At 39.7% G+C, this 43,073-nt stretch carries 38 protein-coding genes and 4 tRNA genes; 34 read left to right on the top strand and 8 right to left on the bottom strand.

All coding sequences use genetic code 11. From position 1 onward, the window contains the following. Positions 1-590: 590 nt before the first annotated feature. The 5 genes from AAEY55_RS14725 to ihfA all read left to right on the top strand — a co-directional run bounded on the left by AAEY55_RS14725 (position 591) and on the right by ihfA (position 6,126). Positions 591-1,646 carry a DUF2066 domain-containing protein gene (locus AAEY55_RS14725; protein ID WP_011328578.1) on the top strand — a complete coding sequence of 352 codons (1,056 nt, stop codon included), beginning with the start codon at positions 591-593 and terminating at the stop codon, positions 1,644-1,646. Then, positions 1,646-2,356 (top strand): DnaA regulatory inactivator Hda, encoded by a 711-nt coding sequence (hda, locus tag AAEY55_RS14720; protein ID WP_172459224.1) that lies wholly within the window; start codon positions 1,646-1,648, stop codon positions 2,354-2,356. Before AAEY55_RS14725 ends, hda begins: the two co-directional genes overlap by 1 nt. A gap of 84 nt (positions 2,357-2,440) precedes the next feature. Then, positions 2,441-3,421 (top strand): phenylalanine--tRNA ligase subunit alpha, encoded by a 981-nt coding sequence (pheS, locus tag AAEY55_RS14715; protein ID WP_011328576.1) that lies wholly within the window; start codon positions 2,441-2,443, stop codon positions 3,419-3,421. A 15-nt stretch (positions 3,422-3,436) separates the two neighbouring features. Next, on the top strand, positions 3,437-5,824 hold the full coding sequence (gene pheT, locus AAEY55_RS14710) for a phenylalanine--tRNA ligase subunit beta (RefSeq protein WP_350551929.1): 2,388 nt from the start codon (positions 3,437-3,439) through the stop codon (positions 5,822-5,824). Positions 5,825-5,826: 2 nt separating this feature from the next. Continuing rightward, complete coding sequence (gene ihfA, locus AAEY55_RS14705; protein ID WP_011328574.1) at positions 5,827-6,126, top strand: integration host factor subunit alpha; 300 nt, start codon at positions 5,827-5,829, stop codon at positions 6,124-6,126. Positions 6,127-6,192: 66 nt separating this feature from the next. On the opposite strand, the gene AAEY55_RS14700 is transcribed toward ihfA, so the two are convergent. Beyond that, on the bottom strand, positions 6,193-6,993 hold the full coding sequence (locus tag AAEY55_RS14700) for a DUF2989 domain-containing protein (RefSeq protein ID WP_089368513.1): 801 nt from the start codon (positions 6,991-6,993) through the stop codon (positions 6,193-6,195). Positions 6,994-7,193: 200 nt separating this feature from the next. On the opposite strand from AAEY55_RS14700, the gene AAEY55_RS14695 reads away from it, so the two are divergent. From AAEY55_RS14695 to ccoG, 9 genes are all read left to right on the top strand, one after another. Further along, the gene (locus AAEY55_RS14695) at positions 7,194-8,636 is read left to right on the top strand and encodes a glyceraldehyde-3-phosphate dehydrogenase (RefSeq protein WP_182679087.1); all 1,443 of its coding nucleotides are present in this window, start codon (positions 7,194-7,196) and stop codon (positions 8,634-8,636) included. A gap of 174 nt (positions 8,637-8,810) precedes the next feature. Continuing rightward, a complete protein-coding gene (locus AAEY55_RS14690) occupies positions 8,811-9,938 on the top strand; it encodes a M14-type cytosolic carboxypeptidase (RefSeq protein WP_011328571.1) in 1,128 nt (375 codons plus the stop codon). A 148-nt stretch (positions 9,939-10,086) separates the two neighbouring features. Beyond that, positions 10,087-11,754, top strand: coding sequence for a sodium:alanine symporter family protein (locus AAEY55_RS14685; protein ID WP_011328570.1), 1,668 nt, complete (start codon positions 10,087-10,089; stop codon positions 11,752-11,754). 58 nt (positions 11,755-11,812) lie between these two features. After that, positions 11,813-12,139, top strand: a complete 327-nt coding sequence (locus AAEY55_RS14680) for a hypothetical protein (RefSeq protein WP_011328569.1) — start codon at positions 11,813-11,815, stop codon at positions 12,137-12,139. 1 nt (position 12,140) lies between these two features. Then, positions 12,141-12,422 (top strand): YeaC family protein, encoded by a 282-nt coding sequence (locus tag AAEY55_RS14675; RefSeq protein WP_011328568.1) that lies wholly within the window; start codon positions 12,141-12,143, stop codon positions 12,420-12,422. After that, the gene (locus AAEY55_RS14670) at positions 12,412-15,093 is read left to right on the top strand and encodes a DUF349 domain-containing protein (protein ID WP_350551925.1); all 2,682 of its coding nucleotides are present in this window, start codon (positions 12,412-12,414) and stop codon (positions 15,091-15,093) included. Before AAEY55_RS14675 ends, AAEY55_RS14670 begins: the two co-directional genes overlap by 11 nt. A 93-nt stretch (positions 15,094-15,186) precedes the next feature. Next, entirely contained in the window at positions 15,187-15,741 is a 555-nt protein-coding gene (locus tag AAEY55_RS14665; RefSeq protein WP_011328566.1) for a DUF1439 domain-containing protein, read from the top strand. Positions 15,742-15,933: 192 nt separating this feature from the next. Beyond that, positions 15,934-17,352, top strand: a complete 1,419-nt coding sequence (locus AAEY55_RS14660) for a sigma-54-dependent Fis family transcriptional regulator (RefSeq protein WP_011328565.1) — start codon at positions 15,934-15,936, stop codon at positions 17,350-17,352. Between the two features lie 146 nt (positions 17,353-17,498). Continuing rightward, positions 17,499-18,881: a cytochrome c oxidase accessory protein CcoG gene (gene ccoG / locus AAEY55_RS14655; protein WP_167376935.1), complete on the top strand. Its 1,383-nt coding sequence runs from the start codon at positions 17,499-17,501 to the stop codon at positions 18,879-18,881. Positions 18,882-18,959: 78 nt separating this feature from the next. Here ccoG and AAEY55_RS14650 read toward each other — a convergent pair whose 3' ends face one another. After that, on the bottom strand, positions 18,960-19,874 hold the full coding sequence (locus AAEY55_RS14650) for a M14 family metallocarboxypeptidase (RefSeq protein WP_089368508.1): 915 nt from the start codon (positions 19,872-19,874) through the stop codon (positions 18,960-18,962). A 250-nt stretch (positions 19,875-20,124) separates the two neighbouring features. On the opposite strand from AAEY55_RS14650, the gene AAEY55_RS14645 reads away from it, so the two are divergent. After that, positions 20,125-22,320 (top strand): UvrD-helicase domain-containing protein, encoded by a 2,196-nt coding sequence (locus AAEY55_RS14645; RefSeq protein ID WP_350551920.1) that lies wholly within the window; start codon positions 20,125-20,127, stop codon positions 22,318-22,320. A gap of 49 nt (positions 22,321-22,369) precedes the next feature. On the opposite strand, the gene AAEY55_RS14640 is transcribed toward AAEY55_RS14645, so the two are convergent. Then, positions 22,370-22,957, bottom strand: a complete 588-nt coding sequence (locus AAEY55_RS14640) for a hypothetical protein (protein ID WP_197182989.1) — start codon at positions 22,955-22,957, stop codon at positions 22,370-22,372. A gap of 245 nt (positions 22,958-23,202) precedes the next feature. On the opposite strand from AAEY55_RS14640, the gene AAEY55_RS14635 reads away from it, so the two are divergent. Then, complete coding sequence (locus AAEY55_RS14635; RefSeq protein WP_197182988.1) at positions 23,203-24,834, top strand: cyanophycinase; 1,632 nt, start codon at positions 23,203-23,205, stop codon at positions 24,832-24,834. Positions 24,835-24,912: 78 nt separating this feature from the next. On the opposite strand, the gene AAEY55_RS14630 is transcribed toward AAEY55_RS14635, so the two are convergent. After that, complete coding sequence (locus tag AAEY55_RS14630; protein ID WP_197182987.1) at positions 24,913-25,311, bottom strand: YkgJ family cysteine cluster protein; 399 nt, start codon at positions 25,309-25,311, stop codon at positions 24,913-24,915. 165 nt (positions 25,312-25,476) lie between these two features. Here AAEY55_RS14630 and AAEY55_RS14625 point away from each other — a divergent pair, with 165 nt between their 5' ends. Continuing rightward, positions 25,477-25,725: a hypothetical protein gene (locus AAEY55_RS14625; RefSeq protein WP_197182986.1), complete on the top strand. Its 249-nt coding sequence runs from the start codon at positions 25,477-25,479 to the stop codon at positions 25,723-25,725. A 128-nt stretch (positions 25,726-25,853) separates the two neighbouring features. Here the strand turns inward: AAEY55_RS14625 and AAEY55_RS14620 are convergent, their stop codons facing one another. After that, positions 25,854-26,735 carry an SDR family NAD(P)-dependent oxidoreductase gene (locus tag AAEY55_RS14620; RefSeq protein WP_197182985.1) on the bottom strand — a complete coding sequence of 294 codons (882 nt, stop codon included), beginning with the start codon at positions 26,733-26,735 and terminating at the stop codon, positions 25,854-25,856. 180 nt (positions 26,736-26,915) lie between these two features. On the opposite strand from AAEY55_RS14620, the gene AAEY55_RS14615 reads away from it, so the two are divergent. After that, a complete protein-coding gene (locus tag AAEY55_RS14615; protein WP_197108764.1) occupies positions 26,916-27,416 on the top strand; it encodes a nuclear transport factor 2 family protein in 501 nt (166 codons plus the stop codon). A 237-nt stretch (positions 27,417-27,653) separates the two neighbouring features. Then, the gene (locus AAEY55_RS14610) at positions 27,654-28,628 is read left to right on the top strand and encodes a transposase (protein WP_350551917.1); all 975 of its coding nucleotides are present in this window, start codon (positions 27,654-27,656) and stop codon (positions 28,626-28,628) included. Between the two features lie 256 nt (positions 28,629-28,884). On the opposite strand, the gene AAEY55_RS14605 is transcribed toward AAEY55_RS14610, so the two are convergent. Further along, a complete protein-coding gene (locus AAEY55_RS14605) occupies positions 28,885-29,790 on the bottom strand; it encodes a YbjQ family protein (protein ID WP_225741027.1) in 906 nt (301 codons plus the stop codon). A 175-nt stretch (positions 29,791-29,965) separates the two neighbouring features. On the opposite strand from AAEY55_RS14605, the gene AAEY55_RS14600 reads away from it, so the two are divergent. Continuing rightward, positions 29,966-30,226, top strand: coding sequence for a hypothetical protein (locus AAEY55_RS14600; protein ID WP_192532648.1), 261 nt, complete (start codon positions 29,966-29,968; stop codon positions 30,224-30,226). Positions 30,227-30,399: 173 nt separating this feature from the next. On the opposite strand, the gene AAEY55_RS14595 is transcribed toward AAEY55_RS14600, so the two are convergent. Together AAEY55_RS14595 and AAEY55_RS14590 are read right to left on the bottom strand one after the other, a co-directional pair. After that, positions 30,400-30,476: transfer RNA gene (locus AAEY55_RS14595), tRNA-Pro, on the bottom strand. Between the two features lie 124 nt (positions 30,477-30,600). Further along, positions 30,601-31,224, bottom strand: a complete 624-nt coding sequence (locus AAEY55_RS14590; protein WP_011328552.1) for an arylesterase — start codon at positions 31,222-31,224, stop codon at positions 30,601-30,603. On the opposite strand from AAEY55_RS14590, the gene AAEY55_RS14585 reads away from it, so the two are divergent. The 14 genes from AAEY55_RS14585 to AAEY55_RS14520 all read left to right on the top strand — a co-directional run bounded on the left by AAEY55_RS14585 (position 31,225) and on the right by AAEY55_RS14520 (position 43,072). Next, positions 31,225-31,938 carry an ABC transporter ATP-binding protein gene (locus tag AAEY55_RS14585; protein ID WP_011328551.1) on the top strand — a complete coding sequence of 238 codons (714 nt, stop codon included), beginning with the start codon at positions 31,225-31,227 and terminating at the stop codon, positions 31,936-31,938. Then, positions 31,928-34,429, top strand: coding sequence for an FtsX-like permease family protein (locus tag AAEY55_RS14580; protein WP_309216256.1), 2,502 nt, complete (start codon positions 31,928-31,930; stop codon positions 34,427-34,429). The genes AAEY55_RS14585 and AAEY55_RS14580 overlap by 11 nt, the downstream gene beginning before the upstream one ends. Positions 34,430-34,558: 129 nt before the next feature. Next, positions 34,559-35,083, top strand: a complete 525-nt coding sequence (gene ruvC, locus AAEY55_RS14575; protein ID WP_011328549.1) for a crossover junction endodeoxyribonuclease RuvC — start codon at positions 34,559-34,561, stop codon at positions 35,081-35,083. Positions 35,084-35,085: 2 nt separating this feature from the next. Next, positions 35,086-35,703: a Holliday junction branch migration protein RuvA gene (gene ruvA, locus AAEY55_RS14570; protein ID WP_058373671.1), complete on the top strand. Its 618-nt coding sequence runs from the start codon at positions 35,086-35,088 to the stop codon at positions 35,701-35,703. A gap of 7 nt (positions 35,704-35,710) precedes the next feature. Beyond that, entirely contained in the window at positions 35,711-36,718 is a 1,008-nt protein-coding gene (ruvB, locus tag AAEY55_RS14565; protein WP_011328547.1) for a Holliday junction branch migration DNA helicase RuvB, read from the top strand. A 1,061-nt stretch (positions 36,719-37,779) separates the two neighbouring features. Continuing rightward, complete coding sequence (gene tolQ / locus AAEY55_RS14560; RefSeq protein WP_041454480.1) at positions 37,780-38,484, top strand: protein TolQ; 705 nt, start codon at positions 37,780-37,782, stop codon at positions 38,482-38,484. After that, positions 38,471-38,902, top strand: coding sequence for a protein TolR (gene tolR, locus AAEY55_RS14555; RefSeq protein ID WP_041454479.1), 432 nt, complete (start codon positions 38,471-38,473; stop codon positions 38,900-38,902). Before tolQ ends, tolR begins: the two co-directional genes overlap by 14 nt. A 4-nt stretch (positions 38,903-38,906) precedes the next feature. Next, complete coding sequence (tolA, locus tag AAEY55_RS14550) at positions 38,907-39,812, top strand: cell envelope integrity protein TolA (protein ID WP_011328544.1); 906 nt, start codon at positions 38,907-38,909, stop codon at positions 39,810-39,812. A 9-nt stretch (positions 39,813-39,821) separates the two neighbouring features. Continuing rightward, the gene (gene tolB / locus AAEY55_RS14545; RefSeq protein WP_011328543.1) at positions 39,822-41,180 is read left to right on the top strand and encodes a Tol-Pal system beta propeller repeat protein TolB; all 1,359 of its coding nucleotides are present in this window, start codon (positions 39,822-39,824) and stop codon (positions 41,178-41,180) included. 35 nt (positions 41,181-41,215) lie between these two features. Then, a complete protein-coding gene (pal, locus tag AAEY55_RS14540) occupies positions 41,216-41,758 on the top strand; it encodes a peptidoglycan-associated lipoprotein Pal (protein ID WP_011328542.1) in 543 nt (180 codons plus the stop codon). A gap of 13 nt (positions 41,759-41,771) precedes the next feature. Continuing rightward, positions 41,772-42,518 (top strand): tol-pal system protein YbgF, encoded by a 747-nt coding sequence (gene ybgF / locus AAEY55_RS14535; RefSeq protein WP_350551911.1) that lies wholly within the window; start codon positions 41,772-41,774, stop codon positions 42,516-42,518. A gap of 179 nt (positions 42,519-42,697) precedes the next feature. Next, positions 42,698-42,773: transfer RNA gene (locus AAEY55_RS14530), tRNA-Lys, on the top strand. Positions 42,774-42,851: 78 nt separating this feature from the next. After that, positions 42,852-42,927: transfer RNA gene (locus tag AAEY55_RS14525), tRNA-Lys, on the top strand. A gap of 69 nt (positions 42,928-42,996) precedes the next feature. Further along, a tRNA-Lys gene (locus AAEY55_RS14520) sits at positions 42,997-43,072 on the top strand. Position 43,073: the final 1 nt, after the last annotated feature.

Genomic DNA, 43,073 nt, shown 5'->3' with positions numbered 1-43,073 from the left:
GTGCCAGCCTGAGCCCGATATCGACAGCTTGTTACCCTGGAATTTTAAAACATAGGTGTAGTTCGCTAGACGCTCACGAATAATGTACACAAGTCTCCCGCGTAGGTTGGGCGAGCGTAGCGACACCCGACACTCAAATCATAAAAAATCATAAAAACATCACCACTAGCCAATGAATGTGGGGTATTTACACTGTGACTTTCTACCGCTGTGGGCACTACGACATTCTACTGCGTTGTCGCTACGAAGTAGCGCACCGACATTCAAATCATAAAAACATCATCACTAGTCAATGAGTGTGGTGTATTTGCACTGTGACTCTCCACTGCTGTGGGCATTAAGACACTACCAGGCCTAATTAAAGACTCCGATTCTAATTATCGCTTTGTTATTGAGCTCGTTATTTAATATTAAATTACTCATTAACTTTATGCGATTAGTATAAAAACATTAAATTGTTAGACAAAAATAACCCCATCAGCAATCTCTGCTAGCACCTAGCACTTTTTCCTACAAATAAAATATAATTTTGCTTTGTGGGTTGCTTTGATTTAGGATCAAATCAGTTTAAAACTAAGAACAAATAGCCTGTGTATAGATTATTATTAAGTGCCTTATCAATTATATTTTGCTTTACTGCATCAGCGGTTGAAGTAACTGATCTTTATCAAGATATTTTAAAAGTTGATGATAAAACTCGAGACACGCGTTTAGCAGCAAGTCGTAAAGCATTGCTGAATGTTCTAGTGAAAGTCAGCGGTGATGAAAGTGCTGATCAAAACAGCTTAGCGCAACAAAAAACTCAAGATATTTCAGACTACATGCTCAAGTTTGAGTACGACGAGAGTACAACCGGTAACTTAAAACTTGTTGTTAAATTTGAAGCGCGAAAAATTAATGCATTAATTAAAGAGCTCGGTTTACCCTTATGGGGTGTGCAACGACCATTAATTGCAATATGGTTAGGAATTGAAGATAACTGGCGCAGAGAGCTAGTTACTCAAGAAAGCTACCCACAACTAGAACAGTTAATATACGATAAAGCAGGGCGACGTGGTTTACCGGTTGTGGTGCCTTTACTTGATTTACAAGACAGACGTCTAGTAGGTATTCCTGAAGTATGGGGTAACTTTTCAGAGCCAGTAGAAGAGGCCTCTAAGCGTTATAGTGCTGAGCGCAGTATTACAGCCAGAATGTATAAGCAACCAGATAGTGAAAACTGGGTTTTAGATTGGCGATTTACTAACGATGATCTTTTTGAATTAAATAGATTAACGGGTGATAAACAACAAGTTGTTGCGCAAATGATAGATACGTTAGCGAAAGGGCTAGCTAATGAATATGCAATTGATCCAAATGCTTATTACGAGCAAGCAGCGGCAACTTTAACTCTAAAAGGTACGCAAAGCTTTGTTGATATTGAGTTGGCTAAACGCCGGTTATCAAATTTAAGTGTGGTAACTCAGGCTACTATTATACGAAAAACCCCAGATTTAGTTGAGTTCAAACTTAATCATACGGGTAGTGTGGTTGATTTAAAAAAAGCATTAGGGCTTGATGCTGCGTTTAGAGATTATGTTGATCCAAGTGCTTTTTATCATATTGTTGATAAAAACAGTTTAGAGTATCAATGGATTGGTGAGTAATGCTAACTCATGAGCCAATGCAAATGGCATTGCCGGTTACTTTGCCCGATGACGAAACCTTTACCTCGTACTTTGGTGGTGAGGACTCTTTAGAAGTAAGTCATTTAAAAGACAGTTTTTCAAAATTGTCGCAATCTTTTCAATACACTTATTTATGTGGTTTGGGCGATTCAGGGAAATCTCACCTTTTGTACGCTACGTGTATTCAAGCGCAAGAGCGCGGCTTATCAAATATGCTGTTATCTATGCGAGAAGTTATTGATTTTGGCCCTATGGTATTAGAAGGCTTAGAAGCCCTTGATGTTTTATGCATAGATGATGTGCATTTGGTAGCGGGTGATGATGCGTGGGAAAAGGCCTTATTTAATTTTTTTAATCGCTTTAACGAGCCTAAAAAAATGTTAGTGGTGACCGCTGACTTACTCCCCGACATGCTAAATATTAGCTTACCAGACTTAGAATCGCGGCTAAAATGGGGAACTACACTGCAAATTCGCTCAATGAGCGATGACGATAAAGCACAAGCTTTAGTTAAACGCACAAAAATGCGTGGCTTAGAGCTAAGTGACGAATGCGCCCGATTTTTATTAACGCGCTTAAGTCGTGATATGCGTACATTACTCGACGTATTAGACAAATTAGATCATGCATCTATGGCCGCACAACGAAAATTAACAATTCCTTTTATAAAATCAACGTTAAAGCTCTAGTAGGTCTAGAATCTAGGCACTGCTTTCAGTTATCATAAGTTATTACTTAACAGCAATCACCTTCTGTGAAAGATCAGGTATCCAATGAACTTAGAAAATATATTAGCGCAAGCACTTGAGGCGGTAGCCAGTGCCAGTGAAATCGCGCAGTTAGAAGAAATGCGGGTTAATTACCTTGGCAAAAAAGGCGAGATCACCAGCTTACTTAAAACGTTAGGCAAAATTGCCCCTGAAGAGCGTAAAGAAGCGGGCCAAGTTATTAATCAAGCTAAACAAGATGTGCAAGCTGCTATAAACGATAAACGTGAGCTGTTAGCCAGTAAAGCGCTAGAAGAAAAGCTAGCCGCTGAAACTATCGATGTAACATTACCTGGGCGTGTTATGCCTACTGGTGGCCTACATCCGGTTACACGTACCATTGAGCGCATAGAAAGCTTTTTTGGTGAGTTAGGCTTTGCAGTTAAATCGGGTCCTGAAGTTGAAGATGACTTTCATAACTTTGATGCGTTAAATATTCCTGAGCATCATCCAGCCCGTGCTGATCACGACACTTTTTACTTCAACCCTAAGCTGGTATTGCGTACGCAAACGAGTGGCGTACAAATACGTACAATGGAAGTTGAGCAACCGCCGCTGCGTATTATTTCTCCTGGACGTGTATATCGTAACGATTATGACCAAACGCACACGCCTATGTTTCATCAGGTTGAAGGCTTAATGGTCGACACAGATGTGAGCTTTACTGAACTTAAAGGTATTTTACACGACTTCCTGCGTAACTTTTTTGAAGAAGACATGGAAATTCGTTTCCGTCCTTCATTTTTCCCTTTTACAGAACCTTCAGCAGAAGTAGACGTAATGGGTAAAGACGGCAAGTGGCTAGAAGTATTAGGCTGCGGCATGGTACATCCTAACGTTCTTAAGTCTGTGGGCATTGATCCTGAAAAATACACCGGCTTTGCTTTTGGCATGGGTGTAGAGCGCTTAACTATGTTGCGTTATGGCGTAAACGATTTACGTGCATTTTTTGAAAATGACTTAAAATTCCTAAACCAGTTCCGTTAAGAGTGAAACAATAATATGAAATTTAGTGAAAAGTGGTTAAGAGAGTGGGTTAATCCAGCCATTGATACGCAAGCTCTGTCGGAACAGCTTTCTATGGCTGGCCTAGAAGTTGATGGCGTAACACCTGCAGCAGCAAAATTTAATGGTGTATTGGTAGGTGAAGTTGTTGAATGTGGACAACATCCTGATGCAGATAAGCTACGCGTTACCAAAATTAATGTCGGTGGTGATGAACTACTTGATATCGTATGTGGCGCACCGAACTGTCGTTTAGGCATTAAAGTTGCGGTTGCAACTGTTGGCGCAGTGCTTCCTGGTGATTTTAAAATTAAAAAAGCCAAGTTACGTGGCCAACCTTCAAATGGCATGTTGTGTGCCTTTGTTGAACTAGGTATTAGCGAAGAAGGCGATGGCATTATGGAATTGCCAAGCGATGCGCCAGTAGGTACAGATTTACGTGAATACCTAGGCCTTGATGATAATATTATTGATGTTGATTTAACACCAAACCGTGGTGATTGTTTAGGTATAAAAGGCTTAGCGCGCGAAGTGGGCGTACTTAACAGCATTGACGTAAACGTATTACAAATTCCAGCGGTTACAGCAACAATTGACGATAAAGTATCGATTGAATTAGTTAATGAAGATGCATGTCCTCGCTACCTTGGGCGTGTGATCAAAGGCATTAACCTTGATACAGCAACGCCGTTATGGATAGTTGAAAAACTACGTCGCAGCGGTGTGCGTTCAATCGACCCAGTAGTTGATGTTACTAATTATGTATTACTTGAACTTGGCCATCCAATGCATGCATTTGATTTAAATGCGATTGAAGGTGGAATTAAAGTACGTAGTGCAAACGCCGGTGAAGAGCTAGTTTTACTTGACGGTAATAGCGTTAAATTAAACGAATCTACATTAGTGATAGCCGATCATAATAAAGCACTAGCCATTGCGGGTATTTTTGGTGGCGAGCAATCGGGTGTTACAAATAAAACGTCTGATATATTACTTGAAAGCGCATTTTTTAACCCTGTAGCAATAGCTGGGCAAGCACGTAGCTACGGTTTACACACAGATGCATCGCATCGTTATGAGCGTGGTGTTGATTTTGCGCTACAACATGATGCAATAGAGCGTGCAACAGCGTTACTACTTGAAATAGTAGGCGGTGAAGCAGGCCCAGTGGTTGAAGCCGTTGCCGCAGATAAACTACCTAAAGTGACTGAGGTTCGTTTACGTCGTAGCCGTTTAGACCGTGTTATTGGCCATCATATTGAAGATGAGAAAGTTACTGATATTTTAACTCGCTTAGGTTTTAACGTAAAAGTTGAAAACGACAGCTGGAGTGCAGATGTACCTAGTTACCGTTTTGATGTGCGTATTGAAGAAGATTTAATTGAAGAAGTGGCGCGTGTTTACGGTTACAACAGTATTCCTAATGTTGCACCGACTGCTAAGCTTAAAATGACTACCCATAACGAAGCGACTATCGCACTAAGCAAGTTTCGTAATACGCTAGTAGCCCGTGGTTATCAAGAGGCTATTACGTACAGTTTTGTCGACCCTAAAGCGCAAGCTATTTTGCACCCAGAAAGTCAGCCGCTAGTATTACCGCACCCAATTTCAATTGAAATGTCTGCAATGCGAGTAAGCTTAATGCCTGGCTTATTGGCGTCGCTAGCGTATAACCAAAATCGTCAGCAACCGCGTATTCGTCTATTTGAACACGGCCTTAAATTTTTAAGTGACGAAAATGCCGAAAATGGTGTTAACCAAGTGCCAGTAATTGGCGGTGTAATTACCGGTCTTGCGCATGGCGAACATTGGGTTGAAGAAAAACGCAACGTCGATTTTTACGATGTGAAAGGTGACGTGGAAGCACTACTGGCAATTACCAATGATATGAGCCGCTTTGAAATTAAAGCAGAGCAGTCAGACGGTTTGCATCCTGGTCAATCAGCGGTAATTTATGTTGCTGGTAAAAAGGTCGGTTTTTTTGGTGCATTACACCCTCAAGCGCAAAAGTCGTTAGATATCAATAATGCTACTTTCGTGTTTGAAATTGAAATGTCGGCAATCGAAAAAAGAAATTTACCGCAAGTTGCAGGGATGTCTAAATTCCCTTCAAATCGCCGCGACATCGCGATTTTAGTGCAAGAGAGCGTAAATATTGGCGATATTTTAACAGCGATAGAAAAAGTTGGCGGAAATCAATTAGTTGACCTAAACTTATTCGATGTGTATAAGGGCAAAGGTATTGAGCCAAATTATAAGAGTTTGGCGATTGCTCTAACACTGCAATCGGTTGATAGAACACTCGAAGAGAAAGATATCAATCTAGTAGTTGATAACGTGGTGGCCACACTGGCCGAACAGTTTAATGCATCGTTGAGGGACTAGATATGGCGCTTACTAAAGCCGACATAGCTGAACACCTATTTGAAAAACTCGGGATCAATAAAAAAGATGCCAAAGATTTAGTTGAAGCGTTTTTTGAAGAAATCCGCTCAGCGCTTGAAAAAGGCGAGCAGATTAAGCTCTCTGGATTTGGTAATTTTGATCTTCGTGATAAAAAAGAAAGACCGGGACGTAATCCGAAAACAGGGGAAGATATTCCTATTTCGGCGCGTCGCGTGGTGACCTTTAGACCTGGGCAAAAACTTAAAACCCGAGTAGAAGTGGGCACAAGTAAAGCAAAGTAATATAAAAAAGGCAGCGTAAGCTGCCTTTTTTATTATTAATGTTTTATTTAACTACGCCTAGGTTACTTAAAACTCCCTAGGTGATACAAACTTACCAGCGCGAATTTGCTGAAAAGTTTGTTGCGCTAAAGAATCTAAACTATCAAGATTTTTTCTGCTGCTTGCCAATTGCTGCTCTACAGCAAATATATCAACGTTTTCTATCCCCGACATCTGCGCAACTTTAGAAAAAACATAGGCATGTTTATAATTTTGTTGTTTATAAAACAAACTGACCAAAGAGGTAAACACCTCGGGATCAGGTATTTGCTGTGCTTTATTAAGTTCTAATGTTTTGTAGAGCAAATCAATCGTTTTATCATCATCAAATTTAATATAATACGATGCCAAAAAAAGTTGCATTTCAGCACTTGTTGTCACCCTTTCATCATGCTCCAAAGCTAAAAATTTAGTCAGTGCTCGCTGATCGTTATTACGCGACCAATGATAGTAAAGTAAGCCTGGGTGATTAGTACTTTTAGTATCTTGATATAATCGCGTCATTTCTTTAATACTGGTTAATTTACCTTCTACACGAGAGGTCTTTTTTTCTTTTAATTTTATATGCTCAATTTTAGCTGCAAGCGTAATACACTGATTATATGATTCAAACTCTTTAAGTAGCTGATATTTATTTTCATCAGTTGGGTGCTTATATTCAATATAACGCTGCAAAATAGTGTTAGAACGCTGCTCCCGACAATGATTATCTTTATTTAGATCGTTGCAAAAACCGGGCGTTTCTTTACATACTTGGGCCAAGCTTAGTGGCTTTTCACATCCGGCTAAGGTGAGTACTCCAAGCACTACTATTAGTCTTATAACCATCCTCAACCCTTAAATATATTAATATAATGTTATTCTAACGCAATCATTTAGCCTCTAACAGTAGAGAATAAAGCAAGATTAAATTAGAATAGGGAAGTCACTAGAGTGCGTTGACTTATCAGGGTCGAAATCATTTCAACTTTTGATGGTTAAATGCTCTAGGGCTATCCGTTCAAAAATGTTTAACTTAGGTAAATAAAATGACCTCATCTCACGAGTTAGAATACACAAATAGTTGGCAAGAACGCCAAGGTTACGCAGAAAGCATGCAACCAATCATTGGTAAGCTTTATCGTAGTCGTGGTATCGAAATTGCTGTTTATGGCCGCCCACTTGTAAATGCAAGCCCAATTGAAATTATCAAATCTCACAAATCAGTTGCGCAGTTTGAAGGTACAAAATTACGTTTACGTGAAAGCTTCCCATTTTTAGAAGCGATTAGCAAAATGGATTTAAATTCTGCACGTATCGATATTGGTAAGCTTGCTTATAGCTATTTGTATAATGATGCTGCAAACGGTCGTTCTGTTGAAGAGTTTGTAAAAGATGAGCTCTCTGAAATTGCTGATTTACCAGCTAAAGAATCACGCGATGTGGTGCTTTATGGCTTTGGTCGAATTGGCCGTTTACTTGCACGCCTACTAATTGAAAAATCAGGTCCTTATGCTGACTTACGCCTACGCGCAATTGTTGTACGTGGTGGTAAAGATGGCGACCTTGAAAAACGTGCCAGTTTATTACGTCGTGATTCAATTCATGGTCCATTTAATGGATCTATCACTGTTGATAAAGAACGTAATGCAATTAAAGCTAATGGTAGCTACATCCAGGTTATTTACGCTAACTCTCCTAGCGAAATAGATTACACAGCCTACGGCATCGACAATGCACTTATTGTTGATAACACAGGTATTTGGAAAGATGAAGCAGGCCTTGGTCAGCATTTAGAATGTAAAGGCGCTGCTAAAGTACTATTAACGGCTCCTGCTAAAGGTAATATCAAAAACATCGTATATGGTGTAAATAACAAAGATATTTTACCTGAAGACAAAATTGTATGTGCAGCAAGCTGTACAACTAATGCCATTACACCAACACTTAAAGCATTAAACGATAAGTTTGGCATTAAAAATGGTCACGTAGAAACGGTTCACTCGTATACTAATGACCAAAACTTAATTGATAACTACCACAAAGCAGACCGCCGTGGCCGTGCTGCTGCACTTAACATGGTAATTACTGAAACAGGCGCTGCAAAAGCGGTTTCAAAAGCACTACCAGAGCTTGAGGGCAAACTAACGGGTAACGCAATTCGCGTACCTACACCTAACGTGTCGCTGGCTATTTTGAACCTAAACTTAGAAAAGAGCACCTCGGTAGAAGAGCTAAATGCATTTTTACGCGATACCGCACTTCACTCAGACCTGCGCGACCAAATTGATTACACCGCTTCTACTGAAATCGTATCTACCGATTTAGTAGGTAGTCGTTACGCTGGTGTGGTTGACTCGCAAGCAACTATTGTTGATGACAACCGTATTGTACTTTACGTTTGGTACGATAATGAATTTGGTTACAGCTGCCAAGTGGTACGTTGTATGCGCGATATGGCCGAAGTGGCATTCCCAAGCTTACCTCACTAATTTATTAGTCGTTATACAAAAGCCAGCATTTGCTGGCTTTTTTGATTATCAATATTTTTAAAGCGCAGCGCTTATGGTACGCTTTATACATTAGATACGGCTAATCGCAGCGTACTTACATCCTGGCTATTTATGCAGTCCAGAGACACTTAGTCAACTTATAGGTTTTTTGTCATGAAAATCAGTAGCAATTTCGATAGTGGTAATATTAAGGTTATTGAAGCCACCGATCCATTAAATATCCAGTTAGAGATTAATAACGATTTCCAGTCTGAATTTTATCAGTGGTTTCATTTTCGCCTAGAAACAACCCCTTACCAATTACATAAGCTAAATATAAACAAGCTCGAAAATTCAGCTTATCCAGATGGCTGGGTAGATTATCAGGCGGTTGCATCGTATGACCGTCAAACGTGGTTTCGTGTACCTTCAAGCTACGAAAATGGCACATTAAGCTTTGAAATAGAGCCAGAGTGCGGCAGTGTTTATTTTGCTTATTTTGCACCATATAGCTATGAGCGTCATTTAGATTTACTTACGTGGGCGCAAAGCCAGCAAATTTGCCAATTAGAAACATTGGGCGAAACCCTTGATGGCCGCGACATGAGCGTACTTAAAATTGGTGAGCCAAGTGCAGATAAGAAAAACATTTGGATCACAGCTCGCCAGCATCCGGGTGAAACAATGGCGCAGTGGTTTGTAGAGGGAATACTTCACAAACTACTTGATGACGAAGACCCGCATGCTGCTGCATTACTATCAAAAGCAGTATTTTATATTGTGCCAAACATGAACCCAGATGGTAGTGCTCGTGGGCACTTACGTACTAACGCTAAAGGCGTTAACTTAAACCGTGAATGGCAAACGCCGAGCATGGAAAATAGCCCAGAAGTTTATTTAGTGCTTAATAAAATGCGTGAAACAGGCCTAGATATGCACCTTGATATTCATGGTGATGAAGCAATCCCGTATAACTTTGTAGCCGGCAGTGAAGGCATTCCAAGTTATGATGCGCGCTTAAAAGATCTAGAAGATAGCTTTAAAGCTGCTTTGTTAACCATTACTCCTGAGTTTCAAGACGAACATGGCTACCCTAAAGACGAGCCAGGCCAAGCTAACCTTACAGTAGGTTCATCTGCAACAGCAGAAGAATTTAAGGCGCTTACCTATACAGTCGAAATGCCATTTAAAGATAATAACGACTTACCCGACCCAGATTACGGTTGGTCAGATCGTCGTTCATATCAATTTGGCCAAGATACTTTGGCGGCTATCGTAAATGTCGTTGATAAATTAAGATAAATTAGTATAAGGTAAGGGCAACATTAAAATGTTGCCCTTTTTTGTTACAACACTTACAAAAATAACAAGTGCACAACGGCACAATAAACTGTGGCTTAACGAATGTTTAGTCAGCAATTTCAAAATAAAATAATAAGAGGAATTTAGCGTGGATGCATTCGGACAACTTTTAGATAGCCTAGATGGCATGTTAGGAGGAGCAGTATGGTTTCCTTATGTGTTATTAGGGGTTGGTTTATTTTTTACTATTTATTTAAAATTTCCCCAAATACGGTATTTTAAACATGCTTGCCAAGTTGTTTCGGGTAAGTTTGATAAAAAAGATACAGAAGGGGATACCACTCACTTTCAAGCACTTGCTACAGCACTATCGGGCACAGTAGGCACAGGTAATATTGGTGGCGTAGCACTGGCTATATCAATTGGTGGGCCTGCGGCGTTGTTTTGGATGTGGATGACCGCATTTTTTGGTATGACTACCAAGTTTGTAGAAGTTACCTTGTCGCATAAATACCGTGAAAAAACTGAAGATGGCACTATGTCTGGCGGCCCAATGTATTACATGGATAAACGCCTTAACATGAAATGGCTGGCCATTTTATTTGCCGTAGCCACTGTAATTAGCTCGTTTGGTACAGGCAGCCTGCCACAAATTAATAATATTGCACAAGGTATGGAAGCCACCTTTGGTTTTGCGCCTATGGCCACAGGTGCAGTGTTATCTATTTTACTTGCCTTGGTTATATTAGGCGGCATTAAGCGTATTGCAGCAATTACATCACGCGTAGTACCGTTAATGGCGGCTATTTATATTATTGGTGCTCTGGCTGTTATTTTTTATAACGCTGAAAACATCGGTCCTTCATTTTCTGCTGTATTTATGGACGCATTTTCTGGCTCTGCTGCCGCAGGTGGCTTCTTGGGGGCGTCATTTGCTTATGCGTTTAACCGGGGTGTAAACCGTGGTTTATTCTCTAACGAAGCGGGTCAAGGTTCTGCGCCTATAGCGCATGCTTCGGCAAAAGCTGATGAGCCAGTATCAGAGGGTATAGTATCTATCCTAGAACCGTTTATCGATACCATTATTATTTGTACGCTTACGGGGTTGGTTATTTTATCCTCGGGGGTGTGGAATGAAAAATTTCAAACTCATTTTGAGCGCTCGGCTATGAGTATTATTAAAGGCGATTACACAGAAGAAAACCAAACACAGCGCGAAGACCTCTATAAATACCTTAATGGTCAAAAAAGTAATATAGAGACGTTTACCGGCAATATTGAAGTGGTTAATGGTGAGGCATTGAGTACAGGTTTTACGGTACTACATTCACGCTCAATTGCAGAGGATGTACGCTTTGGTATTACTGAAAAGCACAAATACACAGGTGTTGTAGAAGTAATAGATGGCATGCCAACAGATGACAGCATTAGTTTAGTGGGCAAATCATTGGTACATTCAGCAGAGCTAACTACCAAGGCTTTTAAACGTGGTTACTTTGGCGATAGTGGCCAGTACATTGTATCAATAGGCTTATTGCTGTTTGCGTTCTCTACTGCCATTGCTTGGTCGTACTATGGAGATCGCGCAATGATTTACTTATTAGGGCATCGCTCAGTAATGCCGTATCGCGTATTTTATGTGGCTGCATTCTTTTGGGCATCGTTCGCCGATACTACCTTGGTATGGAAGTTAGCGGCAGTGGCTATTGTTGTAATGACACTACCTAACTTAATTGGCATTATGTTATTGCGTAAAGAGATGAAAGAATCGGTAGATGACTACTGGGTCAAATTCAAAAAAGACAACGAGAAATAAAACAAGTACAATAAAGGCGCCGCAAGGCGCTTTTTTTATGCGTAGTATGGAGAGATGTATGGCGATTATCCGTTGCCCTAAATGTGCCAAATCAATATCAGATAAACACGCGCAATGTCCGCATTGCGAAAGTAACGTTGCCGACTTAAATAATGAGCAAGTTCAACAGCTTCAACGTGAGCAGCGAATTAAAAAACAGCAAATGTTTATAACTCACTCATTTTTAGCACTTATCCTATTTTTAGGCGGTTTTTTCTGTTTGTACTTCTTACAACCGCAAGAAAAAACACCTCAGTGGTATGCTTACACCATCGCTATTGGCGTGGGGTGTATTTGGTACCTTATTAATCGTATTATTTTAGTGACTCTAAAAAAGAAAAAATGACATGAATATCGACAATCTTGTACAAAATATTACCCCAGAATTATTTGAACGTTTGCAATACGGAGCAGCAACTGGCAAATGGCCAGATGGCACTCCTTTATCAGATGAACAAAAACAGCAAACAGTGCAGTTAGTTATGTTGTATCAAGCAAAAGTTGCTCAATCGAATGAGCAATTTACTATTGGTGCAAATGGCGAAATGGTGCAAAAAACAAAAGCACAACTGCAAAAAGAATTTAACTCAGATAACGAAATAGCTAGGTTTAGTGAACATGATCTTTAAACACCTTTTTACGCCAAAATGGAAACACCCAAAGCTGCAAGTACGTCTAGACGCAATCGAAAAATTAGATGTACAACGCGACGCAATAATTTTAAGCACTTTAGCGCTGGAAGATAGCTCAGCAGAAATTCGTCGTAAGGCACTGCAAAAAGTAAACGACTTGCCACTGTGGTGGAAAGCCTATAAACAAGATCAAGCATTAAAAGATATTGCTGAACAACAAATATCTACCGCTGTTTTAAGTAGCGAAAGTACACTGTCGCCGCAAATTAAAAGTGAATATATAGAGCGTTTTGCACCAGTAAAAACCCTTGAAAAACTTGCCTTTGCAGAAAAAGAGCTGCAAGTGCGGGTTAAGTTACTAAAGCGCCTAGGAAACCCTAAACTAATAGAAAAAGCCTTTAAAGAGGGCAGCGAAGAGTTACAAGCGCAACTAGTTGAGCTGGTTATTACCCACCAGTTAACTAAACCATTATTAAAGCATGCACAAAACAGTGCTAAAACAGCGCTTAACACGCATTTAGAAAACGAGCGTTTAGCAATTGAAATGCCAGCGCAAGTTGAGGGGGAAACCCGTGTTATTTTAGCTAAGCTAAATGCGCTGCGCGATAAGAATGATTTTGCATTAGTCAACCCAAAAGCCGGTGAGTTAATGGCGCAATGGCAAGCCTTAGAGCTTAAATGGCTTAGCACTGAGCAAGTAAAACTGCTAAACGAAAAGTACAGCACAATTACCGAAAAGCTAAATGCCCATATTGCACAGCTTCGCAGTGAGCACGAAAAAGAGCAGCAATTACTTGCACTACAACAGCGTCAACTGTTGGCATTAGCAACGCTTGAAGCTTTAAGTGAAGAAATTGAAAATGCATTACAACTTGGCCTAGAAACGCCAGAGCAAATTCAGCAAGATTGGCTTGATGCAAAAGTAGCGCAGGCTCAACAAGCAATAAATGAAACAGAGTTAGCCAATAACCCGCAATCAAAGCAGGTTATTAATAATTTAGAAAAGTCATTTACTCAAGTAGCTAAATTACCTGAGCTAACGTCTGCTATTAAAGATTATAAGCTGGCATTTGCTGCACTGTGTGAAATAAAACCAGCAGCCGATTTAGCCCAATACGACGAAACCCTAGCTGCATTTAATAGTGGTTTTAAAGCAGCGCGTAATCATCTAAATATATTAGATAGTGCATTGCAAGGTACGTTTAAAACACAACTTAATGCGCATAAAAAGCAATTTTTAGTGCCAATGAACGAGTTGATAAAACCGCTTGAAAAAAATCAAAGCCAAGCTAAACGCAAAGCCCGTGATGTAAAGCGCCTAATAGAAGAAGGTCGTTTTAACGTTGCATTTGGTGTGTTTAAAGGCTTTGAAGAGTTATTTAATACCTTAACTGAGCAGTATCAGCAACCACTTGTAAGCTTAAAAACCGATTTAGAAGCGCAGCTAGCTGACGCCAAAGATTGGCAAAAATATGCTGCAGCACCAAAGCGCGAAGCATTACTTGAAGAAGTTAGCACGCTCGCTTTAGAGGAGTGCGTAGATCCCCAGCAACGGGCTGATCAAGTTAAAGTGTTGCGTAAACGTTGGAATGAGCTTGGCCGCTTAGATACAGACGAAGAAAAGCAACAAGGTGAGCAATTTGATCAAAAAATCGAATTATTGTTTGCACCTTGCCGTAACTATTTTGCAGAGCAAGAAGTACAACGTGAAGCGTCAAAAGCGCAGCGCGAAAGTATTATTGCTGACATGCATGCACTGCACTTACTCGCAACTGACGAGCAGGGTTTTGATTGGAAGCAGTTTGAAAGCCAATACAATCGTTTAAACAAAGCATGGCGTAGTGTGGGTAAAGTTGACCCTAAAACGTACCGTGTATTAAACGATCGTTATAAAAACGAGCAGCAGCGTGTGCTAGCGGCGTTAAATGCGTTTCATAAAGGCAATGCGGTACTTAAAAATGCATTAGTAGAGCAAGCGCAGCAATTATCACAAAGTGATGACCTAGCAGCAGCATGCCAAGAGCTAAAACAATTACAGCAGCAGTGGCAAGCAATTGGCTTTGCCGGCTTAAAAGCTGAAAATGCCTTATGGCAAAAATTTCGTCAATTTAACGACGAAACTTTTACTAAACGCAGTAGCGAGTTTGAACAGCAAAAGTTAGATCAAAGCGAAAACGACAAGCAAGTAGTCGCTGAGCTTAACGAACTTGAATTGGCGCTGGGTCAAATTAACGAAAAAGCGCAATTACACGACTTAGAAACTAAAGTTAAAGGGTATACCCAGTTTAAGTCACTATCGCCAAAAGTAACGTCGTTACTTAGCGCCATAGAAGAGAAGCTTGCAGGGCTAACGAGCAAAGCCGAACAAGCTAATTTAGTGGCCTTATTTAACGCTCTTGAAAATAATGAAGCGATACCGAGCCAGTACCAAGCTGCACTTAAAACATCACTTAGTAGCGCACAGTTACTTACTAGAATGGAAATTTTAGCTAATGTAAGTAGTAATGATGCAATGCAAAGAATGGCAGAGCAAGTTGCCATGTTAGATGATAAGCATCGTGGCGAACATGCAGATATAAGCTATTATTTAAAGCAGTTGTTAGCGCTCAGTGAAGGTTCAGTTGATGCTGACACACTAGCACGGCTAAAGGCTGTTTTTACAGCTTAGTGTAGTTACACCTAATAGAGTATTACTCTTTTAAAAGCCGCTCGTAAGCGGCTTTTTTATACCCATCACTTATAATAATTTAGAGAGTTTTTTATGAAAATATTATTTATTATTGCCGCATTATTTTTAACTGCATGTAACGCTACACAAGGAATGTCTGTTTATTCATTTACTAACGCCGACGTGGAGTCGTTATTAACAAAACAGCTTCCTAAATTAAGCGAACAGGTAAGTTTAATGGGATTACCAGTAGAGTTTGATGTAAACGATGTGAGTGTAAATATTGGTCCAGAAAATCGTGATGTTGTAGTGCTAGGCGCCGATTCAAGCGCTAACATTAGTGCTTTTGCATTAAAATACCCAGTACGCTTAAAGCTGCAAATAGAAGGTAGCCCATTTTACGACAGCGAGAAAAAAGCGGTGTTTTTACGTAATATAAAATTACTAGATTCGAGTGTTGATGCTGGTGGTTTTAAAGGTAATTTAGGTGCGCTAGACGAACAAGCTATGGATATTATTAACCGCTTTTTAGCTGTAAACCCAGTGTATGAGCTAAATATGAACGATCCTAAAATGGCCTTGCTAAGTAAACTACCACTTGATATGAAAGTGGTTGCAGGCGCTATAAAATTGGTTCCACGCCTTTAAGTTAGTTGTAAATATAGTCTAGTTAGCATAATAAGGTAACTAGGCTTTGTTTTCTGTCATAAATTTTTGTATTTTCGTAATTCTATTGTCACTCCCTTCCTCCAGCGCTATTAATTACTAATAATAATTTTTGCAGTGCACTTTTTGAATTAAATTGTCATAATGATCGCGATATTTCGCGAGGGCTATTTTATGATAAAACAATTTTTAAACGATCCTAGTTTATTACTCAACGCAGTGGGCGAAGGAATTTATGGCTTTGATCTGTCGGGTAATGCCGTGTTTGTTAACCCTGCGGCCGAGCGCATGACGGGCTGGAGTGCAGAGACACTATTAGGTAAAAAAATTCATCAATACCATCATCATACTCATGCCGATGGCACGCCTTATCCAGCCGACGAATGCCAAATATATTGCACCATGTTTGACGGTAAACGCCGTGAAGTGAAAAACGAAGTTTTTTGGCGCAAAGATGGCAGCTCTTTCCCTGTTGAGTACACATCGACACCAGTTTATCGAAATAATGAATTGATAGGTGCGGTAGCGGTATTTCGCGATATTTCTCAGCAGCAACAAACACAAAATGCATTACAAGATGCACTTGCACAAGTAAAACATTTGAGTGAACAGTTACAAGATGAAAATAATTATTTAATAGCAGAATTAAACGAAGATTGGCAAGACTCTGGCTTAGTAGGTAAAAGCCACGTGTTTCAAACCATGTTAGAGCAAATTAAGTTAGTGAGCGAAACCGATACCACAGTGCTTATTTTAGGCGAAAATGGTACAGGTAAAGAGCTGGTTGCCCGAAACCTATACAGATTAAGTAAGCGTAATAAACAGCCCTTTATAAAAGTGAACTGCGCAGCATTTACGCCAAGCTTATTAGAGTCAGAGCTGTTTGGCCATGAGAAAGGCGCGTTTACTGGTGCTAATGAGCGCCGTAAAGGGCGTTTTGAACTAGCCGACAAAGGTACCTTATTTTTAGATGAAATAGCAGAGCTGCCGCTTGAAGCGCAAAGTAAGTTGCTTAGAGTGTTGCAAGAGCAAGAATTTGAACGTGTTGGGGCAAGCAATACATTAAAGGTAGATATTCGCGTTATTGCAGCAACTAACCGCGATCTATGGGAAATGGTGCAAAAAGGCAGTTTTAGAATCGATTTATACTATCGCTTAAATGTATTTCCTATAAAAGTGCCAGCGCTGAGAGAGCGCAAGGAAGATATTCCTTATTTATGTAGTAATTTAATAGTGCAGTTAAATAAACGTTTAACTAAGCAGCTTAAGGGATTAAGTAATAAGGCAATTTCTCAACTACAAGCTTATGACTGGCCAGGCAATATTAGAGAGTTACAAAATGTACTAGAGCGCGAGGCCATTTTGTCTAAGCAAGCCGTTTTACAATTAAGTCAGCCATTACAAGCAATATCACAAAGTACTATAAACCCAGCATTAACGCTCAATGAAATGCAAAAACAGCATATTATTACTGTGCTTAAGCTGTCGGCTTGGCAAATATCGGGGAGTAAAGGTGCCGCTGCAAAACTTGGTATGCCAGAGAGTACCTTACGCTCTAAAATGCACAAGTTAGGGATTAGCAAGATTTCGTGATATATCGCGAGGATCGCTTTATTTCGCGAGTTTGAGGTTTTTAATAATAAGTAAATCACTTAAATATCAATGCAATGCCTTTACTTTCAGCTTGGTCTGAAAGTTGCAAATACTTAACTAACATCCGTTATGATTAAGTAAGTACTATGAAGTTTGATATTAAAGAAGAAGATATGATCATCAAGCCCTACAAAAGCGAAGGGCCAATTTATATACGTGAGCAAAAAGGCTTTTTTCAGCGTATACGCCGTAACTTAGGCTGGTTATTAATGCTTACGTTTATTGCAATACCGTGGATCCAATATAACGGCCAACAAGCGGTGCTATTAGATGTAGCAACGCAAAAGTTTACTATTTTCACTTTAACTTTATTCCCGCAAGATTTTATTATTGTAGCCATGTTGTTTATGGTGGGGGCCTTTGCGCTATTTTTTGTAACCAACTGGTTAGGCCGCGTTTGGTGTGGTTATACTTGCCCTCAAACTATTTGGATGTTGATGTTTTCGTGGGTTGAGCAACGCGTTGAAGGCACACGTAATCAGCGTATACAGCTTGATAAATCTGCATGGGGTTTTACCAAATGGCGTAAAAAGCTTACTAAACACAGTGCTTGGTTGGTGCTATCACTATTAACTGCCACTTCATTTTTAACTTATTTTATACCCGCAAAAACATTGTACTTAGAAATGCTTACTTTTGAGTGGTCGGGTATTACCAGCTTTTGGGTGTTTTTATTTGCTTTGTGTACATATGGTAACGCAGGGTTTTTACGTGAAAAAATGTGTACTGTGGCGTGTCCGTATTCGCGTTTTCAATCTGTTATGTTTGATAAAGATACACTCGTGGTTACTTACGATAGCGCGCGCGGTGAAAACCGTGGCCCACGTAAACGTAAGGCCGACCCAAAAGCACTTAACTTAGGTGACTGCGTAGATTGTAATTTATGTGTAGAGGTATGCCCAGCAGGAATAGATATTCGAAATGGTTTGCAATATGAATGTATAAACTGTGGCTTATGTATTGATGCTTGCGACGATACTATGAATAAATTTGGTTATGAAAAAGGGTTAATAAAATACGCTAGTGGAGAGCAAATGGCGGGTAAAAAAACCAACCCTTTTAGGCTTAAATTGGTTGGATATGGTGTTTTGACCGTGATGCTAATTGTAGCTATGTTTGCTTGGGTGGCACAAAGAACACCAATTGAAGCCTCGGTACTGCGCGATAGAGGCGCCTTGTACAGAGTAAATTATGAGGGTTTAGTAGAAAACCCTTATACGTTAACGATTATAAATAAAACCCAACAAACATTGCACTACACTATTGCTATATCAGGCTTAGCAGAGGCTAAATTAACTAGCCCAGATACAACACTAATTCAACCTGGAATGATGAGGCGTATACCCGTAACGGTGACTGCAGATGGCTTTGATATTTCAAACAAGGTAAGTAAAGTTAAATTTATTATTTTTGCAGAAGAAGATCCGAGCATTAGCATAACGAAAGATAGTTACTTTTATAAAAATTAAAAGTATAAAAATGCCCAAGCTAGTTTACCTACTTGGGCATTTTAATAGGATTATTAATTGTATATATTTAAACCCAGATCACAGATTAATTATGTAATCTAATGCGCTCGTAATTACGGCTACTTGCGCCAAAATACATTCTTCGTCACTTGCTGTAGGGCTATCTGGGTATACTTCAGTGGTGGTTACATAAGGTGCATTGGTAAAGCCCATACATAAACCTAATTCGCGAGCAGCGTAGTTGATCACCCCAAATTGCTCTTGTGGCACACCAATAAGTTGGTTATTTTCATCACTTGGGGCAATGTGGGTTACTTTTGCTACGCTATCAATAATGGCTTTTTGAAATGCAGCCTCAGGTTTAGTGCTATCGGCCACTAAATAAAAACCATCGGGAATATTCCAATTAGTATTTACTGTGCCTTCGCGTGCAGCTAGTGCCGGGCGAAACTCGCTGTTGTCGCTGTCGGTCGTTTCGTGCAAATCAATATGAGCAATTAAATCTAACTCAAGGGATTTTACATACGCCATAATCGCCGCCGACTCTTGCGCTGGGCTACCTTCATAAAATGAGCGGTTAGGATCAATGGCTTCTGGGTTCCAGCGGTTTATCGTTTCGTACCCCCAAGGGCTAATACAAGGTGCGATTACAATATTAAAATGCTGACTATATTTTTGCGCTGCCGTTTTTGCAAACCTAAGCGCGCCGTGTACACCGCTAGTTTCGTAGCCATGTACACCACCGGTAATTAAAACGGTAGGTTTGTTAGTGTTAAAGTCAGCGGTTTTTAAAACAAATAAAGGATATTTGCCTGCAACGTAATTTAGTTCGCCATATTGTTCTACATTTAGCTCATCTTTGAGCTCGTTAATGAGGGTTACTACTTCATTTTGATAGCTGCGTTTAATATTTTGGCGGGTTAACCAATCGGCTTTATCGTTGTTATTCCACTTAGTGCCAGGTGTGCCAATAGGATATGTGCTGTTAGTCATAATAAACCTTTAATAATAATTATAATTAACCTTATAGCAAGGCTATATAGCAAATGCAGTTAATATAATTAGTAAATAAAGGCACAGCTTAACGCTGACTAAAATAAGGCGCAAATTAAAACGATAAACAGCTGTTTTAATTTTTTAAATTAGCTATTTACTAAGCTCAGTTATAGTAAGTTGTTAAATTAAATGTATTATAAAAGAGTATGTTACAATTGTTTTATTACCTACTTAGATATTGAGTATTATGGCGCAGTATTTTGCCACACCTAGTTGGTTAGGCCGTTTTTTCACCCGTATTAAATTACTCAGTATTGAGCAGGAAAGCTTAGTGATTGAGTTTAAAAACGCGACTAAGCAATCGTTTTTAATCAAGGATTTTAACGATTTTTCGCAGTTGCAAAACCGGATATTTAGCGCCAAAATTAATTTAACTCTAGGTGAAAATAGTGCTCATACTACTATTAGCTTTTTAAACAAAGCACAGGCAAAAGCACTAAACATTGCAATTAACCAATATTTTTCGCAAGCGCTTGAACACAAAATAAATAATGCTAAAGCTTTATTAAAGCGCACTGCGTTAGATGAGTATTTACGCGACAGTAATACCACAATTTTAAGCGCTGAGGTGTTTTCACTGAGCAAGCGCTATCAGCAAAACCGCAATGTGTGGCAAGGGTATTTACCTTCAAATAGTAGCCAGTTTTTATCGGTATTGGCCAGTGCAAAAAATAAGAATGATGCTATTGCACAACTGCGTAATAAATATGAGCGCAAGCAACTTGCTCAACGAGCTGATTTTTATAATAACGTGGAGTCAAACCCATTAACTAATGAGCAGCGTCTTGCTGTAATACGCAATAACGATAAAAATTTAGTATTGGCTGCTGCAGGTACCGGTAAAACCTCAGTTATGGTAGCCAAAGCACTTGATCTAATTGCCACAAAACAAGCAATGCCAGAGCAAATACTGGTACTTGCTTATAATAAAACAGCGGCGCAAGAGCTTAAAACACGCTTTATTAAACGCGCCCAGCAGGCTAAATTATCAAGCAAGTCACCAGAGGTTTTAACTTTTCATGCGTTAGGGTTGCAGCTGCTACAGCAGGCAGGTAAAGGTTGCAACATATCGCCTTTTGTAAGTGATTTTGGCGCGCTGTCGAGCTGGCTAACATCATGGCTAAGTGAGCAAGTACAAGGCCAACCGGTATTATTAAGCGCCTTTATTGCTATGCTCGATAAGCCTTTAGTATCCTGCGATACTCATAAAAGTAAGTTTAATGCTACGCAAGTACTGGCAATATTAAAAGACTCAGGGCAGCTTAAGCATGAGGTTGATAAATATTTAAAATGCTTAGCAGCTATAAGGGCTGAACAGTTAACCGATAGCGAAATTACTCAGCGGCTTAAGCGCCAAAATAATCAATTAAATACTGTTCAACTAAGTACCAATCAATTAAATACGAGTCAAGTTAATAGCAATCAAAAAAGCACTAATCATCACAGTGCGGCCGCGCAGTTATTAATTGCTATGCATCGCGCTTATAAAACGCAACTCATTGCGCAAAACTGTATTGATTTTGACGATATGATTTTACAAGCTACTCAGGCTGTAAATAAGCAGCAAGTGAATGTGCCATGGCAGCATATTTTAGTGGATGAATTTCAGGATATTTCTGCTGCACGTATGGCTTTATTAAACAGTTTAATTAAGCATGGTCATAAGGTGCGTTTTACCGCTGTAGGTGACGACTGGCAGTCAATTTATCGGTTTTCTGGTGGTAACTTAGCACTTACCACACGTTTTAATGAGTTAGTGGGTAGTCATTCGTTAACGTTGTTGCAAAAAACATTTAGGTATAACAATAGTATAAGTGACGTAGCGGGGTGTTTTGTTATGCAAAACCCTGAGCAGTATAAAAAGCTCATTATTACTCATACACAAGTGGCTGAGCCTCAAGTTATTTTATTAGATGACGTGTACCAAGGTAAAAAGTCGTTAGAGCTAAAAACCCAGCAAGCTATCAATACTATTCAAAAACACCATGCAAACGCGAGTATTGCTGTATTGAGCCGTTATCGTTATACGCTCAACAAAGTGCAACAGCATTTAGCCTCACAACAAAAAAGTGCAAACGTAGCATTTTTAACCCTGCATAGCGCCAAAGGGTTAGAAGCAGATTACTGTATTATTATAGGGTTAGAGCAGGGGAAGTTTGGCTTTCCGAGTAGTCAGCAAAATAATCCGCTGCTGGAGGCTTTACTACCTAGCCAAGACACCTTTGCTTATTCAGAAGAGCGGCGTTTATTATATGTGGGGCTTACCCGAGCAAAACATAAGGCTTACTTAATTGCCGATGCTAAACAGCCGTCGTTATTTATTAAAGAATTAATAAATGACAACTATCCAATTCATATTGCATCTACTTTGTTTAGCAAATAACAAAAAGCAATAGTATGCAGTGACTGTAACCAGAGGCTGTTGTTAAGCGCTAACTTGGTGAGTTAATTAATGGTTCATACTGATATAAATTAGCGTATTGACGTTGGTGTTCGGCAAATAAATAAGCTCTTAATTGTTCTTTACCAGTATGAATGTGTTTTATTTTAGCTGCAAGGCCATGCTTGCTTTGCCTTACAGGCTCAATATCCATAGATACAGATTCTTTATTTGGTAGGGTAAATTCTACGTGTTGAACTTTTGATAAGTTTTTGTGTTTACCTGTGGGCTTTAAAAATACACCTGTGCTTGAAATTGATTCAATGCAAAAGCCTTGGCTTTTAATATTTAAATGGCTCCAGCGCCAACTGCGTTGAGTACCTTTAGTATCAATAACTTCAGGAGCGCTTAAAGTGGGTGTAATTGTGCCGGAACTATTAATTTTTAAGTGTAGCGGAAACCACAGTTGATAATGGGCAACCTCAGCCAGCAGAGTTAAATTGGCATTGCTAAGTAACTGCGCAACACTAACAGGCACACTGCTTTGCATGGTTAACATAGGCTCATGAGGTAATGCAGGTTTTTGATCGGATTTAAATAAGTCAGATAAAAAGTCTATTTCTTCAGCAGAAAAATCCATATTCCATACTCGGGTTGCCTAAAATATAAGCATAAGTTAAACAAAACACCGGCTCAATAAACAGCGTGTTTAATTTTGTTTAGGTACTATTTAACCGCTTTAGGTAGTTAGTATCTTTAGCTAAACAAAGCGATACGCGCGTTATTGGCTTAACACCATATCTAGATTCAGATATAAAGTTGCAGCCCAAGTTATTAAAAATTAACATGATGTAATTACAAGCCACTTCTTATTTGGGTTATATCATGACGCATGCATTTACACATTACAGACAACAGCAATTGGCCCGCTTTTTAGCTGTGTTATTAAGCATTACGTTTTGTGCTAGTTTAACGGCCGCAGAGCAAAGCCAAACGTTAATTTTAGTTGGTAGCGAGCTAAGTAGCTGCAGTAGTTTAAACACGCAGCAGTGCGATAAAAACACCCAAATAGCGGGTAAAGCAGAGCATTTATTTAGCGTTACGGCTGAAAAAGTTAAAAAAATCACTCAGCGGTGGCCAAGTACTAATCAAGAAGTTAAAAGTAGCACAGCTAAAGTTTTATTTGCGATACAGGCTAAGTCATCAGCATCAATAACTAAGCCTGCACTGTTATGGCACTGGCGCGATATTGATAATACCCAGCTTAATAGCCTGTCGGAGCAAGAGTATCATTTTGTTATGGATATGCTTGAAGTGCCTCAGTTTAGTTCTCAAGGGCAGCGATTAGCAGAGCAAGTTAACCCTAATTTGAATAATGAACCGACTATAAACAATATACTACAATTTATAACGGGTAGTTTAAAGGTAGCTAACGAACAACCAAGTATGTTGGCAATTACAGCAGCAAGCCGTGACCCTTATGCTGCTGCCGATTTTACTCAAGGTTTATTGAGCACGGCAAGTGTAAACAGCCAATGGTTAGCATTGACCCCTGCATTAGTTAAAGCAATTACTACAAACACCTGTGAAAAATTACCACAATATAGGCAATCAGAAATGCGCTTGTATAACCGTGAGGCTATTTATCCCGATCGCATCCAAGCAGAAAATACCCTTTGCAGTAATGGCGTTAATAGCTTGGTAAAGCTAATAAACAACAGTACAGGAGTGATTTTTAATAATGGCGAGCAAGACTTAACGCGCAGCGTACTGTTTGATGAAAACAACCAAGCTTACCCGTGGACTAAAGCATTGCAAACACGCCCTGTTGTTATAGGTAGCGGCGCGGGGGCGGCTATTCAAAGCGGTGGCAAAAACACAAGTGGTAACATAGCTACAATTACTAAAGGGTCGAGCCTTTTGGCTTTACAGGCAGATATTAACGATAGTTCTATGTTTAATCTTGCTGGTGGCCTTGCAACATTTAATTATGGCATGATCGATACTCACTTTAGTGAACAAAACCGTACATTAAGGTTGGCAACAGTACTTGATAAAACGCAACAAAAGTTTGGTTTTGGTATTGATGAAGCCACGGCATTAGTCGTTATAAAGTCATCCGCAGGTAACTTAATTACCGTAATAGGTAAAAGTGGTGTGGTATATTTAAAAGCAAAAGGCAATCAGCATTATAACTACTCATACTGGCCTGCAGGCAGCGTTATTGATATTAAAAATGAAGACTTTACCCTAAGCCAGCGCAGCATTGAAAAAGCTTTAGCAAATATTAAAATACCAGCATTACCGCTACAACGATTTGGCTCTATATTAACGAATGCAAAATTACGCTCACTTATTCAAGCTATGTGTTTAAGCCAAGAGCAAAGTACAGTTGCCCAACAAGATCAGTTTATATTGAGCTTAAGTGTACAAGCTAACACTGCGTATCATCGTATTAATAAGGATCAATATGGCTGTGCTATCAGTCATTTAGAACTTGCAGTGAGTACATTTTAGTTCTGAAAGTTTACTAGAGCGTGTTTAATTAAAACGGCCAAAATATTGTTTATAAAACTATATTGGCCGTTTTAATACTTAGTAGCCAGCGGGGCGGCTATCACGCATGATAAAATCTAGTTTTATTTGTGCTTTTATTGGCTGCGACAGATCAGTTATTTCAATCATTTCGCATTCATCTCTGATCATTTCAGCTATTAGGCTCGGATAATGACGGCAGTCTTCGGGGCGGTCTAAGTAAATACTGCAAGTATATTTATTTTTCGCTTGAGGGTTTGTTTTAGGCTCAACCTCTAAAAAAGGGCATCTGCTTAGCCTAACGCCCGATTTAGGATCGAACCATATCTCATTATTTTTAACAAATTCAAAGATTTCAGGGTTAAATATTTCCCATAAATCAATTTCTTCTTGGGTAGCACTCAAGTCGCCATCGCCGTATTTAATACAACATTTACCGCATTGATTACAGTCTTTCATAGTTTGCCAGTTAGCATAATAACCAGGCCACAGTGTAGCACTTATATTGATATGCGGTGTTGTTGGCTAAAAGGTTTAAGTTTTTACCAAGAGTATATAAAATAGCGAGCATATTGTATTACTAAGCTTTGCAGTACGCGGAGCATGATTAAAAGAGTTATAAAAATGAGCGAAGAGCAAAGTGTAATTGATAATCTAGCCGACCTTGAAAGTTTTTTACTTAATGTAGAAAGCGGTGGTTTTGGACTTAAAGGTGTTGCCGGTGTTGGTATGGCTACTAATAACAAGGATGGCAGCCGTTTTGTTGCTGTGTTTGACGATAATCAAAAGCTACTTTTAGCACGCATGATTACAGAAAACGTATTCCAAACAGGGCAAGACATGGTTCGTAATGGTGTAGGGCGCAAGCATTAACTATAATAGTTAAAACGCCGCTTTAATTTAAACTGTTAAATTAAAGCGGCGTTTATTTTGTTTTTAGCCTATAAGCTTATTTAAGGTTTATAGGCGCTATCAACTTCAACAGCCTCATCTATAACTTATTAATAAATAATGGCAGGGTTTGGCTTATTCGGCGAACCTAACATTTCGCGATAAGATGGTGGCTGCAAACCTTCTCTGTCGGTAATATTAAAATGCTTAGCTATTTCGGCAGCAATTACAGTGTGCCCGTTAAGCTCGTCACCTTTAGGGTCATTAGCAATAGCATAAACAATATCACCAATAAATTCTGGTGACTCTGCGGTTGCCATAAACTGCTGGTATTGCTCTTTATCTAGTTTACCTATAATGGCCGAACGTTCGGTTAAGAGTGGCCCCATCCAAATAGATACAGCACGCATACCTGTGCCTTTAAAGTCTACCGCCATATCATGAGCAAGCTTATCAAGGCCCGCCTTTTGTGCACCATAAGCAGGCCCATGAATATAACAACTAGCACCAAATGATGAACCAAACATAATTAAGCCACTGTTATGCTTAGCCATTAGTTTTGCGCCATGCCAACTAGCCACGTAAGCAGAGCGTAAACCTACATCTAAAATTTTACCCGCATCAATCTCTTTTTCCCAAAATGGCTTTTGTTCAACTAATTGATCATGAATAAATGCAGCGTTATTAACCAAAATATCTAATCGGCCTTGCTCTTTTTCAACCTGAGCAAACAATGCGGCGGTTTGTGCATCGTCACTGTGATCGCACACCACAGCAATACCTATACCACCTGCTTGATTAATTTGCTCGGCAGTTTCATATACTGTTCCGGGTAATACCGAGCCATCCCACCCTAAAACTGAGCCTGTTTTTATACTGCGGCCAGTAACATAAACTGTCATGCCTTTTTTACCTAAAGCTAAGGCAATGCCTCTGCCTGCACCGCGGCTAGCACCGGTTACAATGGCAACTTTTGCTTCTTCCTGTTGCATGAATTCCCTCATTTAAAAAACGACACATAAAAAATACTAAAGGTTAAATTGGCTAACCAGCTCAATTTAGTTTCGATAGTAGTCGTACTAGTAATAAAGATATATTTGTATTGAAATTAGCATGTAAAGCCTTAGTATAAAAGCCTAGCTTAAAAATCAACCAAAAAACAAAGGGCTGCTATGAAATATACAAAGACTACCGAGCAACGTTTACAGCAACTAGAAGACAAGCAATCAATATTAGAGTTGAAATATCGCTACCTAAATGCCTGCGATGAAAAACAACCTGAGGTGGTAACTAATTGTTTTATTAGCGGCGAAGTAGATATTAACTTTGGTCACATTGGCCAATTTAACCGACGAGAAGATTTTGTGGCTGTTTTTAAAGATCTTGGTTGCCACGACCATATAGTTGATATGCATCACGCACAAAATCCGGTTTTTTTAGAGCTCACCAACAATACAGCCAAGACTAAAATTAACCTTCGCTTTCAAAGTATCAACACCAAAGATAAGCTCCATGTGCAATTAGGTGGCTACTACCTCGACGAATTTGAAAAGCAAAGAGACGGTCAATGGCTGATCAGCAAAAGTGCATTTATAATAAATTCGGTAAGCATGAGTGATTTTTCAGGTGAATATAGCAAAGTGGTTTATAGCGGAAGCTGCATGCCAGACTAGGTTACTGTATATTTTTTAAATTCAGGAAAGGTAGCAATAAAGTAACTGAGCGTGTTGCGAAGTAATTGATTTTGGTTATTTAAAAGGCTTTTAAAGTTGGTCGGTATGGAGAGATATTAAACAGACACCCATCTTAATATTTGTAAAAAGATATTAAACAGACACCCATCTTAATATTTGTAATATCAGTGTAATTAACTAAGCTCTGGTTAGTGCAATAATTAAGCAGGGTGTCACATGGTTATCGCAAGAAAGCGTCAGGTAAGTTTGGTCGATACAAAATACTATCACTGTATTTCGCGCTGTGTACGCCGTGCATTTTTATGCGGCGTAGACAACTTTACTAATCAATCGTATGAACATCGCAGAGGGTGGGTTGAAAGCAAATTACTTGCCCTCGCTAACGTATTTTGTATCGATGTGTGCGCGTATGCAGTAATGAGTAATCACACCCACTTAGTACTCTATGTTGATGATAAAAAAGCCAAGCGACTAACCGATAAAGCCATTATTCAGCGGTGGCACAGGCTTTGTAAAGGCACTGTACTCACTAACAAATATCTGCAAGGTGAAGAGCTAAGTAAAATTGAATGGCTCTTTCTAAATGAAACAATCATTGAATACCGAGAACGCTTAGCTAATATCAGTTGGTTTATGCGCTTATTAAATGAAGACATTGCGCGCAGAGCTAATAAAGAAGATAACTGTACCGGCCGCTTTTGGGAAGGACGCTTTAAATCACAAGCCCTCTTAGATGAAGCCGCATTAATCGCCTGTATGGCATATGTTGACTTAAACCCAATAAGAGCAAAGGCAGCAACAACACCAGAAACATCAGAGCATACCAGCGTAAAAATACGCATTGAAAGTGCCACTGCAGGTAAGCAACCGAAGCAACTCCTGCGCTTTTCAGGTAAATCAAAAAAGCACATGGCAAAAGGATTACCCTTTGCGCTTAAATCTTACCTTGAACTAGTAGAATTAACCGGACGTTGTATACGCGAAGGTAAAGCAGGCTATATCGAAAGCAGCACTTTACCCCTGTTACAAAGAGTAAACATTACCCCCGAAAACTGGCTAAAACTCACCACGCAATTTAGTCGCGTATTTCATGGTGCAGTAGGTCGCCCAGCGTCACACGAAGGATACTGCGAACACCTAAACAGAAAGCGGCGCGCAAACGTTAGTAACTGCGAAAAACTACTGGCTTAAAGCGTTACTTCAAAAAGTTACCCGTTATTTCCCTTCACTGTGAAAGCACAGTATTTCGCATGCCTAAAAATGAATAAAAAGTAGGTAAAAACGATGTTATTTGAGCTAGCGGAAGCATTTTGAATATTTAGGACACTTTAAGCCAAACGATATTTATCTTAGTAAAAATTAAAGCGATTAATTATTAGAATGGGTGTCACATTAATTTTTTATTTGTCCTTACAATTTATTTAAGATATTTGTAGGGCTTTGTAAGCTACTGCTCTATTATCACTGCTGTACCCGAGGCGACAATAAACAACATGCCAGCTTTACCACCACCTGATATTTCACTGTAGTCTAGGTCTATACCTATTACAGCATTCGCACCAACAGAAACGGCTTCTTTTCTAAGCTCAGCTAGAGCTGTTTTACGTGCGTCTCTTAATGTGTTTTGTATGCTGTCACTCCTCCCACCAAAAGTATCACTAAAGCTTGCAAATATATCTTTGAAGATATTCATACCATAAACACATTCAGCTGTGATTACATCAATACGCTTGAAGATCTTTAAGTCAGGAGCAGTTTCAGTTGTGAGCAATACATCACTAGGATCTACTTTTTTAAACTTATTCGCGGTTGCAAGCTCTACTTTTTGCGTATCGAATTGCTGTTTTGTTTTACTGCCATTAAGACCGTACATTCGAGCTAAGTGAATATCTTTGGCTTTATCTATTGTGTTAGCTTCATGCTCTGAAACATGTGTTAAAAGACTCCCATAATGTAATACACCATAGCTGTCTATATTGTGGTGGGTTCTTATCCCAGCTAATCCGTACTCTTTGTCTAGAAATGATAGTGTGGGTAAGGATATTTCTATGCTATTACCATCTAAATCAACCAAATTTACATCATTAAAATCTTCTAGAAATGCATCACACTCTTTCATACCATGATTTTTATAGATATTAGATTGGCTGTACAACGTAGTTAAGTTGCATAAAAACTTACCTTCATGCCAAATAGTCGTGATTGCGTTGTAGCCATCTTTCTTTGAAGCATAATAAAGATTAGCCATATCATAAGACTCGCCAGTGATATTGTTAATTAGCTCACTATCTTTGAGGCTCCAATCGGGTTTAGTATTTGCTGGTGTAGATTTGTCATTTTTAGAGAAAAACATAACCGTCCTTAGTAGTTTTAGTATTATTAGAATTACAAAAGGCGCTAGCAAATTCAAGTCATTTAAGTTTTATTATCCATAGCCTTCTTATTGAACACAATTTTATGCCTAACTGAATCGCCCGAAATGATTGTAATAAAAGGAAGGGTATAATATGACCTTCTAAGGAGGATATATGAATACACAGCATAGAATTGATAACGATAAACTAGTATTTAAAGCGCTGGTATTAAAGCTTAATGAATCGCATAAATATAAAAACCCTAGCTACCAGTATTTAGTTAATCATTTAAATAACATAAACTTAAAAACTAGTTGGGGTAATACATGGACGCGTAAAAGCTTATTTAGATATTTACAAAGAAACGGGTTTTCGGGTGTATGGGGGCTTAGAAATAGCCTAGAACAATACAGCAAGCTAGCTAAATTTTTATAGGGTATTTTCCTACACCGTAGAAGGGGGATTCGCAACCAGTAAGCGCAAGCAATTAAAGAGTTGAATTTTAATTCCCGACTATAAAAAAGAGTAGAGTGGCTACACATTGGCTACACGCAATGCGTTAGGCTAAAACGGAAGTCTTATAATTAGAGGTAAGGTATTGATTTAAATGGTCGGTATGGAGAGATTCGAACTCTCGACCCCTGCCACCCCATGACAGTGCGCTACCAAGCTGCGCCACATACCGACTGAGGTTGCAATAGTACGTGTATTTTTTTAAAAATCAATAAGCATTTGTTTGTTTGGGTGTTTTTTGCGCAAGCAGGCTGAAAATAGTTTCCTTGCGCAATTAAAAGTAGTTAAGCATGGCGCTAGTCTTTATTTAACCACAGTTTGATCGTGTTATACATTTCGTCTCGTAGTATTGGTTGCGCAGTTTTGTTAGGGTGCAGGTTATCGTTTTGCATTAAGTCGTTTTGCCCAGCAACTTTAAGTACAAAAAAGTCCATAAGGTAAGCGTTTGTATTTTTACTTACTTGTGTAAAACTATCGGTAAACATTTTGCTGTAACGTGGCCCGTAATTAGGGGGAATATAAATTTCCATTAAAGCGCTGGTGGCATTGGCTGCTTGGCTTTTTTTGATTAATTCGGTTAAGTTAGCTTGTAGCTTACTCACCGGAAAACCACGTAAACCGTCGTTTGCGCCCAGCTCAATAAGTACATGAGTTGGTTGATACTGCGCTAGCAAGGCATCTACACGGCGCAGTGCGCCACCGGTTGTTTCGCCACTAATACTGGCATTAATAAGTTTGATATTACTTTGCTCAGCATCGTATTTATCTTGTAACAATTGTACCCAGCCTTGTTCTTGTTTAAGTCCGTAGGCTGCGCTTAAACTGTCACCAAGTATTAAAATGGTGTTATTAGCTGCTGCACTTAGTGGTTTGATAACTAAAAATAAAATGAATACAAAACGTAGGATTGAATGAGTCATATGTCAGCGCTTTCTCAATTAAATATAATTCAAGTAAATGGTTTGTCTAAAGTGGTATCTACCTTTGAAGGTGAGTTGCCCATCCTCAGCGACATCAGCTTTAATGTCAAGCATGGCGAATCTGTTGCAGTAGTGGGCACTTCTGGTTCTGGTAAATCTACGTTACTTAGTTTGTTAGCTGGGCTTGATACGGCGAGTGGCGGTGAAATATTTTTAGATGGCGAGCCGCTACATAATCTCGATGAAGAAGCGCGTGCTGGGCTGCGCGCCGCAAAAGTAGGCTTTGTATTTCAGTCGTTTATGTTAGTACAAAGTTTAACAGCGCTTGAAAACGTAATGCTACCCGCTGAACTTGCAGGGGAGCGCGACGCTAAACAGCAAGCACTTATTTTGCTAGAAAAGGTAGGTTTGGGTCATCGCATCGACCATTATCCGTCGCAACTCTCTGGTGGTGAGCAGCAACGTGTTGCAATTGCGCGGGCATTTATTGGCACGCCAAAAATACTGTTTGCCGATGAGCCTTCGGCAAATCTAGACAGTAAAAACGGTAAAATGATTGAGTCGTTATTATTTGATCTAAATTCGCAGCACGGTACTACGCTTATTTTAGTAACGCATGACGAAGCACTTGCACAAAAATGCCAGCATATTATTCAAATTGAAGGTGGCCGATTAGTAGAAAACTCAGCAGAGGAAATAGCAAATGTGGGCTAAGTTAGCGCTTAAGTTATTTTCGCGGGAGTTTCGCCGTGGTGAGCTTACGGTGATAAGTGCGGCTATAGCGCTTGCGGTACTTACCGTGCTTACTTTATCTATGGTTACCGAGCGTATTGCACAGAGCATTGCGCAAAAAAGTAGCGCCTTTATTGCCGCCGACCGAGTGCTTGGCAGTAATCACGTAATCGACACTTCTTATATAGCTAAAGCAGAGCAACAAAATTTAAAAACCGCACAAATGCTTTACTTCGACACCATGTTATTTGCCAACGATGAAATGCAATTTAGTTCGGTAAAAGCGGCTTCAAGTGGTTACCCGTTAAAGGGGCAACTTAAGGTTAAGTCGAGCCTAAATGGAGAAACCGAAGTTGCTAACGGCGGACCAACACTTGGCAATGTGTGGCTTAGCGAGTCGGTATTTTATAGTTTAAATATAGATATAGGCGATGTAGTAGAGCTAGGTGCTGCATTATTTAACGTTGAAAAAGTAATTGTAGAAGAGCCCGACGCGCCTTTTAATGTGTTTTCGAGTAGCCGCAGGGTGCTTATAAACATTAACGACGTGGAAAAAACAGAAGTAATACAACCGGGTAGCCGAGTGTTTTATCGTCAGCTTTATGCCGGCGATGAAAGCGATATAAATAGTTTTTACGATTGGCTAAAACCGCAGTTAAAAGAAAACCAGCAATGGTATGGCGTAAAAGATCGCCAATCGCCAATATCTAATAGTTTAAACCGTGCAGAAAGTTTTTTGTTGCTAGCAGGTTTGCTGGGCATTATTTTAGCCGCAGTGGCAATTGCGGTGTCTGCAAAGCGTTATTGTGAACGCCAATACGACCCAGTTGCTATGATGAAAACCTTAGGTGGTAGCCGGGCAATGATCCGCAAAATTTACCTTACACATTTATTAATGGTGTGTTTAATGGCGGTCACTGTGGGTTTATTAATTGGCTATGGTTTACAAGAAATTGCGACACATTATTTAGCAAAAAGCATGGGTACAACTTTGCCAATGGCGGGTTTTAAGCCGTGGTTAGTGGCAATTAGTACAGGTGTAATTTGTGCTGTGATGTTTTCTATCAAGCCCTTATTTGATTTATTTGATATTCCGCCATTGCGAGTGCTGCGTCGTAACTTAGGCGATAAACTAGCGGTTAGCCGGGTGCACTTAGCTATGAGTGCGTTTACCGTGTTTTTACTCATGTGGCTATTTAGCAATAATATAAAAATTACTCTGATTTTGTTTGCCTCAACCCTTACTTTAATTGGCGTGTTGTTTTTGGTGTCTAAAGTTATATTTGGTGGTGGCCGTAAATTGGGCTTAAAGCCGGGTAATAGTTGGTCGCTGGCAATTGCGTCAATTCAAAAGCGTGCAAATGTGAATGCAGTCCAGCTGATCAGCTTTTCCCTCGCTATTAAGCTATTACTATTTTTAGTGGTACTTAAAAACGACATGATAGCCGATTGGCAGTCGCAGTTACCAGACGATGCTCCCAATGCATTTTTAGTCAATATTACCCAAAACGAACTTGAGCCAATTAATACTTATTTGGCACAAAAAAACATTCAGGTATCGGAGTTTTATCCCACCATTCGTGGCCGGGTAAATGCGGTAAATGGCGAGCTGGTAGCGCGAGAAGTATCATTGCAAGACAACGAGAAAAAAGATGAAGAGGCACGCGCTGGTATTGGTCGCGAGCTAAATTTAACCTGGCTTGAAACGCCGCCAGCGCAAAACGAAATAGTGCAAGGGCAGTGGTTTAATGAAAACACATTAGCAGAGGCATCTATTGAGGAGTCTATGCTTGAGCGTTTAGATGTTGAACTTGGCGACACGTTAACGTTTTTAATTGGTGCGCAGTCGTTTGACGCTAAAATTACCAGTGTGCGTAAAGTAAACTGGGCCACCCTTAAGCCAAACTTTTTTATTATTTTAAGCCCTGATGTGCTCAAAGACTTTCCGGCAACGTATATTTCGTCGGTACGTATTGAGCCTGATCAAAAACGCGACTTTAGTCAATTGCTGCGCAGCTACCCAACGGTTACCGCCATAGATGTAGGTAACTTTGTTAAACAAATACAATCAACCATAGAGCAAGTGTCACTTGCAATTGGCTTTGTACTTACTATTGTGGTGTTGTGTGGTGCACTGGTATTAATATCGCAAGTGCAAGCAAGCTTAGGCGAGCGCATGCAAGAAATTGTAATACTGCGCACACTTGGTGCAAAAAGCCGGCTTATTAAAAACGCTACTTTATATGAGTTTTTATTGCTTGGTGGTTTGGCCGGCTTAGTTGCCGCTTTTTTTAGTGATATTGCACTATTAGTTGTACAGCAGCAGTTATTTGATCTGGCGGGTAAATTACATCCACATATTTGGATAATAGGACCGGTGGCAGGTGGAGTGTTTGTAGCGGGGTTAGGCTATTTTATGATTGCTCGCACACTTAAGCAAAACACCCAAGGGCTGGTGCGTGCGTTAGGTTAAGTTGCCAATATTTAAGCAAAAGGAAAACGCCCACTTAAGTGGGCGTTTTTGTTTTATTGTTACTGGTAATTTATACAGTGCTCTGGCATTATTAGCCTAATTAACGAATAACAATAATGAGAGTGCTTTTTGGCCATAATTTTAGGGATTGATCCAGGCTCACGCTTAACTGGCTACGGTGTTGTAGCGCATCAGGGGTCTAAATTCACTTATTTAGGCAGTGGTTGCATTAAATTAGCGGATCATGAGTTTCATATAAGACTTAAAATGATTTACCAAGGCATTACCCAGCTTATAGAGCAGTTTTCGCCAGAAACCTTCGCGATAGAAAAAGTGTTTATGGCGCACAATCCCGACTCAGCCTTAAAGCTAGGCCAAGCACGTGGTGCTGCTATTGTAGGCGCTGCAATGGCCGACTTACCAGTATTTGAATACTCAGCAAGGCAAATAAAACAAGCCGTAGTAGGCAATGGTGGCGCCGATAAAACTCAAGTACAGCATATGGTTAAAAACATTTTAAAACTACCTGGTACGCCACAAGCTGATGCCGCCGATGCACTGGCTATTGCTATTTGCCATGCGCACTCAGAACAAAATTTAATAAAACTAGCGGGTAGCGCAAGCAAAACCGTTAGAGGACGTTTAAGGAAATAACTATGATTGGTCGCTTAAATGGTATTTTAGTAGAAAAACAACCTCCCGAAATATTATTAGAGGTAAGTGGTGTTGGCTACGAAGTGCAAATGCCAATGACCTGCTTTTATGACTTACCTAAAGTTGGCGAAAATGCCATTGTTTATACTCATTTTGTAGTACGCGAAGATGCACAACTATTGTTTGGCTTTAACAACAAAGTAGAGCGTGCCTTATTTAGAGAGTTATTAAAGGCCAATGGCGTAGGGCCAAAGCTAGGTTTAGCTATTTTGTCGGGTATGTCGGCGCAGCAATTTGTAAGCTGTGTAAATAACGAAGACTCCACAAGCTTAGTTAAATTACCCGGTGTAGGTAAAAAAACCGCCGAGCGGCTAGTACTCGAAATGAAAGACAGATTAAAAAATTGGGGCAACGATTTATTCACCCCTTTCAGCGACAGTGCGGTTATTGAGCCGTTTAGCGACGCAACAATTGCTAATAATGCCGCCGATGATGCTGTGTCGGCTTTGGTGTCGCTAGGTTATAAATTGCCACAAGCGCAAAAAGCAGTAAAATCAGTAAGTAAACCCGATATGTCTACTGAGGTTCTTATTAAAGAATCTTTAAAATCAATGCTGTGAGTAACCTATGATCGAAGCTGATCGCTTAATTGACGCGACTGAAAAACCCAACGAAGACTCTATAGACCGTGCAATTAGGCCAAAACTACTCGCCGATTACCGTGGTCAACCGCATGTTAAACAGCAAATGGAAATTTTTATTGAAGCGGCCCGTAGCCGAGGCGAAGCACTCGATCACCTGCTTATTTTTGGCCCACCAGGTTTGGGTAAAACTACATTAGCTAATATTGTTGCCAACGAGCTGCAGGTAAATATAAAGGCAACCTCAGGGCCAGTGCTCGAAAAAGCCGGTGATTTAGCCGCATTGCTAACCAACCTTGAAGAAGGTGATGTATTATTTATTGATGAAATACACAGGTTAAGCCCACAAGTTGAAGAAATACTCTACCCAGCAATGGAAGACTACCAACTTGATATTATGATAGGTGAAGGCCCAGCAGCACGCTCGATAAAATTAGATTTACCCTCGTTTACGCTTATTGGCGCAACGACTCGCGCGGGTTCGTTAACCTCGCCACTGCGTGACCGCTTTGGTATTGTGCAGCGCTTAGAGTTTTATTCAGTAGAAGACTTATCGTACATAGTAGGGCGATCGGCGCATTTTCTTGATTTAGAAATGTGCGACGAGGGTGCAGTTGAAATTGCTAAACGCTCACGCGGTACCCCCCGTATTGCCAATAGATTACTACGCCGAGTGCGTGACTACACCCAAGTAAAGTCAGACGGTACGGTAAACGCCGAAGTGGCAGAGCTGGCACTTAATATGATAGATGTAGATAAAAGCGGTTTTGATTATATGGATCGTAAGTACTTACTCGCCATTATAGAAAAATTTATGGGCGGCCCAGTTGGGCTCGACAATATAGCTGCAGCTATTGGCGAGGAAAAAGAGACTATTGAAGATGTAATAGAACCCTTTTTAATTCAACAGGGCTTTATTCAGCGTACACCCCGTGGACGAATAGTGTCAGACAACGCATATCATCACTTTGGTTTACTACCAAAGCAAGACTAATAAAAAGCTTTACCCAATTTAAAAAGCCATTGCGATTAATTAATTGCAATGGCTTTTTAGTTTATGCTTAGCCGTGTTTTATGTTGCTTTGCGCTGCCGTTATATTCATTCTATAGGCATGTTATTGGCGCTATACTTGGTGAGTTTTAATGTGGTTGGTATGCGTACTTAAATTTAGCAATAATTCACGATGCGTTAAGTCAATCAAGGTTATTGTGCCTGCGTTATATTGCTGGTGTTAACTAATAGGTGGCTTGCTGTGGCGCACTAGCTTAGGCTTTATGCAATTGTTATAAACGCTAAAGTTGTGATGCTAACTTAATACCTAGGTATTCATGTTATGAAGATTATTTATGGGCAAAAAAAAGCCCGCAAATAATGCGGGCAAACAACAAGTTGAAGGAAGTAATCTTGGGAACTCTATTTTACTTACCTAGGTTTTATCCTAAAAAAGTAAAACAATGTAATACGATGAAATGTCATATTACGAAGAACTGGGTACAATGAAAACTTTCATTTAATGCGTTAGTTCAGTATGAGGTAATAATACCGAAGAGTTGTTTTTTGTTCAAACTAGAAAATTTATAATTTCAGATAAAAAAAACTAATCTGAATGCTTTTTATGAATGTTCAATTATTGCACGTTAATTAATCGTTAACATTATAACTTTATGAAATTATTTGCTTATATTGTATTTTGCAGTAAATTTCGGTATTAGTTTTACTATTACGTTAAAGTAAACCTTAGGTTGTTTTGCGTGCTTATGCTTATATTTTGAATAAACAGCTAATTTAACTGAGTGTTACCTTTATAATAGCGCATTAATAAACACTAATATTAATTACGCAATTATAATAAACGGGTTATTTTACGGTTTAATAAAAATAAAAGAATTTTTTAACGTTTTTTGTTGTCTATTCATAGCAAGATCGTTGTAAGCGGGAAATACACTATATACACTAGCTACAATTTTAGACGCTTACCCTTTGTAGTTCTGGTGTAAGGTCATATTATCCAAATAAATCAATTTGATGTGTTTTTAATTTTTTAGGAGTTTAACGTGGGATCAGGGCTTAATTTTTTAGATCTAATTCTAGAAGCAAGTTTGCTTGTGCAACTAGTGATGCTAGCGTTAGTAGCGATGTCGGTAATGTCGTGGGCTATTATTTTTCAGCGTAAAAAAGCAATCTCAGACGCTTTAAGCAATGCCAAAAAGTTCGAACAAAAGTTTTGGTCTGGAATTGATTTAAGTAAGCTGTATAGCGAAATTTCATCACGTAGTGGGCAATCAAAAGGTATAGAAGCATTATTTACCGCTGGCTTTAAAGAGTTTGCACGTCATAAAAAAAATACATTTCAAAGTGCTGGCATTGTTATGGAAGGCACACATCGCTCCATGCGCGTGGCGCTTTCGCGTGAGGTAGAAAAATTAGAATCAAGTTTGTCATTTTTAGCAACCGTGGGCTCAATTAGTCCATATATAGGCTTGTTTGGTACAGTATGGGGCATAATGAATGCCTTTATTGCACTGGGCGAAGTTAAGCAAGCTACGCTACAAATGGTAGCACCAGGTATTGCTGAAGCGTTGATTGCTACTGCAATGGGTTTATTTGCAGCTATTCCAGCTGTTATTGCTTATAACCGTTTTGCTAATAAAGTTGAAAAATTAGAAACGCATTACATTAACTTTATGGAAGAGTTTGCTAATATCCTACACCGTCAAGCAGCTACTCAAATAGAGGCCCAAGCGAATGTATCAGCGTAAAAAGCGCCGTCCGGTCGCAGAAATTAATGTAGTGCCTTACATTGATGTAATGTTGGTACTACTAATTATATTTATGGCTACAGCACCACTCATTACTCACGGTGTTAAAGTTGACTTACCAAAAATGGAAGAGTCAGACTTAGTTGATACTAAAGATACGCCACCTATTATTGCCTCTATAGATGCTGATGGCCGATACTATGTAAGCGTAGGCACCGACCCTGAAGAGCCAATGGAAGCGCTAGATGTAGCTGCCGTAATTAAGTTACAGCTGATGAAAAATCCAGATGTACCTGTAATGATAAAAGGCTCGGGCAAAGTGTCATATCAAGAAGTATTACTATTAATGGACTTTTTAAAAAGAGCAGGCGTGCCATCGGTAGGGTTAATGACAGAATCCTTTGAGGGGACGAAGTAGCCTTATGCAAACACCATTAATTAAATCAGTACTTTTACATGTGGCATTAGGTGGGTTTTTGTATGCCACCGCAAATATTCATCCGCCAGCGCCTAAGGTAATGGAAGTTACACTTAATTCGGCTATTCCCGATGTAGATAAAGCGGTGTCTGCGGTAACGGTTGATCAAAAACAGGTTGAGCAAAAAATTGCGCAACTTAGAAAAAAAGAAGACGATCAAAAGCGAGCTGAAGATAAACGTATTCGCGATTTAGAGCGCAGAGCTAGTAATGCGCGCAAAGAGCGAGAATCAGAAGCACGACAAATTAAAAAGTTAGAGCAACAGCGTAAAGCCAAAGAGAAAGAAACGGCAGAGGCGCAAGCGCAAGCTAAAAAAGCACGTGCCATAGAGCAGCAAGAGCGTGCTAAAGCTAAGCAAGCCGAAAAGCAAAAGCAAGAGTCTGAAAACGCTGCAAAGGCTGCCGCTGATAAACGCAAAGCTGAGGAAGATGCGCTTAAAAAAGCACAAGCTGAACGCAAAAAACGCGAAGCAGAAGCCGAACGTAAGCGTGAGCAAGCAATGCAAGAGCAAATGTTACAAGAGCAACTTGCTAAAGAGCAGGCTGCCCGCAGTAAAATACGCCAACAACAAGTAGTGAGTGAAGTAGATAAGTACCGTGCATTAATAATGGCGCGTATACAGCAAAACTTACTTATTGACGAAAAAATGAAAAATCAGCAGTGCCGAGTTAACATTCGTTTAGGCTTTAATGGCTTAGTAACGCAAGTGACTTCATTAGGCGGCGATAGATTAGTGTGTGAAGCTGCATTAAGAGCGGTGCGTATGGCCGACACATTACCGGTATCAAAAGATAAAGACGTATTCGACCAACTTAAGAATATAAATTTAACAATCAAGCCAGAATTTTAAAGGAATGATATGTTCAACAAAGTAAAAGTAGCCTGTTTAATTTTATTATTGGGTTTTCAGGGCGTTGCAAATGCAGCCCTGGAAATTGTAATAACAGAGGGTATAGATGGCGCACGACCAATTGCTATTGTGCCATTTAAGTATCAAGGTATTGGCCCTATTCCACAAAAGATCAGCGAAGTTATTGCTGCAGATTTAATGCGCAGTGGTAAATTTAAGCCTGTAGATGTAGCACAAATGCCGCAACAGCCAAGTAAAGATAGTGATATTAACTATGCTTCTTGGGTAAACAAAGGAGTAGAGGCGATATTAGTTGGCGAAGTTGAGCAGCAATCTAATGGCCGCTACTTGGTGCGTTATGAACTGGTTGATGTTATTCGTGGGCAAATTACCGGTGGTCAAACGCAAATGATGACTAACGGTAAATTAATTAAAAACCAAGACCATATTTTAGAAGCACGTGAAAGTATTATTAGCGACACCGGCTTTCGTCGTTATTCACACCGTATAAGTGATGTGATTTACGAAAAGTTAACCGGTGAAAAAGGCGCATTTTTAACTAAAATAGCCTATGTTATAGTACGTGATAATGACGACAGACCTTATCAACTGGTAGTTTCTGATTACGATGGTTTTAATGAGCAAGTATTACTGCGCTCTAAAGAGCCGTTAATGTCGCCAGCATGGTCGCCCGATGGCACTAAGTTAGCCTATGTAACGTTTGAAAATCGTCAGAGCCAAATTTACATTCAAGACCTATACTCAGGTAAACGTGAATTGGTTACTAGTTACCCTGGTATTAACGGTGCACCGCAGTTTTCGCCCGATGGTAAAAAGTTACTATTAGTACTTTCAAAAGATAAAACCGGTGCAACCGAAGTTTATTTACTAGACTTAGTAACACGCAAAGAAACGCGTCTTACTCGTCATCGCAGTATAGATACAGAGCCATCGTGGCATCCTAATGGCCAAGATATTGTATTTACATCTGAAAGGGGTGGTAATGCCCAGATTTATAAGTTAAATTTAAAAACTGGCAGAACACAAAGATTAAGCTTTGACGGTGATATGAACCTAGCAGGTTCAATAACACCCGATGGCAAAGAATTAGTGATGGTTAACCGTACCAACGGGCAGTACCATCTTGCTAAAAAAGAGCTGGCTACAGGTGCGTTTCAAGTATTAACACGAACTCGCCTTGATGAATCACCGAGTATAGCGCCAAATGGCTCGATGATTATATATAGCACGCTTCATAATAATAAACAGGTACTTGCGCTGGTATCGATGGACGGTCGCTTTAAAGCACGGTTACCTGTGCTAGACGGACAAGTAAAGGCACCAGCTTGGTCGCCATATTTACAGTAATAATTGCTGGTTTACTCAAAATAGGAATCTACTCAATGCAACTTAATAAAATACTTAAAGGCCTGCTAATTGCTGTGCCAGTAATGGCTTTAGCAGCTTGTAGCTCATCTTCAGATATAGATGAAGGCGCAGCTAACCAATCAAATCAAGGTATGGTTGAGCAATCAACAAATACTGACACAGTTGAAGTAGCGACAATTTCGCCAGAGCAACGTGCAGAAGAGCAACTTCGTCAAAAATACGAAGCACTTCGTCAAGAGCAAGTAATTTACTTTGATTTTGATAAAGCGACAGTTGAAGGCAAGTACGCTGATTTATTACGCGCACACGCTGAGTTTTTAGTTCAAAACTCATCTGTTAAAGTACTTATTGAAGGCCACGCAGATGAGCGCGGTACGCCAGAGTACAATATTGCGCTAGGTGAGCACCGTGGCCAAGCAGTTGAAAAATACCTACAAAGCTTAGGTGTTTCTGCAAGCCAAATGTCAGTGGTAAGCTACGGTGAAGAGAAACCTATGGTTAAATCTCGCACTGAATCAGCTTTCGCTAAAAACCGCCGTGCGGTACTAGTTTACTAAGATAAGAGATATTATGAAGCCGAAAATTATTTTGGCAGCCATGATATTGAGCGGGAGCACCCAGTTAATGGCTGCTCCCGCTCCTGTTTCAGAAGCTGCAAGTTCACAATCGAGTATTGAAAAGCGTTTAGCGTCGTTAGAGAGCATGATGCAGCAACGTAACTTTTTACAAGTTGAGTTACAGCAACAGCTTAATTTATTGCAAGATGAAGTAAGCCAAATTCGTGGTGTAACCGAAGAGCAAAGTTATAAGTTAGAAAAAGTGCTGCAGCGTCAGCGCGAGCTTTATCAAGAAATTGAAAACCGCGTAAGCCAAGCTTATAGTCAAGCGGCTGCCACAGCGCCTGGAGTTGATCACACGCAAGCTAGCGATACTCAGACATACAGTGCCGATTTATCTGAAAACGAAGCATACGAGCGTGCTGTTGCGTTAATAATGAAAGATAAACGCTATGATCAGGCGATCCCAGAGTTTCAAACTTTTTTAACTACCTACCCAAATTCTGTGTATGCATCAAATGCACATTATTGGCTTGGGCAGCTGCTCACGATAAAAAATAACCCAGCTAAAGCAACGGAGCATTTTAAAGTGGTGGTTAATGAATTTCCAAATTCAAATAAGCGCCCAGATGCCATGTTAAAGTTAGGTACTTTGCTACAAGAGCAAAATTTAGCAGCCGAAGCGCAAAAAATACTGAACGATTTAATTAATCAGTATCCAAGTACCACTGCTGCAAAATTGGCCACAAAGCGCTTATAAAATTAATACAAGAGACTTGATTAGGCTGCTTTTTGTCATAAGCGGTCTAAAATTGTTCAGCTAAGCATAAAAACTTAAAAAAAGAGACAATTTCGGTTGCACTCATTTTATAAATAAGTATTATAAGCGCCCGCAGCAAACGAATGGTTACCCCACTCGAAATGCGACAAAAATAGAGCGGGTCATTAGCTCAGTTGGTAGAGCAGTTGACTTTTAATCAATTGGTCGATGGTTCAAATCCATCATGACCCACCATTATATTTATAGTAATAATGGTCTATTATCGGCGGATTTACGTAAGCTTAATTAATTATTAAATTAAGTACCCAGAGCGGGGCATTAGCTCAGTTGGTAGAGCAGTTGACTTTTAATCAATTGGTCGATGGTTCAAATCCATCATGCCCCACCATTCTTTATATTTAAGAATGGCTGGAATCGGCGGATTTACGTAAGCTTAATTAAATTAAGTGCATAGAGCGGGGCATTAGCTCAGTTGGTAGAGCAGTTGACTTTTAATCAATTGGTCGATGGTTCAAATCCATCATGCCCCACCAT

It is taken from the genome of Pseudoalteromonas sp. 120-MNA-CIBAN-0494, from assembly GCF_040308885.1.
GTDB lineage: Bacteria > Pseudomonadota > Gammaproteobacteria > Enterobacterales > Alteromonadaceae > Pseudoalteromonas > Pseudoalteromonas nigrifaciens.
This window is presented reverse-complemented; position numbering and strand designations above follow the sequence as displayed.

Coding starts and splice junctions, on each gene's coding strand:
- tolR (WP_041454479.1), top strand. CDS start 38,471: ATGTATCAGCGTAAAAAGCGCCGTCCGGTCGCAGAAATTAATGTAGTG.
- AAEY55_RS14610 (WP_350551917.1), top strand. CDS start 27,654: ATGGTTATCGCAAGAAAGCGTCAGGTAAGTTTGGTCGATACAAAATAC.
- AAEY55_RS14630 (WP_197182987.1), bottom strand. CDS start 25,311: ATGAAAGACTGTAATCAATGCGGTAAATGTTGTATTAAATACGGCGAT.
- ccoG (WP_167376935.1), top strand. CDS start 17,499: ATGAAGTTTGATATTAAAGAAGAAGATATGATCATCAAGCCCTACAAA.
- AAEY55_RS14640 (WP_197182989.1), bottom strand. CDS start 22,957: ATGGATTTTTCTGCTGAAGAAATAGACTTTTTATCTGACTTATTTAAA.
- ruvA (WP_058373671.1), top strand. CDS start 35,086: ATGATTGGTCGCTTAAATGGTATTTTAGTAGAAAAACAACCTCCCGAA.
- AAEY55_RS14580 (WP_309216256.1), top strand. CDS start 31,928: ATGTGGGCTAAGTTAGCGCTTAAGTTATTTTCGCGGGAGTTTCGCCGT.
- AAEY55_RS14690 (WP_011328571.1), top strand. CDS start 8,811: ATGAAAATCAGTAGCAATTTCGATAGTGGTAATATTAAGGTTATTGAA.
- AAEY55_RS14590 (WP_011328552.1), bottom strand. CDS start 31,224: ATGACTCATTCAATCCTACGTTTTGTATTCATTTTATTTTTAGTTATC.
- AAEY55_RS14615 (WP_197108764.1), top strand. CDS start 26,916: ATGAAATATACAAAGACTACCGAGCAACGTTTACAGCAACTAGAAGAC.
- pheS (WP_011328576.1), top strand. CDS start 2,441: ATGAACTTAGAAAATATATTAGCGCAAGCACTTGAGGCGGTAGCCAGT.
- AAEY55_RS14635 (WP_197182988.1), top strand. CDS start 23,203: ATGACGCATGCATTTACACATTACAGACAACAGCAATTGGCCCGCTTT.
- AAEY55_RS14665 (WP_011328566.1), top strand. CDS start 15,187: ATGAAAATATTATTTATTATTGCCGCATTATTTTTAACTGCATGTAAC.
- pheT (WP_350551929.1), top strand. CDS start 3,437: ATGAAATTTAGTGAAAAGTGGTTAAGAGAGTGGGTTAATCCAGCCATT.
- AAEY55_RS14645 (WP_350551920.1), top strand. CDS start 20,125: ATGGCGCAGTATTTTGCCACACCTAGTTGGTTAGGCCGTTTTTTCACC.
- AAEY55_RS14660 (WP_011328565.1), top strand. CDS start 15,934: ATGATAAAACAATTTTTAAACGATCCTAGTTTATTACTCAACGCAGTG.
- AAEY55_RS14620 (WP_197182985.1), bottom strand. CDS start 26,735: ATGCAACAGGAAGAAGCAAAAGTTGCCATTGTAACCGGTGCTAGCCGC.
- AAEY55_RS14670 (WP_350551925.1), top strand. CDS start 12,412: ATGATCTTTAAACACCTTTTTACGCCAAAATGGAAACACCCAAAGCTG.
- AAEY55_RS14585 (WP_011328551.1), top strand. CDS start 31,225: ATGTCAGCGCTTTCTCAATTAAATATAATTCAAGTAAATGGTTTGTCT.
- AAEY55_RS14675 (WP_011328568.1), top strand. CDS start 12,141: ATGAATATCGACAATCTTGTACAAAATATTACCCCAGAATTATTTGAA.
- AAEY55_RS14605 (WP_225741027.1), bottom strand. CDS start 29,790: ATGTTTTTCTCTAAAAATGACAAATCTACACCAGCAAATACTAAACCC.
- AAEY55_RS14700 (WP_089368513.1), bottom strand. CDS start 6,993: ATGGTTATAAGACTAATAGTAGTGCTTGGAGTACTCACCTTAGCCGGA.
- tolA (WP_011328544.1), top strand. CDS start 38,907: ATGCAAACACCATTAATTAAATCAGTACTTTTACATGTGGCATTAGGT.
- AAEY55_RS14625 (WP_197182986.1), top strand. CDS start 25,477: ATGAGCGAAGAGCAAAGTGTAATTGATAATCTAGCCGACCTTGAAAGT.
- AAEY55_RS14680 (WP_011328569.1), top strand. CDS start 11,813: ATGGCGATTATCCGTTGCCCTAAATGTGCCAAATCAATATCAGATAAA.
- ruvB (WP_011328547.1), top strand. CDS start 35,711: ATGATCGAAGCTGATCGCTTAATTGACGCGACTGAAAAACCCAACGAA.
- AAEY55_RS14695 (WP_182679087.1), top strand. CDS start 7,194: ATGACCTCATCTCACGAGTTAGAATACACAAATAGTTGGCAAGAACGC.
- hda (WP_172459224.1), top strand. CDS start 1,646: ATGCTAACTCATGAGCCAATGCAAATGGCATTGCCGGTTACTTTGCCC.
- AAEY55_RS14600 (WP_192532648.1), top strand. CDS start 29,966: ATGAATACACAGCATAGAATTGATAACGATAAACTAGTATTTAAAGCG.
- ybgF (WP_350551911.1), top strand. CDS start 41,772: ATGAAGCCGAAAATTATTTTGGCAGCCATGATATTGAGCGGGAGCACC.
- ihfA (WP_011328574.1), top strand. CDS start 5,827: ATGGCGCTTACTAAAGCCGACATAGCTGAACACCTATTTGAAAAACTC.
- pal (WP_011328542.1), top strand. CDS start 41,216: ATGCAACTTAATAAAATACTTAAAGGCCTGCTAATTGCTGTGCCAGTA.
- tolB (WP_011328543.1), top strand. CDS start 39,822: ATGTTCAACAAAGTAAAAGTAGCCTGTTTAATTTTATTATTGGGTTTT.
- AAEY55_RS14650 (WP_089368508.1), bottom strand. CDS start 19,874: ATGACTAACAGCACATATCCTATTGGCACACCTGGCACTAAGTGGAAT.